56 protein-coding genes (2 of these 56 running past the window's edge) are annotated in these 54743 nt (G+C 68.5%); 26 read left to right on the top strand and 30 right to left on the bottom strand.

Annotated elements, in window-relative coordinates:
• The 4 genes from ACRARE_RS19555 to ACRARE_RS19540 all read right to left on the bottom strand — a co-directional run.
• Nucleotides 1-801: the 5' portion of a type II and III secretion system protein family protein gene (locus ACRARE_RS19555; RefSeq protein ID WP_432658157.1), read on the bottom strand. The gene continues 546 nt to the left of window position 1, outside the view; the window shows 801 of its 1347 coding nt (coding positions 1-801); it begins with the start codon at nucleotides 799-801; the stop codon falls past the left edge of the window.
• 23 nt (nucleotides 802-824) lie between these two features.
• On the bottom strand, nucleotides 825-1730 hold the full coding sequence (gene cpaB / locus ACRARE_RS19550; protein ID WP_432658156.1) for a Flp pilus assembly protein CpaB: 906 nt from the start codon (nucleotides 1728-1730) through the stop codon (nucleotides 825-827).
• A 12-nt stretch (nucleotides 1731-1742) separates the two neighbouring features.
• Nucleotides 1743-1973: a Flp family type IVb pilin gene (locus ACRARE_RS19545; RefSeq protein WP_432658155.1), complete on the bottom strand. Its 231-nt coding sequence runs from the start codon at nucleotides 1971-1973 to the stop codon at nucleotides 1743-1745.
• Nucleotides 1974-2433: 460 nt separating this feature from the next.
• Nucleotides 2434-3381, bottom strand: a complete 948-nt coding sequence (locus tag ACRARE_RS19540) for a LysR family transcriptional regulator (protein ID WP_432658154.1) — start codon at nucleotides 3379-3381, stop codon at nucleotides 2434-2436.
• A 110-nt stretch (nucleotides 3382-3491) separates the two neighbouring features.
• On the opposite strand from ACRARE_RS19540, the gene ACRARE_RS19535 reads away from it, so the two are divergent.
• Nucleotides 3492-4691: an MFS transporter gene (locus ACRARE_RS19535; RefSeq protein WP_432658153.1), complete on the top strand. Its 1200-nt coding sequence runs from the start codon at nucleotides 3492-3494 to the stop codon at nucleotides 4689-4691.
• A gap of 99 nt (nucleotides 4692-4790) precedes the next feature.
• On the opposite strand, the gene ACRARE_RS19530 is transcribed toward ACRARE_RS19535, so the two are convergent.
• From ACRARE_RS19530 to ACRARE_RS19520, 3 genes are all read right to left on the bottom strand, one after another.
• Nucleotides 4791-5660, bottom strand: a complete 870-nt coding sequence (locus ACRARE_RS19530) for an MBL fold metallo-hydrolase (RefSeq protein ID WP_432658152.1) — start codon at nucleotides 5658-5660, stop codon at nucleotides 4791-4793.
• 90 nt (nucleotides 5661-5750) lie between these two features.
• Nucleotides 5751-6188, bottom strand: a complete 438-nt coding sequence (locus ACRARE_RS19525; protein WP_432658151.1) for a Dps family protein — start codon at nucleotides 6186-6188, stop codon at nucleotides 5751-5753.
• A gap of 61 nt (nucleotides 6189-6249) precedes the next feature.
• The gene (locus ACRARE_RS19520; RefSeq protein ID WP_432658150.1) at nucleotides 6250-6894 is read right to left on the bottom strand and encodes a peroxiredoxin; all 645 of its coding nucleotides are present in this window, start codon (nucleotides 6892-6894) and stop codon (nucleotides 6250-6252) included.
• A gap of 105 nt (nucleotides 6895-6999) precedes the next feature.
• Here ACRARE_RS19520 and ACRARE_RS19515 point away from each other — a divergent pair, with 105 nt between their 5' ends.
• On the top strand, nucleotides 7000-7884 hold the full coding sequence (locus ACRARE_RS19515; protein ID WP_432658149.1) for a hydrogen peroxide-inducible genes activator: 885 nt from the start codon (nucleotides 7000-7002) through the stop codon (nucleotides 7882-7884).
• A gap of 38 nt (nucleotides 7885-7922) precedes the next feature.
• Here the strand turns inward: ACRARE_RS19515 and ACRARE_RS19510 are convergent, their stop codons facing one another.
• Together ACRARE_RS19510 and ACRARE_RS19505 are read right to left on the bottom strand one after the other, a co-directional pair.
• Nucleotides 7923-8831, bottom strand: coding sequence for a cupin domain-containing protein (locus ACRARE_RS19510; protein ID WP_432658148.1), 909 nt, complete (start codon nucleotides 8829-8831; stop codon nucleotides 7923-7925).
• 8 nt (nucleotides 8832-8839) lie between these two features.
• Nucleotides 8840-9622, bottom strand: a complete 783-nt coding sequence (locus ACRARE_RS19505) for an HpcH/HpaI aldolase family protein (protein ID WP_432658147.1) — start codon at nucleotides 9620-9622, stop codon at nucleotides 8840-8842.
• A 261-nt stretch (nucleotides 9623-9883) separates the two neighbouring features.
• Between ACRARE_RS19505 and ACRARE_RS19500 the strand changes: the two genes are divergently transcribed.
• Nucleotides 9884-11008 (top strand): TAXI family TRAP transporter solute-binding subunit, encoded by a 1125-nt coding sequence (locus ACRARE_RS19500; RefSeq protein ID WP_432658146.1) that lies wholly within the window; start codon nucleotides 9884-9886, stop codon nucleotides 11006-11008.
• Nucleotides 11009-11113: 105 nt separating this feature from the next.
• Here the strand turns inward: ACRARE_RS19500 and ACRARE_RS19495 are convergent, their stop codons facing one another.
• The 3 genes from ACRARE_RS19495 to ACRARE_RS19485 are packed head-to-tail and all read right to left on the bottom strand — an operon-like array spanning nucleotide 11114 to nucleotide 15138.
• Complete coding sequence (locus ACRARE_RS19495) at nucleotides 11114-12121, bottom strand: NAD(P)H-quinone oxidoreductase (protein ID WP_432658145.1); 1008 nt, start codon at nucleotides 12119-12121, stop codon at nucleotides 11114-11116.
• A 10-nt stretch (nucleotides 12122-12131) separates the two neighbouring features.
• Nucleotides 12132-14153: a TRAP transporter permease gene (locus ACRARE_RS19490; RefSeq protein WP_432658144.1), complete on the bottom strand. Its 2022-nt coding sequence runs from the start codon at nucleotides 14151-14153 to the stop codon at nucleotides 12132-12134.
• A gap of 43 nt (nucleotides 14154-14196) precedes the next feature.
• Nucleotides 14197-15138 carry a DUF6282 family protein gene (locus ACRARE_RS19485; protein WP_432658143.1) on the bottom strand — a complete coding sequence of 314 codons (942 nt, stop codon included), beginning with the start codon at nucleotides 15136-15138 and terminating at the stop codon, nucleotides 14197-14199.
• A gap of 143 nt (nucleotides 15139-15281) precedes the next feature.
• Here ACRARE_RS19485 and ACRARE_RS19480 point away from each other — a divergent pair, with 143 nt between their 5' ends.
• Entirely contained in the window at nucleotides 15282-16067 is a 786-nt protein-coding gene (locus ACRARE_RS19480) for a DNA-binding transcriptional regulator (RefSeq protein ID WP_432658142.1), read from the top strand.
• Nucleotides 16068-16074: 7 nt separating this feature from the next.
• Here the strand turns inward: ACRARE_RS19480 and ACRARE_RS19475 are convergent, their stop codons facing one another.
• Nucleotides 16075-18837, bottom strand: a complete 2763-nt coding sequence (locus tag ACRARE_RS19475; RefSeq protein ID WP_432658141.1) for a DUF2339 domain-containing protein — start codon at nucleotides 18835-18837, stop codon at nucleotides 16075-16077.
• Between the two features lie 100 nt (nucleotides 18838-18937).
• Nucleotides 18938-19840: a LysR substrate-binding domain-containing protein gene (locus ACRARE_RS19470; protein WP_432658140.1), complete on the bottom strand. Its 903-nt coding sequence runs from the start codon at nucleotides 19838-19840 to the stop codon at nucleotides 18938-18940.
• A gap of 163 nt (nucleotides 19841-20003) precedes the next feature.
• Here ACRARE_RS19470 and ACRARE_RS19465 point away from each other — a divergent pair, with 163 nt between their 5' ends.
• The 9 genes from ACRARE_RS19465 to ACRARE_RS19425 all read left to right on the top strand — a co-directional run bounded on the left by ACRARE_RS19465 (nucleotide 20004) and on the right by ACRARE_RS19425 (nucleotide 29034).
• The gene (locus tag ACRARE_RS19465; RefSeq protein ID WP_432658139.1) at nucleotides 20004-21614 is read left to right on the top strand and encodes an ABC transporter substrate-binding protein; all 1611 of its coding nucleotides are present in this window, start codon (nucleotides 20004-20006) and stop codon (nucleotides 21612-21614) included.
• Nucleotides 21611-22714 (top strand): NAD(P)/FAD-dependent oxidoreductase, encoded by a 1104-nt coding sequence (locus ACRARE_RS19460; protein WP_432658138.1) that lies wholly within the window; start codon nucleotides 21611-21613, stop codon nucleotides 22712-22714. Before ACRARE_RS19465 ends, ACRARE_RS19460 begins: the two co-directional genes overlap by 4 nt.
• 44 nt (nucleotides 22715-22758) lie before the next feature.
• The gene (locus tag ACRARE_RS19455; RefSeq protein ID WP_432658137.1) at nucleotides 22759-23109 is read left to right on the top strand and encodes a RidA family protein; all 351 of its coding nucleotides are present in this window, start codon (nucleotides 22759-22761) and stop codon (nucleotides 23107-23109) included.
• Nucleotides 23110-23233: 124 nt separating this feature from the next.
• Complete coding sequence (locus ACRARE_RS19450) at nucleotides 23234-24241, top strand: ABC transporter permease subunit (protein ID WP_432658136.1); 1008 nt, start codon at nucleotides 23234-23236, stop codon at nucleotides 24239-24241.
• Complete coding sequence (locus ACRARE_RS19445) at nucleotides 24234-25148, top strand: ABC transporter permease subunit (protein ID WP_432658135.1); 915 nt, start codon at nucleotides 24234-24236, stop codon at nucleotides 25146-25148. The genes ACRARE_RS19450 and ACRARE_RS19445 overlap by 8 nt, the downstream gene beginning before the upstream one ends.
• 3 nt (nucleotides 25149-25151) lie before the next feature.
• Nucleotides 25152-25973: an ATP-binding cassette domain-containing protein gene (locus ACRARE_RS19440; protein WP_432658134.1), complete on the top strand. Its 822-nt coding sequence runs from the start codon at nucleotides 25152-25154 to the stop codon at nucleotides 25971-25973.
• Entirely contained in the window at nucleotides 25970-26818 is an 849-nt protein-coding gene (locus ACRARE_RS19435) for an ATP-binding cassette domain-containing protein (protein WP_432658133.1), read from the top strand. Before ACRARE_RS19440 ends, ACRARE_RS19435 begins: the two co-directional genes overlap by 4 nt.
• A 12-nt stretch (nucleotides 26819-26830) precedes the next feature.
• Nucleotides 26831-27937, top strand: coding sequence for an alpha-hydroxy acid oxidase (locus ACRARE_RS19430; protein WP_432658132.1), 1107 nt, complete (start codon nucleotides 26831-26833; stop codon nucleotides 27935-27937).
• Nucleotides 27934-29034 (top strand): NAD(P)/FAD-dependent oxidoreductase, encoded by a 1101-nt coding sequence (locus tag ACRARE_RS19425; protein ID WP_432658131.1) that lies wholly within the window; start codon nucleotides 27934-27936, stop codon nucleotides 29032-29034. The genes ACRARE_RS19430 and ACRARE_RS19425 overlap by 4 nt, the downstream gene beginning before the upstream one ends.
• 46 nt (nucleotides 29035-29080) lie before the next feature.
• On the opposite strand, the gene ACRARE_RS19420 is transcribed toward ACRARE_RS19425, so the two are convergent.
• The 10 genes from ACRARE_RS19420 to ACRARE_RS19375 all read right to left on the bottom strand — a co-directional run bounded on the left by ACRARE_RS19420 (nucleotide 29081) and on the right by ACRARE_RS19375 (nucleotide 37600).
• A complete protein-coding gene (locus ACRARE_RS19420; RefSeq protein WP_432658130.1) occupies nucleotides 29081-29899 on the bottom strand; it encodes an amino acid ABC transporter ATP-binding protein in 819 nt (272 codons plus the stop codon).
• A 1-nt stretch (nucleotide 29900) separates the two neighbouring features.
• Entirely contained in the window at nucleotides 29901-30863 is a 963-nt protein-coding gene (locus ACRARE_RS19415; RefSeq protein ID WP_432658129.1) for an amino acid ABC transporter permease, read from the bottom strand.
• Nucleotides 30860-31249: a RidA family protein gene (locus tag ACRARE_RS19410; protein ID WP_432658128.1), complete on the bottom strand. Its 390-nt coding sequence runs from the start codon at nucleotides 31247-31249 to the stop codon at nucleotides 30860-30862. Before ACRARE_RS19410 ends, ACRARE_RS19415 begins: the two co-directional genes overlap by 4 nt.
• Nucleotides 31246-31992 (bottom strand): helix-turn-helix transcriptional regulator, encoded by a 747-nt coding sequence (locus ACRARE_RS19405; RefSeq protein WP_432658127.1) that lies wholly within the window; start codon nucleotides 31990-31992, stop codon nucleotides 31246-31248. The genes ACRARE_RS19410 and ACRARE_RS19405 overlap by 4 nt, the downstream gene beginning before the upstream one ends.
• A gap of 29 nt (nucleotides 31993-32021) precedes the next feature.
• Nucleotides 32022-32417, bottom strand: a complete 396-nt coding sequence (locus ACRARE_RS19400; protein WP_432658126.1) for a PaaI family thioesterase — start codon at nucleotides 32415-32417, stop codon at nucleotides 32022-32024.
• Nucleotides 32414-33535, bottom strand: coding sequence for an aminotransferase class V-fold PLP-dependent enzyme (locus ACRARE_RS19395; RefSeq protein WP_432658125.1), 1122 nt, complete (start codon nucleotides 33533-33535; stop codon nucleotides 32414-32416). The genes ACRARE_RS19400 and ACRARE_RS19395 overlap by 4 nt, the downstream gene beginning before the upstream one ends.
• Nucleotides 33528-34298, bottom strand: coding sequence for an enoyl-CoA hydratase/isomerase family protein (locus tag ACRARE_RS19390; protein ID WP_432658124.1), 771 nt, complete (start codon nucleotides 34296-34298; stop codon nucleotides 33528-33530). The genes ACRARE_RS19395 and ACRARE_RS19390 overlap by 8 nt, the downstream gene beginning before the upstream one ends.
• Complete coding sequence (locus tag ACRARE_RS19385) at nucleotides 34295-35470, bottom strand: CaiB/BaiF CoA transferase family protein (RefSeq protein ID WP_432658123.1); 1176 nt, start codon at nucleotides 35468-35470, stop codon at nucleotides 34295-34297. The genes ACRARE_RS19390 and ACRARE_RS19385 overlap by 4 nt, the downstream gene beginning before the upstream one ends.
• A 65-nt stretch (nucleotides 35471-35535) precedes the next feature.
• On the bottom strand, nucleotides 35536-36444 hold the full coding sequence (locus tag ACRARE_RS19380) for a transporter substrate-binding domain-containing protein (protein ID WP_432658122.1): 909 nt from the start codon (nucleotides 36442-36444) through the stop codon (nucleotides 35536-35538).
• A 271-nt stretch (nucleotides 36445-36715) separates the two neighbouring features.
• Nucleotides 36716-37600, bottom strand: a complete 885-nt coding sequence (locus ACRARE_RS19375) for a LysR substrate-binding domain-containing protein (RefSeq protein ID WP_432658121.1) — start codon at nucleotides 37598-37600, stop codon at nucleotides 36716-36718.
• Between the two features lie 148 nt (nucleotides 37601-37748).
• Here ACRARE_RS19375 and ACRARE_RS19370 point away from each other — a divergent pair, with 148 nt between their 5' ends.
• Entirely contained in the window at nucleotides 37749-38417 is a 669-nt protein-coding gene (locus ACRARE_RS19370; protein ID WP_432658120.1) for an FMN-dependent NADH-azoreductase, read from the top strand.
• 51 nt (nucleotides 38418-38468) lie between these two features.
• Here the strand turns inward: ACRARE_RS19370 and ACRARE_RS19365 are convergent, their stop codons facing one another.
• A complete protein-coding gene (locus ACRARE_RS19365) occupies nucleotides 38469-39392 on the bottom strand; it encodes a MurR/RpiR family transcriptional regulator (RefSeq protein WP_432658119.1) in 924 nt (307 codons plus the stop codon).
• 138 nt (nucleotides 39393-39530) lie between these two features.
• On the opposite strand from ACRARE_RS19365, the gene ACRARE_RS19360 reads away from it, so the two are divergent.
• The 6 genes from ACRARE_RS19360 to ACRARE_RS19335 all read left to right on the top strand — a co-directional run bounded on the left by ACRARE_RS19360 (nucleotide 39531) and on the right by ACRARE_RS19335 (nucleotide 44150).
• Nucleotides 39531-40559, top strand: coding sequence for an ABC transporter substrate-binding protein (locus ACRARE_RS19360; protein WP_432658118.1), 1029 nt, complete (start codon nucleotides 39531-39533; stop codon nucleotides 40557-40559).
• A gap of 87 nt (nucleotides 40560-40646) precedes the next feature.
• Nucleotides 40647-41432 (top strand): ABC transporter ATP-binding protein, encoded by a 786-nt coding sequence (locus ACRARE_RS19355; RefSeq protein WP_432658117.1) that lies wholly within the window; start codon nucleotides 40647-40649, stop codon nucleotides 41430-41432.
• Entirely contained in the window at nucleotides 41429-42184 is a 756-nt protein-coding gene (locus tag ACRARE_RS19350) for an ABC transporter permease (protein ID WP_432658116.1), read from the top strand. The genes ACRARE_RS19355 and ACRARE_RS19350 overlap by 4 nt, the downstream gene beginning before the upstream one ends.
• Nucleotides 42181-42957, top strand: coding sequence for an ABC transporter permease (locus tag ACRARE_RS19345; protein ID WP_432658115.1), 777 nt, complete (start codon nucleotides 42181-42183; stop codon nucleotides 42955-42957). Before ACRARE_RS19350 ends, ACRARE_RS19345 begins: the two co-directional genes overlap by 4 nt.
• A gap of 24 nt (nucleotides 42958-42981) precedes the next feature.
• On the top strand, nucleotides 42982-43563 hold the full coding sequence (locus ACRARE_RS19340) for an AAA family ATPase (protein ID WP_432658114.1): 582 nt from the start codon (nucleotides 42982-42984) through the stop codon (nucleotides 43561-43563).
• On the top strand, nucleotides 43560-44150 hold the full coding sequence (locus ACRARE_RS19335) for a nucleoside 2-deoxyribosyltransferase (protein WP_432658113.1): 591 nt from the start codon (nucleotides 43560-43562) through the stop codon (nucleotides 44148-44150). Before ACRARE_RS19340 ends, ACRARE_RS19335 begins: the two co-directional genes overlap by 4 nt.
• A gap of 102 nt (nucleotides 44151-44252) precedes the next feature.
• Here ACRARE_RS19335 and ACRARE_RS19330 read toward each other — a convergent pair whose 3' ends face one another.
• The 5 genes from ACRARE_RS19330 to ACRARE_RS19310 form a co-directional block, all read right to left on the bottom strand.
• On the bottom strand, nucleotides 44253-45125 hold the full coding sequence (locus ACRARE_RS19330; RefSeq protein ID WP_432658112.1) for a helix-turn-helix transcriptional regulator: 873 nt from the start codon (nucleotides 45123-45125) through the stop codon (nucleotides 44253-44255).
• A 157-nt stretch (nucleotides 45126-45282) separates the two neighbouring features.
• A complete protein-coding gene (locus ACRARE_RS19325) occupies nucleotides 45283-46008 on the bottom strand; it encodes a hypothetical protein (protein WP_432658111.1) in 726 nt (241 codons plus the stop codon).
• Between the two features lie 106 nt (nucleotides 46009-46114).
• A complete protein-coding gene (locus ACRARE_RS19320) occupies nucleotides 46115-47536 on the bottom strand; it encodes a CsgG/HfaB family protein (RefSeq protein WP_432658110.1) in 1422 nt (473 codons plus the stop codon).
• 2 nt (nucleotides 47537-47538) lie between these two features.
• On the bottom strand, nucleotides 47539-48006 hold the full coding sequence (locus ACRARE_RS19315; RefSeq protein ID WP_432658109.1) for a hypothetical protein: 468 nt from the start codon (nucleotides 48004-48006) through the stop codon (nucleotides 47539-47541).
• Between the two features lie 78 nt (nucleotides 48007-48084).
• Nucleotides 48085-48573, bottom strand: coding sequence for a hypothetical protein (locus ACRARE_RS19310; protein ID WP_432658108.1), 489 nt, complete (start codon nucleotides 48571-48573; stop codon nucleotides 48085-48087).
• 600 nt (nucleotides 48574-49173) lie between these two features.
• Between ACRARE_RS19310 and ACRARE_RS19305 the strand changes: the two genes are divergently transcribed.
• The 6 genes from ACRARE_RS19305 to modB form a co-directional block, all read left to right on the top strand.
• Nucleotides 49174-50742, top strand: a complete 1569-nt coding sequence (locus ACRARE_RS19305) for a methyl-accepting chemotaxis protein (RefSeq protein ID WP_432658107.1) — start codon at nucleotides 49174-49176, stop codon at nucleotides 50740-50742.
• A gap of 183 nt (nucleotides 50743-50925) precedes the next feature.
• Complete coding sequence (locus tag ACRARE_RS19300; protein ID WP_432658106.1) at nucleotides 50926-52236, top strand: NAD(P)/FAD-dependent oxidoreductase; 1311 nt, start codon at nucleotides 50926-50928, stop codon at nucleotides 52234-52236.
• A 55-nt stretch (nucleotides 52237-52291) separates the two neighbouring features.
• Nucleotides 52292-53224 (top strand): agmatinase, encoded by a 933-nt coding sequence (gene speB / locus ACRARE_RS19295; protein WP_432658105.1) that lies wholly within the window; start codon nucleotides 52292-52294, stop codon nucleotides 53222-53224.
• A gap of 45 nt (nucleotides 53225-53269) precedes the next feature.
• A complete protein-coding gene (locus ACRARE_RS19290; protein ID WP_432658104.1) occupies nucleotides 53270-53656 on the top strand; it encodes a winged helix-turn-helix domain-containing protein in 387 nt (128 codons plus the stop codon).
• A 70-nt stretch (nucleotides 53657-53726) separates the two neighbouring features.
• Complete coding sequence (gene modA / locus ACRARE_RS19285; RefSeq protein ID WP_432658103.1) at nucleotides 53727-54488, top strand: molybdate ABC transporter substrate-binding protein; 762 nt, start codon at nucleotides 53727-53729, stop codon at nucleotides 54486-54488.
• A 1-nt stretch (nucleotide 54489) separates the two neighbouring features.
• Nucleotides 54490-54743: the start of a molybdate ABC transporter permease subunit gene (gene modB / locus ACRARE_RS19280; RefSeq protein WP_432658102.1), read on the top strand. It continues 442 nt past the right edge of the window; 254 of the gene's 696 nt are visible here — the first part of the coding sequence; it begins with the start codon at nucleotides 54490-54492; its stop codon lies beyond the right edge, outside the window.

Genomic DNA, 54743 nt, shown 5'->3' with positions numbered 1-54743 from the left:
GGTCTGATAGGGGAAGCGGCCACCGGCCAGGAAGCTGGCGGTGTCACCGGAGCGGGCGGTCAGGTTGGGTTCCGACAGGATCGTCACCAGGCCCTTGGCCTGCAACGCGTCCAGGGACAGGCCGAAAAGGGCGTCGCCCACCTGGAAGTCGCCCGAAACCGAATAGCCCCCGGCGATCGAGACACCGCCGGTCAGCCCGTCACTCCAGGTCGTGCTCAGGTCGTTGGTGACCGAGCGTGACACCTCGGCGATGCGGACCTGGAGATTTACCTGCGGCGGCGTCGTCAGGTGCAGGCTGTTGATGATCGGGGTTTCGGCCCCGGCCAGCCTCCGCACGATCTCCTCGATCCGCTGCGCCTCGCCGATGGTTGCCACCGCCCCCGAGAGCATGACCGCGCCATCCACCTCACTGACGGCGAAGCTGCCCCGCGGCACGGCCGCATGGGCGGCGCGGTTCAGGGCGTCGGCGTTGATGGTGACGCGCAGGGTGCTGCTCAGGGAAACCTGGTCGGCCTCGTCGATCACGAAGAGCGTCGTTTCGCCAAGCCGCTTTCCGTAGACGTAGATCAGCGACTGGGATTTCACCTCGACGTCCGCTGTCTCTGGATCGGCCAGGAAGACCGAGTGGGCGGGCGTGTCGAGTTGGACGAGTTTGCCCTGGCCGGCGAAAAGATCGATCGGGCGGCCGGTGGTCTCAAGGATGGTCTGGGCGTAGGCCTGGGGGGGCAGGGCCAGAGGTGCGGTAAGGCCGATCAGGGTGGCGGGCAGCAGAAGCGGTCGGTGGAAAAGTCTGGGCAGCATGACATCTCTCGGGGATTGCGGGACTAGGGCGAGGAAGCGGCGGAGGGAGGGGCGTGCGGTGCCGGTGCCCGTTGCGCCCCGTTGCCGCGGAAGATCTCGACGCTGGGCGGGCGGGCCGTGGGCGCCGTTTTGCTGGAGGGGCCGAAAATGCGGGACGACAGCATCGGCTCGTCCTCGGCGATCGTGGCAACCGGGGCCTCGCCGGGCGGGCTGAGGATCAGCAGCAGGTCTCCGGTCTGCATGGCAAGCGTCAGCACCTTGGCCCCCTCGGGGTTCAGTTCGAGGGTGATCGTCCGGGGGACGCCGCTGGCCGTCGTTGCGTTGTCGGTCACCAGATCGCGGGCGATGACACGCACGTTGCGCAGGATCGTCCGCACCGCACGCTCGCCGTCCCGGGTGTCATAGGACAAGATGACGTCGACCCGATCCCCGCCGGAAATGAGACCGGCGACGGCCGTTTCGGCGGTGACGGGAATGGCGATCGCACGCATACCGTCCGCCAAGCCCATTGAGGGGGGGGCTGGAGGGGCAGGCGGGGGGGCTGGCACGGCATCCGGGGTGGGGGACAGCAGATCGGATACAACGAAAGGCGTGCCCGCGGGGATGTCTCGTGGCGCAGATCGCCTTTCTAGGGTCTCCCGATTTTCCGGGGTATCCCGCAAAAGGTCTTTCGCGATTTGCCCCTCTGGCAAGGTGAGACTGTAAATGTCGTCGGCCCGGATCGCATGTCCCGTGGGCAATGTGACCCGGGCTGACAGAACATTGACTGACGGCGCGGCCTTGCGCGTTTCCGCCCCTGGCTGTTGCGCCTGGAGGGCCGGATCACGCGGCGCGCTTTCCGTGCGCAATCCGAACCATGCCACCGCAAGTGCCGCGAGCAAGGATGTCGCGACGACCAGAAGCAAGCGGCGGGCGGAACCGAAGTGCATGAGAAGACCCCGTCAGTTGGCGTAAGGGTCTGCAATCACGATGTCTGCATCGGCAAATCCGTCGCGCAGAGCGCCTTCAACGCCTTCAAAACCAAGGCCGAGGGTCGTGCCGAGGCCGGCAATGGCGGCGACGATGACGGCCCCGATCAGCGCGGCAAAGAGACCGTACTCGATCGCGGTCGCGCCGCTTTCGTCCTGTTTGAAATTGCTCAGTTTCTGCTTGATGGTGTGGTGAAGAGTCATCTTTTGGGGTCCTCCAGACATAGCTTCGGGGTTCGCGCACTCGCAGCGGTGCGCGCCAAGTTTTGGCAAGTTGGGGTGGGCGTTATACTATTGGGGGATAGTGGAGCCCTCTATTTGGGTAGGGCGCCTTTTGGGGTGAATCAATATCGAAAGAACTATTCCCCAGGGGAATGGTGCATATTAAACGTGGGTTTGTCGGAAGTATTGCCTTGGAATTTTACTTAAGTATGTTTTGAATTTGCTTAAGTATGTTATGTGATACATTCAAAAGGATGTTCGTCGGGGGCCGGGATCTGTCGCGAGAAGTTGAAAGAGCTTGTCTTGGGCGCAGACGATTCGCATCCGTCTGTGTCCGCCTGTGAGATGGGCGCCCCCATGGGGCTGTGTCATGTGACATGATCCGGATGTGTGCATACGTCTCAGGGGTGGGCTTTCACGGCCCCCCAGCCGAGGGCCCCCGCTATCTGCGCGCATCCGGCGGCGAGGGCGGGCCGGACCGGGCGTTTGCCGCCCGCGCTGATCCATGCCGCAGGGCGTCCAGCACCAGCTGAAACACCCCCAGATGCTGCTGCCGTGTCGGATAGTACAGAAAATAGCCATCGAAGAAGGGCGACCACTCGTCAAGAAGCAGGACCAGCTCTTCCGACGCGACGTAGGCGTCGGCCAGGTGGTTCGGGACGAAGGCCACGCCCAGCCCGCCCAGGACGGCATCCATCATGGCGTAGGAATTGTTGAAGGTCAGCTGACCCTCGACGCGAACATTGACCTCTTGCCCGTCCTTCTCGAATTCCCAGGCATAAAGACCGCCCCGGGTTTCGTGGCGCATGTTGATGCAATTATGATCGAGCAGGTCTCGCGGGTGACGTGGCAGGTTCCGCGTCGCAAGATATGTGGGCGAGGCGACGGCGATCATGCGCCAATCCGGTCCTATGCGGGTCGCGACCATGTCCTTTTCGACGCTTTCGCCAAGGCGGACGCCTGCGTCGAACCCCTCCTCGACGATATTGCGAAAGCCGCTGTCGAGGCTGAACTCGATCCGAAGGTCCGGATAGGCCTGTATGAGGGGCTTCAGCTTTGGCCAGGCCACGGTCTTGAAGGCGTGATCCGAAAGCGTCAGGCGGATCGAGCCCGAGGGCCTGTCGCTCAGGGCCATGACGGCCGCGACCTCGGTGTCGATCTCGTCCAGCCGTGGGGCGACGGTCGCCAGCAGGCGTGTTCCGGCAGCGGTGGGGGCGACATTCCGCGTCGTCCGGTTCAGCAGGCGCAGCCCCATGCTGGTTTCCAGCCTCTTGATCGTATGGCTCAGGGTCGACTGGGCGACGCCGATACGTGCCGCAGCCCTGGTGAAACTGCGTTCCTCCGCAACGATGCGGAACCACATGAGGTCGTTGTAGTCAGGTCCGATCATGGGGCACCATCTATCGATCTGGTCGATTAGTCCATGCCGTTTGCGACGGCTAATCACCGAGTTTGGCGGCCTGTATCCCTTGGGCAGCCAAACAGACCGGAGACCGCCTGATGAGTGATGCAACCGCCAAGCCCGAAGGGGGGCAGATCCGCCCGGCCTGGGGCGCCGTCCTGTCGATGGCGCTTTGCGTGGCCATGTTGATTGCCTCGGAATTCATGCCGGTCAGCCTTCTGACCCCCATGGCAGAGGGGCTGGGGGCAAGCCAGGGCCAGACCGGGCAGGCGATTGCGATCAGCGGCCTGTTTGCCGTCGTCGCAAGCTTGCTGATCACCACCGTCGCCGGGCGGCTGAACCGCAAATGGGTCATGGTCACGCTGACGGGGATGATGCTGGTCTCCCTCGCCATGGTGGCCGCAGCCCAGAGTTTCGCCATGCTGATGCTGGCGCGGGGGCTGTTGGGGATCTGCATCGGCGGCTTCTGGGCGCTGGCGACCGCTGTCATCATGCGCCTGGTGCCCGAGGCCGAGGTGCCGCGCGCCTTGGCGCTGATGTATGGCGGGCAGGCCATCGCCGCGGCCTTTGCGGCGCCACTGGGCAGCTATCTGGGCGATCTCGTCGGCTGGCGTGGGGTGTTCTGGGCGCTGACCCCCCTGGTCGCCATCAACCTTCTGTGGCACCTCGTCGCGCTGCCCTCGCTGCCCGCAGGCCGCGGGCGGAGCTTCGGTACGCTCATCGCGGTGCTGCGTCGCGGATATTTCGCGCGTGGGATCTTCGCCGCCATGCTGTCCTGGGGGGCGGCCTTCACCATGTTCACTTACCTGCGGCCCTATCTGGAACAGGTGACCGGGGCCGATGTGACCACCCTGTCGGTGCTGCTGCTGGTCCTGGGCTGCGCAGGATTTCTGGGCACCTGGGCGTCGGGCCGTTTTGTCGGTGGCGCCATTGCCGCGCAACTGAAACTGCCGGCGCTGGTGATGGGGGCGGCAACGCTGGGCCTGCTGCTGACCGGCGCGGCGCCGGTGATCACTGCCGGTCTGCTGATCCTCTGGGGGGCGATGAACACGGCGATGTCGGTCATCTTCATGACCTGGATGTCCCGCAACGTCGATGATGCGCCCGAGGAGGGCGGCAGCCTGATGGTCGCGGCGATCCAGGCCTCGATCCTGCTTGGCGCGGTTTTTGGGGGCGCGCTGCTGGATCTTTTCTCGATCCACGCAACGCTTCTCGGCAGCGTGGCGCTGTCGGTGGCGGCCGTGGCCTTGATCGGGAATGGTCGGAAGATGCTGAAACCCGGATCAGGCCCGGTGTGATCGCTGCGAAGGGGGCGTCCGCGCTGCACCGGGGCCAAGGGGGCCGCTTCCATGTCCGATTGGGCGACGGCGCCGTGGCGCCATCGCCCCGGGCCGCGATCAGCGGCTTTCGAAGGCGTTCAGCGGGATCTTCAGGTAGGATCGGCCGTCCGCTTCGGGCTCGGGCAGGGCGCCGCCGCGAATGTTGATTTGCAGCGCCGACAGCATCAGCTTGGGCAGCGGCAAGGTGGCATCGCGGGCATCGCGCAGCTGACGGTATTCGGCGCGCGACGGTCCGCCTTTCCAGTGGATATTGGCCGCGCGATGCTGGGCGACGCTGGCCTCGCAGGCCGCCTCGCGCCCCGGTGCGTAGTCGTGGCCGACGAAGATCCGGGTCGTCTCGGGCAGCGACAGGATCGCCGCGATGCTGTCGTAAAGCGCGTCCGAGCTGCCGCCGGGGAAATCCGCCCGGCTGGACCCGCTGTCGGGCATCATCAACGTGTCATGCACGAAGGCCGCATCCCCCGCCACATAGGTGATCGAGGCCAGGGTATGGCCGGGCGAGAACATCACCGTCACCGGCACATTGCCGACCATGAACCGCTCGCCATCGGCAAAGAGCCGGTCCCACTGGCGGCCATCCACCGGGAAATCCTCGGGCAGGTGGTAGATCCCCTGCCACAGCTTCTGCACCCCGGTCACCTTCTCGCCGATCGCCGTCGGCGCGCCGGTCTGGCGGCTAAGCCACTGGGCGGCCGAAAAGTGATCCGCATGGGGGTGGGTGTCGAGGATCCAGACCAGCTCGATCCCGGTCTCGCGCACATAGTCCAGCAGCCGTTCGGCATTGGCGGTCGAGGTGGCGCCCGCCAGCGGGTCGTAGTCCAGCACCGGATCCACGATCGCCCCCTTCATCGTGTCGGGGTCGTGGAAAACATATTGCCAGCTGCCGGTGGCCTGGTCCCAGAAGGGCTTCACGATGGGATTGGTCATGTCCTGTCTCCTTTTCGGTTGGGGCCGCGCGGCCCTGTCGCTGCGGGCCTCGCTCTGGCCTCTCTCTGGGCCTTTCAGCTAGGGCGGGGTTCAGCCGCGGCTCGCCTTCATCATCCAAAGTTCTTTCTCATGCCATTCCAGCCGGTCGGTCAGCAGTCCCGCGCTGACCTCGTCCCCGGCCTCGGCGGCGGTGGTGATGGCCGCGCGCAGGGTTTCCGCCAGGGCCTGGTGACCGGCGATCAGCTTGCGCAGCATGTCCTCGGCGGACTGGGCCGGGGCCTCTTCGGGCGCCGCCAGTGCCATCAGCTCGGCCACGGTGCCCGGTGCGGGCGCATCGTGAATGCGGATCCGTTCGGCGATCTCGTCCAGCGCGGACCAGAGGTTCTGGTACTGCTCTTCGAACAGCGCGTGCAGCTGGCGGAACTGCGGTCCCGTGACATTCCAGTGATAGCCATGGGTCTGGACATAAAGGCGGAAGGTCTGGCCCAGAACGGCGTTCAGGGCGGTGATATTGGCTTGGGCGGTCATGGCGCGTGTCTCCTGTCGGGCATCGGGGGAGGGGGGCGGCCCCGCAGGGCCGCCGCCTGGCTCAAAGCTTGCGGGTCGAGAAATACCAGTCGACGGTGTTGTAGCCTTCGCCCGCGCGGGCCAGGGCGGCCTCGGGGGTGGGCGGGGTCGGCACGATCACCTCGTCGCCGGGCTTCCAGTTCTCGGGCATCGCGCATTGGTTGGCGTCGGCGGTTTGCAGCGCCACGAGCAGGCGGTAGATCTCATCCACCGACCGGCCCGCGTTCATCGGGTAATAGACCATGGCGCGCAGCACCCCTTCGGGGTCGATGATGAAGGTGGCGCGCACCGCCGCCGTGTCCGAGGCGCCGGGCTGGATCATGCCGTAGGCCTGGGCCACGGCCATGTTCAGATCGGCGATGATCGGGAAGCGGACATCGGTGCCGAATTTCTCCTTGATGTTCAGCACCCAGGCGATGTGGCTGTAATGGCTGTCGATCGACAGGCCGAGCAGCTCGGTGTTCAGCGCCTCGAATTCCGCGTGCTTCTTGGCGAAGGCGATGAATTCGGTGGTGCAGACCGGGGTGAAATCGGCCGGGTGCGAGAACAGGATCAGCCATTTGCCGCGATAGTCTTCCAGGGTCTTGCGGCCATGGGTGGTCGGTGCGTCGAAGGCCGGGGCGGGTTCGTTCATCTTCGGGCCAGCGGGGCGGGTCTCTTCGGTCATTGCTGCGCTCCTTCTCGGTCAGCGTTTCGATGAACAAGAGATAGGCCCTCGACATTAATAGGTGAAATTGGAATAAACGCTGAAAGAAATAGAGGGAATCTATAAGTGATCACGCTGCGCCAGATCCGCTTTCTGACCGCCATCGAAGAGACGCTGAATTTCTCGCGGGCCGCCGAGATCTGTTTCGTCACCCAGCCCACCCTCAGCGCCGGGATAAAGGAGCTGGAGGACCGGCTGGGCGTGCAGCTGGTCGAGCGCACCAAGCGCCGGGTCATGCTGACCCCCCTGGGCCAGGAGATCGCGGCGCGAGGGCGGCAGTTGCTGCTGGATGCGGCCGAGATCGAGACCCTGGCGCGGGCCCGGCGCAACCCCTTCGAGGGCGATCTGCGCTTGGGCTCCATCCCGACGATCGGGCCTTTCCTGCTGCCGCGGATGCTGCCCGAGATCCGCGCGGCCTACCCGGGCCTGCGCCTCTACCTGCGCGAGGAGATGACCGAGCAGCTGATCGAGGGCCTCAACGCCGGGCGGCTGGACGTGATCCTGATCGCGCTGCCCTTCGAGACCGGCGCGCTGGAGGTGATGCCGCTTTTTGACGACGGCTATCAGCTGGCCTCGCCAGCCAACCGCCCTCTGCGCTCGGGTCCCGAGGCGCTGGAAAGCAGCGGCGACCTGATGCTGCTGGAAAAGGGCCATTGCCTGCAACGCCACGCCCTGGCGGCCTATCCGGGCAAGCTTTTGACCTCCGAAGACAGTTTCGCGGCCACCAGCCTGATCACGCTGATCGCCATGGTGGCCGAGGGGCTGGGCATCACCCTGCTGCCCAACCTGGCAGTGCGCGCCGGGGTGGTGGGCGCGGCCGAGATCCAGCTGACCCCGCTGCCGGATGCCTGCCCCCGCCAGATCGTCCTGGCCTGGCGCCCGGGCTCGGCCCGGGCGGCGCTGTTTCGGAAACTGGGCGAGGTCTTGCGGGCCGGAGGCGAGGGGGCCTGAGGGGCAGGGGCGGCGCGCGCCGCGCCTGCCCGGCGGATCTAGGGGGCGTCCGACATGGGGTAGTCCTCGGCGTTCAAGACCCAGCCGGGCTTGGCGCTGAAATCGGTGCGGGGGGGGCAGAAGATGTCGACCAGCTGGTTCAGCCCGTCCCCCTTGGCGCGGCTGGTGTGGATCACCGGCGGCGGGATCACCAGGACCGAGGGGCCGGTGACCTCGATATGTCGGTCGGGGCGCCAGTCGGCCATGTCCGTGGTCCAGGGCCAGCGCAGGTGGTGGTCATAGGCCCCTTCCAGCAGCAGCGAACATTGCTCGAAATCGTCGTGGTGATGCGGCGAGACCGAGGCCGGATCGCGCGGCCCCTCACGCGGGTCCAGCATGTTCACCATGAAGGTGGTGCAGCGGAAGATCCGGCCAAAGCGCCCCTCGGCCTTCGGCACGTCCAGCGAATAGTGGCGCAGGCGCAGCCCGCCCGGCGGGGTGGGCCAGGGCTCGAAGGCGGGCACATGGCTGCGGGGCGTGTCGTAGGCCCGGGCATTGGGGCACAGCGCCACCAGATCGGCCGAGGCCGTGGTGAACAGGCCGATCACCACGCCGCCCTCGGGCAGGGTCACCTGGCTGTCGCCCGGCGGCACGAAGGCGATCTGGTGGCCGGGCAGATCCGCCTCGGCCTCGCCTGCGGTGATGCGGGCGGGCGCCCTGGGCATCAGCAGGACATATTCGTCGGGCTGGTCGCTGCGTGACAGGGTGCCGCCGGGGGCCAGCTCGGAATAGGCCAGGACGAAGTTGTGGCCGCGGATGAACCAGGTGCGGCCGTTGTCATCGTCGATCTGCGGCGGGCTGTCATAGAAGGTGGCCAGCTGCTCTTCGGCGATCAGCCCGGTCGGGGGCTTGCCCTTGGCGGCCGGGGCGGGGGCCAGTTGCGAGCGGGGGTCGGACTTGTCGTACATTGGGGGCCTCAGCGGGTCTGTTGCAGGGTGGCGCGGGTTTCGGCCAGGGTCGCGGCGGCGGCCTTGCGCAGGAAGGTCTGGTCGGAAGAGACGATGAAGGCCGTCGCCCCCTGCGCGGCCAGGGCCGCCGCATCCTCGGGCCCCGAGGCCATGACGCAGATCGGCTTGCCCGCGGCGCGGGCGGCGGCGGTGATCGCCTCGGTCGCGGCCTTGACCGGGGCCGAGCCGCCCTTCACCTCGCCATAGGCCACCGTCAGGTCGCCGCGCCCGATAAAGACGCCGTCCAGCCCCTCAACCGCCAGGATCTCGTCCAGGGCGTCCAGGGCGTGGGGATCCTCGATCATGGCAATCACGGTGGCGCGGCTGTCCTGCTCGTCCAGGTGCTGGGCAATGGTCCGGCCGCCGAAATCCCCCGCCCGGGTGGTCGAGGAATAGCCCCGCGCGCCACCGCGATAGCGGGCGGCGGCGACGATGGCGCGGGCCTTCTCGGCGCTGTCCACATGGGGCACCAGCACGCCGTCGCCGCCGCAGTCCAGCACCGACTGGATGCCCGCCGGATCGGCCGAGGGCACGCGCACCAGGCCGCCGATGCCATGGGCGCGGCAGGCCAGCAGGATGTGATCGGTGCTTTCGCGGTTCAGCGCGCCGTGCTCTTCGTCGATAACCACGAAGTCATAGCCCAGGGTGCCGAGGATCTCGGCCGGCATGGTCTGGGCGATCTTGAGGAAGCTGCCGATCAGCATCTGCCCCTCCTGGAAACGCTGGCGAAAGCCGATAGGCTTTGGTGGCATCATCTTCTCCTCGGGTCCTGTGCCTTTGGCCCGAGCATCGGCAGCGGGCCGGGGCGCAGCAACGCAGGAGCGGCGCCGTTTCGCAGGGCGGAACGGTCGCGGGTTCGCGTTGAGAGCGGGACCTCTGCCGGGGAATGTGATAGCGCGTTCGCCGTGACCGGGAGGAGGCCGCCGCCCGCTGGGGCAGGCAGACCGGCCGTGGTCACGACGGAGGCGGGCCGTGCCTGGCGGCATGGCCGGACCCAGAGAAGGAGGAAGGTCATGAACTTCAACGTCACGCTTGCCCGCGCGGCCCTGGTCGCCGGAACGGCCCTGGTCGCGCTGCCCGCCCTGGCACAGGACGCGCAACTGCCGCAGCGCCTGTCGATGACAACCTATGATGTCGGCTCGTCCGGCTATGCCCAGGCCGTGGCCCTGGGCAAGGCGATCAGCGACGGCTACGGCATCAGCCTGCGCGTTCTGCCCGCCACCTCCGACGTGGCGCGGCTGCTGCCGGTGAAACAGGGGCGCGTCGACCTGGCGCTGATCGGGTCCGAGGCCTACAACGCCTACGAGGGCACCGAGGCCTTCACCTCGCCCGAGCTGGGCCCGCAGCGGATCGAGCTGCTGGCCGGGGCCAATTCGTCCAACTGCTTTACCCTGGCGCTTCAGGGCGACAGCGACATCCAGACGGTCGAGGATCTGCGCGGCAAGCGCCTGGGCTGGGTCGTCAGCTCGCCCGCGCTTCAGGCCAATGTCGAGGCCTTCCTGGCCTTCGGTGGCCTGACCTGGGATGACGTGGAAAAGGTCGAGGTGGCCAGCTTCGGCGCCTCTTGGGATGCCTTCCTGAACGGCCAGGTGGATGCGATCACCACCCTGTCCACGACCACCTTCGCCACCCAGGCCGCGGCCTCGCCCAGCGGTCTTAAATGGCTGGCGCTGCCCGAGGCCGACAGCGAGGGCTGGGCCCGTCTGCAAGAGATCAAGCCGCAGTTCGCCCCGCGCACCGCGACCGTGGGCCCCAACATGTCCGCCGAGGCGCCGGTGGAATGCGCGGGCTTCCCCTATCCGGTGGTGGTGACCTATGCCGACAAGGATCCAGAGGTCGTCTACAACACCACCAAGGCCCTTCAGGAACAGTTCGACGCCTATTCCGAGGCCGAAAGCGGCCTGGCCGGGTTTGCCGGGGATCGCCAGAACTTCCAGTGGGTCGTGCCCTACCACCCGGGCGCCGTGCGCTACTGGAAAGAGGCGGGCCTGTGGTCCGAGGCGGATGAGGCGCATAACCAGGCGCTGGTCGCCCGCCAGGACGTGCTGAGCGCCGCCTGGGAAGCCCTGCCCGAGGCCGACCGCGCCGAGCAGTGGCCCGAGGCTCGCGCCAAGGCCCTGGCCGACGCCGGTCTCTGACCGGCGCGCGCCCTTCCGAAAGACGAAGCCCCGCCCGTGGTGACACGGGCGGGGCTTTTTGCTTTCCGGGGAGGGGGCGGTGCGACCGCAAGGCGCGGGGCGGTCTCAGCCCGGGCGCGCGGCGGCGGCCTCTGGGTCCAGCGCCAGCACGACCTTGCCGATCTGGGCGTTGGCATCCAGGATGCGGTGCGCCTCGGCCACCTCGTCGAAGGGCAGGACCGCGTGCAGGCGGGTGGTGATGCGCTCGTCCTCCAGCAGCGGCCAGACCTGCGCCATCAGGTCCCGGGCGATCGCCCCCTTGTAGGCGGCAGAGCGCGGCCGCAGGGTCGAGCCGCAGAGCGTCTGGCGGCGGCGCACCAGCTGGCGGAAGTTCACCTCGCCCTCGGCGCCCAGGTGGCTGGCGATCAGCACCACGCGACCGTCATAGGCCAGCAGGTCCAGCTGGCGCTGCACATAGGGCCCGGCCTGACCGTCCAGGATGACATCCATGCCCGCGCCATCGGTCAGGGCCATCAGCTCGGCCCCCCAGTCGCCGCGATAATCCACCGCTGCCGCACAGCCCAGATCCAGGCAGACCTGGCGCTTCTCGGCGCTGCCCGCGGTGGCATAGACCGTGGCGTCGCGCAGGTGGCGGGCCATCTGCATGGCCGCCAGGCCGACGCCGCTGGTGCCGCCCTGGATCAGCAGCCGCTCGCCCTGGGCCAGGCGGCCCAGCAGGAAGACGTTGTTCCAGGCGGTGAAGAAGACCTCGGGGAGCGAGGCGCCCTCGGCAAAGCTCAGGCCCCGGGGGATGGTCAGGCATTGCAGCGCCGGAACGGTGCAGAACTCGGCATAGCCGCCGCCATTGACCAGGGCGCAGACCGCCTCGCCGGGGGCGTGGCTGGTGACGCCGGGGCCCACGGCCTCGATCACCCCCGCCACGTCCAGCCCGGGCAGGTCCGAGGCGCCGGGCGGCGGCGGGTAAAGGCCCCGCCGCTGCTGGATGTCGGGCCGGTTGACCCCGGCGGCGATGGTGTGGATCAGCACCTCGCCGGGGCCCGGGGTGGGGCGGGGCCGCTCGGCCTGTTGCAGAACCTCGGGGCCGCCGGGTTCGCGGATCTCGATCACTTTCATGGCGCGCCTCTCAGTGGATCTTGACCGGGGCGGCGCGGCGGTTCTGCCAGCTGGCCAGGGCCAGGATCGGCAGGGCCACCACGGCTGCCGCCAGCACCAGGTCAAAGTCGCTCATCCCCGGGATGATGGTGGCGGGCAGGGCGATGGCCACCGCCGACAGGAACAGCAGCAGCCGCAGCGGGAAGGCATAGGCCCGCCCCGAGAACAGCCGCCCGACCAGGGGCACATAGCCCTGCACCGAACAGGCGAAGAGCGCGATGCCCACCACCGCCAGCGAGGTCGAGATCACCACCTGCAACGCCGTCCCTTGCAGCACCAGCGCGGGCTGGAAGGCGAAGAAGAAGGGGATGAAGTAGATGACGGAGCCGATCCGCATCGCCTCGAAGCCGGTCTGCATCGGCGGCGTCTTGGCGATCGAGGCGGCGGCAAAGGCGCCAAGGGCCACGGGGGGCGTGATGAAGGACAGCATCCCCCAGTAGAAGATGAACATATGCACCGCCATCGGGTTCAGCCCGACCTGCACCAGCGCGGGCGCCAGCAGGATGGCCAGGAAGATATAGGCGGCGGTCGAGGTCATGCCGACCCCCAGGATCAACCCGGTCAGCGCCCCCATCACCAGCAGGAAGATGGCAGAGCCGTCCGCCAGCCGTAGCAGGTCGTTCACCAGGGTCGCGGCGACGCCGGTCATCGACAGGGCGCCGACGATCATCCCCACGGCGGCCAGGATCGCCACCAGGTTGGCAAAGAGCATCCCCAGGCTGTCGATGAACTCGCCCAGTTCCTTGCGGCCCCAGCGGTGCTTCTTGGACAGGGCCTGGTTCAGCAGGATCAGCAGCGGGGTGGCATAGTAGGGCGCCAGGGCCTCGCGGCGCATCACCAGCAGCATGTAGATCAGCAGGGCGAAGACGAAGATGTAATACCAGCCCTCCTTCAGGGTCTGGCGCAGCGAGGGCAGTTCCTCGGCGGGCATCCCCTTGATGTCCTCCTTGCCGGCCATGGCGTCGATCTGCACGAAGAGGCCGAAGAAGTAGAGGGCCGAGGGGATGATGGCCGCCAGGGCCACCGTGCCATAGGGCACGTTCATGAAGCTGGCCATGACGAAGGCGGTTGCCCCCATCACCGGCGGCATCAGGGTGCCCCCGGTCGAGGCGCAGGTCTCGACCCCGGCGGCAAAGGTGCCGCGAAAGCCGGTGCGGCGCATGGCGGGGATGGTCATCACTCCGGTGGTCAGCACGTTGGTGATGACCGAGCCCGACATCGACCCCATCAGCCCGGACGAGAAGATCGCCACCTTGGCGGGCCCGCCCCGCACCCGGCCCAGCAGGGCGAAGGACAGGTTCATGAAGAAGGCCCCGGCGCCGGTCTGTTGCAGCGCCGCGCCGAAGACGATGAAGCCGATGATCAGCCCCGCGAAGGTACGCAGCGGGATGCCGAGGATACTTTCCGAGCCCATGGCGTGATAGGCCGCCGCATAGGGGGCCGGGCTGCCGAAACCCGAGATCGCGGTCGGCAGCATCTCGGTATAAAGCGGGTAGAGGGACATCACGCCGACGATCAGTGCCAGCGGCAGGCCACCGGCCCGGCGGCCCGCCTCCAGCACCAGGATCCACAGCGCATAAGAGAACCAGACCGCCGTTTCCGGCGGCGCCATTTCCCAGCCGCGCAGGGTGATGTTCATCGCATTGGCGAAGAAGTAGGCGCAGACCACCAGCGTCCCGCCCGACAGCAGCCAGTCGTACCAGGCGACCCGCCCGTCAGCCGAGCGGCCCGTGGCCGGGTAGACCAGGAACGCCACCGCCAGCGCCAGCGCCAGGATCGCGTAGTAGAACCGCATGTCGACCAGCGTGTAACCGACCAGGAAGCCCAGGTTGAACGTCTGGTTCACCGCCAGCACCAGCATCAGCACCGCCGCCAGCCGCACGAACCATTTCGCCGCTCCGAAAAGGGCGCGCGGTCCCGGTTCCCCGATCACCGCCGCCTGTTCACCTGCCTGGGGCTCTGCCGCGCCGGGCTGTTCTTGCGTCTTGTCCATTCTGTCCTCCCATGTCCCACGGGCTGCTGCGCGGAAATCCCGCTCAGTTCAGCGGAATATCCACCAGTCGCGACGGGTTGTCCCGCACAAGTTGGCGCACCTCGTCATCGGTGAAGCCCAGGGCCAGGCACAGCGCGATGGCCTGGCGCATCCCCTCTACCGGGGTGGGGTTGTCCACCTGGCCCAGGTCCGAGCCGATCGAACTGTTGGCGACGCCTGCCGCGCGGATGTCGGCGGCCAGCTCTTCGGGTTCGAAGACGTTGAACCGGCTGTCGATGTAAAGGCAGGCCGATTGCTCGATCAGCGCGCCGTAGGTCTCGGCGATCTCGCGGATGTCGTCATGGGTGAAATGCAGACCGTACATCGGGTGGTTGACGATCAGCCGCTTCACGCCGCGGGCCTTGGCCTCTTCGAACAGCTTCCAGATTTCCCAGACATGCAGGTGCCCCGAGGACAGGATGGCGTCGGACTCGGCGATGCTGTCCAGGATTTCCTTCACCGGGTCGATGATGGTGCCGTGATCGTCCAGCACCGTCAGCAGTTTCGGCGCCCGCAGCTGCACCTTGGCGGCCAGGCGGGTCTTGCGGAAATTGGTGCGGATGTGGTTGGCGGAATGGGCCGTCGGCATCCAGATCATCCGCGCGCCGTGCTTCAGGATCGAGTCGACGACCGCCGGGTTGAAGCCGCCAGTGGAATTGTTCAGCACCAGACCGCCGAACATGGCGACGTCCAGATGGCCCAGGGTGCGTTCCATGATCGGGATGATCGGCGACACGGAATAGTGGTGATCCTTGAACAGGATCCCCTTCATGCCGGCGGCGGCGGCCTGTTCCACGGCCTGGAAGTGGTCCACCTGACGGTCCATGATCGAGGGGCCGGAATGCACGTGCAGATCCACCGCCCCCTGCATCAGCGCATCCACGCGCTGCGCCTCAATTCCGGAAATCATCTCGCGCACCCGGGCGCGCCGCTCTTCGGTTCCCATCGGGACCTCCCTTGTCTGGCCGTCTTTGGCCGCGTCTGGCAAACGTCGGACCCTTGGGCCCGCTGTGCCTGCGACACTTACGTTGACACCGGGCACCCTCAACGTATGGATAGGGGCGTTTCGACAGGCGAAATGGAGGCGGCATGGGGATCAGGGCCATCGAGCGCGTTCTGGACGTGCTGGAAGAGTTGAACCGGCACCCGGTTTCGACCATCGCCGAGCTGCACCGCGCCACCGGGCTGCCGAAGCCGACGCTGGTGCGGATCCTTCAGACGCTCGAGGAAAAGGGCTATGTCGACAACGACCCGCGTCTGGGCGGCTATCAGGTGACGGCGCAGGTCGCCTCGCTGTCGGGGGGCTATCACAAGGAACCCATGGTGGTGGAGGCGGGCCGCCCCTGGGCGGTGGCCCTGACCCGGCAGCACCAGTGGCCGATCTCGATCGCGCTTTACGAGAATGCCTCGATCATCGTGCGCTTCTCGACCATTCCCGACAGTGCCATCTCACCCTTTCACCGCACGGTGAACATGCGCCTGCCGATCCTCACCCGGGGGCTGGGGCGGGCCTATTTCGCCTTCGCGCCGCAGGATGAACAGGATCTGATCGTCTCGATCCTGCAACGGTCCGACGACCCCGAGGATCGGGTGGCCCGAGCGCCTGCCAAGGTCGCCGCGATGGTCGAGGAGGTGCGCGCCCAGGGCTATGCCACCCGCCCCGAAGAGGTGCTGCCGAAGAATTCCGATACCATCGCCGTGCCGGTCTTCAGCCCGGCGGGGCGGGTGATCGCCAGCCTCGGCATGACCTATTTCCGCTCGGCCTTTCCCAGCGTGCGCACCGCCACGGCGCGCTATGCGCCGCTGCTGAAGAAGGCCTCGGCGGAAATCACCGTGGATCTGGAGCGGCTGGCCAAGGCCACCGGCGGCGACTAGGCCTGCCTTACCAGGGATCGCGCGGGTCGGTCGGCTTTGTCGCCTCTGGCTCCGGCTCCGGCTCCGTCTCGGCTTTGGCCTCGGCCGGTCCGGCGCGCCCCGCCGCCCAGCGGTTGAGGAAGGCCAGACCCGCCAGCGACAGCCCCAGGGCCAGGAAAGAGAAGACGCGGATCAGCCCGGTCAGCCCCGAGGCATCGACCAGGAAGACCTTGGCCACGGTCAGGGCGATCACGCTCATCGCCAGGCGGCGCAGCGCGACCGAGCGGCGGGCGATGGCGCGATACAGCAGCCCCGCCCCGATCAGCAGCAGGGCCACGGTATAGGTGTAAAGCTCGGGCTGGGTCACTCCGGCCACGTCCAGATCCGGGCCGCGCCACAGGTGACGGATCGCCAGGCCCAGCCATTGGCAGGCCAGGGCGGCGGCGGCGATGCCCAGGACCCGCCGCCAGGGCCGCGCCAGATGGTCGAAGCGCTGCGCCATGACGGCGAAGAGCAGCGCGGGCAGCCCGTAGGCCACGAAAAGCGTGTTGGCCAGCACCGGCCCCAGCACCTTGCTGCCGAAGGGGCCCATCGGGTGGAACAGGGTCAGGGCCAGCCCCAGGAAGACGGCGCCGACCAGCAGATAGCTGACGGTCATCACTCGGCGCAGCCAGCGCAGCGGCCCGCCCGCGCGCTGCCGCCAGATCAGGTTGGCGGCGGCCAGGAACCAGACCAGCCCGATCAGGCTGACCGACCAGTGCGACGGATCGGTGGCGTTCGGGGCCAGGGCCTCGATGGTGCGGTGGATCAGCACGCTGGCAAAGACCGCGGCCAGGGTGGCCGCGACGCTTTCGGTGGTGATCCGGGCCGCGACCCGCGCGCGTTTGCGCAGCAGGACCAGGGTGGCCAGCAGGGCTGCCAGCGCCCCGGCAAAGCCCGCGACCAGCTCGACCCAGGGGGCGGTCAGGGCCCAGCCCAGGCCGGGGTCGATCACCAGCCGCCAGCTGACCACAACCGCGCCCAGTTTCACGAACCACATCAGCGGCGCCATGTCGAACCGCCGGTCCAGCGCGGCTGCGGCCAGAACCGTCACCGCCAGGGCCAGGGTCAGGGCCACCTGACTCAGCATGACGACCAGGGCGAAGCAGATCATCGTCAGCGCCGCCAGCGTCGCCAGCGCGCAGCGCAGTCCCGGCCCGCCGTCGGCCCGGGCGAAGCGTTCCGCCAGCAGCCCCAGCCCCAGGGCGATCGCCGCCGCATGTAGCGCCCAGGGGTAGCGGCCCAGCACCGTGACGGGCTGCCAGAAGACCTCCAGCACCAGCATCATCAGCGGCGCCGCCAGCGCCGCTCCGGCGGCCCAGGCCAGGGGCCAGCGCGGGGCCAGGAAACTGCGCCGCGCCGCCAGCAGGCTGACCAGGACGGCGGCCCCGACCAGCCAGGAGGCCTCCAGCGTGATCGAGGTCTCGGGGCCGGGGGGCAGCTGGCTGCGGAAGGCGCGGAAGACCGCACCGCCGCCCTGCGCCTGCAAGACCGGCAGCGCCAGAAGGGCCACCCCGGGCAGGGCCGCCAGATCCTCCAGCGCGGGCGCGCGCCAGGCCCAGAGGGCGAGGGCCGCAAAGAGGCCCGTCAGCGCCAGGCAGGCGCCCCAGAAGGTGGCGGCGCTGTCACCCGAGACCAGCGTGATCGCGGCGGTGGCGGCCACCAGGCTGCCCGCCGCCAGGTTGGTGGGGAACTCGGGCCAGCTGGCGGGGCGCGCGGGGCGCAGGGTCTGAAGGACCGCCGTGCCGCCCTGGGCCGGGGCCAGCAGGCTGCGGGCCGGAACGGCGATTGCCGCCAGCGCCAGCGCCGCGCAGAGGCAGATCAGCCAGACGCCCTGGCCGATCCCCAGGTACAGCATCCAGGCCGCCCCCAGTCCCGCGCCCAGCGACAGCACGCTGACCCAGGCCCAGCGTCGGATCGTGTCGATCAGCAGGCCCGCCAGGGTGACGACCCCGAAATAGCCGTAGAACAATTCTGGCGCATCGCTTTGCCCGCCCACCACCAGCGGCGCCGCCATGGCGCCCAGCAGGCCGACCGCCGCCAGCAGCGGCCCCGAGAACCAGCCCAGCACCACCGCCAGCAGCGCCGTGGCCACCAGCCCGGCCAGAGCCGTGCCCGACCCGAGGATCTGGTACAGGTGCCGGGCGGCCAGGATGGCGGCAAACAGGGTGACGATCCCGGCCGAGGAGAAGACCGAGGGCAGATAGGCCGTGGCCACCGCGCCCTCGTCCCCCCAGCGTCGCCGCAGGTATTCCCCCGCGCCGACCAGGCACAGGCCGAAGGCCAGTGCGGCCCAGATCCGGGCGCGGGGCGACAGCAGGCCGCTTTCCACCCCGTATTGCACCAGAAAGACGCCGGCGGTGGCCAGCGACACCGCCGAGACAAGGTAGATCCAGTTCAGCTGGAGCCATTGGCCAAGCGCCGCCAGCTTCTCGCGCCGGAAGACCACCGCCCGCGGCGGGCCCTCGCGGGGTGGCGCCTGCGGCTTTGCCGGGGGGACGGGCGGCGCCGGGGTCTTCGCCTTGCCTGTACTCTGCCAGGGGCCGGGGGCGGCTTTGGCGGCGGGTGTCTCTGCCGCGATGCCCCGGGCGGCGGGCGTGGCGCCCGGGCGCTGCGCCGCCAGCTCGGCCCGCAGCGCCTGCATCTGCTCTTCCAGCGCGCGCAGCCTGCGGCCCTGGTGCCGCGCCCAAAGGGTCAGGCCGATCAGCGCCAGCGGAATGGCGGCCAAAAGCGCGATGCCCAATCCGATCATCAGATCACCCCCCAGTTGCTACGGGACCCACGGTTCGACCGACCATACAGGCGGGTCTTGCCGGGTCAACGCGCCCCGGGCGGCGCGCGCGGCGCGGCGCCTAGTCGGTCTGGTCCACATCATAGCGCTTCAGGTGATCGCGCAGCACCTCGACCACCCGTTCGGTGGCCAGCGAGGGCGGGCGCGAGGCGGGCAGCAGGATCCAGACGTTCATCGTCGTCAGCGGCACCACCGGGCGGCGCACCAGCTTGTCCTCGCCATAGCCCAGCCCGACGAAGGGCGGCACGATGGACACCCCCGCGCCCCCGGCGACGAAATCGCAGGCGGTTTCCGACATCGGCACCTCGACGATGGACCGTTTCTGCACCCCGCGCAGCTGAAACGCCCGGTCGATGGTCATGATCGAGCAGTCGTCCCGCGCCAGCCCGACAAAGGGCTCGTCCTTCAGATCCTCGACCCGGATCAGCCGCTTTTCCGCCAGCCGGTGCCCGGCGGGCAGGGCGCAGATCATGGCAAAGCGCATGGCCAGCTCGGATTTCACGTTGGGATGTTCGAAGGGCTGCACCGTCAGGCCGATGTCGATCTGCTGACCCTCGACCAGCTCGGCAACCCGGGGGCTGGAATGGCTGGCGATCGAGATGTGCATCTTGGTCTGTTTCGCCATCAGCGGGCCCAGGGCGTGGGCCAGAAAACGGGCAGACAGGGCGGGCGGCGCGGCAATCGTCACCTCGCCCCACTCGCGATCCCGCACCGCGCGGGCCAGTTTCTGGATCCGGTCCGTGCCCGAGAACAGCCGCGACACCTCGGAGGCCAGAAGCTGTGCATCCGAGGTCGGCAGCATCCGCCCGCCGCTGCGGGTGAACAGCCGGAAACCACAGCTTTCCGAAAAGGATTTCAACAACTTGCTGACCGCAGGCTGCGAGATGCCCAGGCGTTCCCCGGCCAGGGTGACAGAGCCTGTCTCCATCACCGCGTGAAAGGCTTCGAGTTGTCTGATGTTCACGGGCTGGGGCCTCCGTCCGGGCTGCAATATGAGGTTTAGTTATGACGTCGCGACAAATAGAGATTTGACAATCATGTTACGGCACGGCTCGCATGGCGTCATCCGGAAAAGCTCGCCCGAGCAAGCCATGGCTGCCCAATTCGCCATACAGGAAGGTACTGAAATGAATAAATTCGCATATCTCTGCGGCGCGGCGGCGCTGGCGCTGTCGGCGCCTGCGGCCCAGGCCCAGGTCCTGACCGTCTGCCTTGAAGGCGCACCCGAGACCTTCAACCCCGAGCTGACCAGCAACGGCACCACCGCCTATGTGCTGGGCCAGATCTACGACGGGCTGGTCTCGGTCGAACGGGGCGGCTCGGAAATCGAGCCCGCCCTGGCCGAAAGCTGGGAGGTCTCCGAGGACGGGCTGACCTATACCTTCACCCTGCGGCAGGACGTGGCCTGGCAGTCGAACGCGGCCTTCAGCCCCACGCGGCCCTTCAACGCCGATGACGTGGTCTTCACCTTCCATCGCATGATGGACAGCGAAGATCCCTTCTATGCGGTCTCGGGCGGCAACTACCCGACCTTCAATGCCAAGCTGGCCGACAATCTGGCCTCGGTTGAAAAGGTGGATGACCACACCGTCGCCTTCACCCTGACCAAGCCGATGGCGGCCTTCATCGGCACCATGGCCCATGGCTCGCTCGGCATGACCTCGGCCGAATATGCCCAGGCGATGATGGACGCGGGCACGCCCGAACAGCTGGACCTGGCGCCCATCGGGACCGGGCCGTTCCAGCTTCAGGCCTATCAGACCGACGCCATGGTGCGCCTACTGCCCTTCGCGGACACCTGGGGCGCGGCGCTTGGCGACGACCTGCGCACGCCGATGGTCGACGCGGTGGTCATGGCAATCTCTGGCGACGCCACCGTGCGCCTGCAACGGGCGCTGGCGGGCGAATGCCTGATCGGCCTTTACCCCAACCTGGCCGACAAGGAGACGATCGAGGCCTCGGAGACCGTCGAGGCGGTGCAGACCCCCGTGCCCTCGACCGGGATGCTGCATTTCAACTTTGCCGAGGAGCCCTTCCAGGATCAGCGGGTGCGCCAGGCCCTGGCCCAGGCCATCGACATGGAGAACTTCGTCGAGGTGATCTATTCCGGCATGGGCCATCTGACCGGCGCCGTGGTGCCGCCCGCGCTGTGGGGCACTGCCTCGGACATCGGCCCGTGGGAGTATGACCCCGAAGAGGCCAAGCGCCTTCTGGCCGAAGCGGGCTATGCCGACGGCTTCGAGACCGAGGTCTGGGCCATCCCGGTGTCGCGTCCCTACATGCCCAACGGGCGCCGCGCGGCCGAGATCGTGCAGGCCGACTGGGCCGAGGTGGGCGTGGACGTGTCCATCGTGACCTACGAATGGGCTGAATACATCCAGCGCGCCCGCGCCGGTGAGGCCAAGGTGGGCATGTTCGGCGGCATCTACGATTTCCCCGATCCCAGCCAGATCCCCAACAACTACCTGACCTGCCAGCCCGACGGCTCGACTGCGCCCTCGAACATCGGCAACTGGTGCGACGACCGCTTCAACGCGGTCATGACCGAGGCCGGGTCGATCACCGACCAGGACGCGCGGATCGCGCTTTACCACGAGGCACAGCAGATCGTGCATGACGAGGTGCCGGTCATCGTACTGGGCGGGGCCGATACGATCACCGCGGTCAATACCTCGGTGCAGGGCTATGTGCCCGCCGTCTTCGGTTCGTCCCGTCTGTCGGGGGTGACCGTCGAATGAAAGTGACAGTGATTGGCGCCGGGATCCTCGGCGCCAGCACGGCCTACCACCTGGCCCTGTCGGGGCATGAGGTGACCGTGATCGACCAGGAACACCAGGGCAAGGCGACCCTGGCGGGGGCAGGCATCGTCTGCCCCTGGGCCACCAAGGCGGATGAGCCGGAGTGGTACAAGATGTATGCCGCAGGCGCCGCCTACTATGACGCGCTGGTCACCGACCTGGCGGCGCGTGGCGAAAGCGACGTGGGCTACCGCAAGGTGGGCGCGCTGGTCACCGCCGAGGATCCGGCGGAGTACGACGCCGCAGGCGAGCGGCTGGCGCTGCGCACCGCCGAGGCCCCCGAAAGCGGCGGCTTCGAGGAAATCACCCCGGCCGAGGCCCAGGCGAAGTTTCCGCCGATCAACCCCGCCTTCAAGGCCTTCTGGGTGCCCGGCGGCGCCCGGGTGAACGCCCGCCAGCTGGCCCCCGCCATGGTCCGCGCGGCGGTGGCCCTGGGCGCCACCTTCCGCAGCGATTACGCCACGCTGGAGCTGGAGGGCACCAGGGCCCGGGTTCTGGACGGGCAGGGGCGCGAGATCCCCTCGGACCAGATCGTGGTCACCGCGGGCGCCTGGGCCAGCCAGATCCTGGCGCCCCTGGACCTGACCCATCCGGTGAAGCCGCAGCGCGGGCAGATCCTGCACTTCGGCATGAAGGGCGCGGATACCTCGCGCTGGTCGGTGCTGCTGCCCATGGCCAGCCACTACCTGCTGGCCTTCGACGACAGCCGCGTCGTGGTCGGCGCCACCCGCGAGGATGGCTCCGGCTTTGACTACCGCGTCACCTGCGAGGGCCAGCACGAGGTGCTGAGCGCCGCGCTGCGCTACGCCCCGGGCCTGGCGGATGCCACCCTGCTGGAGACCCGCATCGGCTTCCGCCCCGCGCCGCCCGAGTTCCGCCCCATCCTGGGCCCCGTGCCGGGGATCGAGGGGCTGATCCTGGGCAATGGCCTGGGCGCCGCAGGGCTGACCATTGGCCCCTTCGCGGGCCGCCAGCTGGCCCGCATCGCCACCGGCGAGACGCCGGAAGTGACCCTTGCCCCCTACGCCCCCGCCGCCTGAGCGGGGGAGCAAACCAATACACGACCAACGAACGGACAGACCAAATGATCCAACGCCACAACGCCCGCCCGCATCTGCACGGCGCCTCCGTCCACAACGGGGTGATCTATTGCTCGGGCCACGCCGCGACCAACCTCGACCTCGACATGAAGGGCCAGACCGAAGAGATCTGTGCCAAGCTGGACACCCTGCTGGCCGAGCTGGGCTCGGACAAGTCGAAGATCCTTCAGGCCCGCGTCTACCTGTCGGACATGACCGCCAAGGCCCAGATGAACGAGGCCTGGATGGCCTGGATCGACGCCGCCGACATGCCCTCGCGCGCCGCCATCGGTGGCTGTGACCTGGGCGACCCCAAGCGCCTGGTCGAGATCGTGGTGACCGCTGCGGTCGGCTGACCCCTGCCCGACGAAGATCCCGCGCGGCCCATCTCCCCCAGTTGCCGCGCTGACTTCCGGGCCGCCTCGCCCTTCGTGGCGGCCCGGATTTGTCCCCAGAACGCCTTGCCCGAAAGGACGCCCCTTGTTCCGTTACCTCCTCGGAAAGCTCGCGGTTCTGATCCCGACCTTCTTCGGGATCACCATCGTCGCTTTCGGGTTCGTCCGTGTCCTGCCCGGCGATCCGATCATGCTGATGGCCGGCGAACGCGGCCTGACGCCGGAACGCCATGCGCAGCTGATGGCGCAATACGGCTTCGACCGCCCGCTGTGGCAACAGTACCTGTCCTATCTCGGCGACCTCTTCCAGGGCGACCTTGGCACCTCGCTGGTGACGCACCGCCCCGTGGCCGAAGATTTCCTGACCTTCTTTCCCGCCACGATGGAGCTGGGCCTGTGCGCCATGCTCCTGGCGGTCTGCATCGGCCTGCCCCTGGGGGTGCTTGCGGCGGTGAAACGCGGCAGCTGGTTCGAGCAGATCTCGATGTCGGCGGCCCTGGTGGGCTATTCGATGCCGATCTTCTGGTGGGGCCTGCTGATGATCATCCTCTTCTCCGGCACCCTGGGGTGGACGCCGGTCTCGGGGCGGATCTCGCTGATGTACTATTTCCCGCAGGTCACCGGCTTCATGCTGATCGACAGCCTGCTGTCGGGGCAGGCGGGGGCCTTCCGCTCGGCCGTGCTGCACCTGATCCTGCCCTCGGTGGTGCTGGCCACCATCCCGGCGGCCGTCATCGCGCGCCAGTCGCGCTCGGCCATGCTGGAGGTGCTCTCCGAGGATTTCGTGCGCACCGCCAAGGCCAAGGGGCTGGGGCCCGCGCTGGTGGTCGGGCGCCATGCGCTGCGCAACGCGCTGATCCCCGTGGTCACCGTGATCGGCCTTCAGGTCGGCTCGCTCATGGCCGGGGCCATCCTGACCGAGACGATCTTCTCCTGGCCGGGCATCGGCAAGTGGATCGTCGATTCCATCTCGAAACGCGACTACCCGGTGGTGCAGGGCGGCCTGCTGGTCATCGCCGCCGTGGTGATGATCGTGAACCTGATCGTGGATCTGCTTTATGCCGTCATCAACCCGAGGATCCGACATGGCTGATCCCGCGACCCTGACCCCCGCAGACGAACCCGAGCGCGGCACCACCCGCGACGCCCTGCGCGCCTTCTGGGCCGACTTCCGCCGCAACCGCGGCGCCGTGATCGGCCTGGCGGTGATTGCGCTGCTGGTGCTGGTGGCCTTGCTGGCCCCGCTTCTGGCCCCCCATGATCCGACGCAGCAGTACCGCGACGCCCTGCTGGTGCCGCCCGCCTGGCAGCCCGAGGGGCAGGGGGCCTATCTGCTGGGCACCGACGCCCTGGGCCGCGACATCCTTTCGCGGCTGATCTTCGGCGCCCGCTATTCGCTGCTGATCGGGCTGATGGTGGTGACCATCGCCCTGACCGGCGGGATCACCATCGGCGTGATCTCGGGCTATTTCGGCGGCTGGGTGGATACGGTGATCATGCGGATCATGGACGTGATCCTGGCCTTCCCCTCGCTGCTGCTGGCGCTGGTGCTGGTGGCGATCCTCGGCCCCGGCCTGACCAATGCGATGGTGGCCATCGCCCTGGTGCTCCAGCCGCATTTCGCCCGTCTGGCCCGGGCCAGCGTGATGAACGAGAAGACCCGCGAATATGTGGTGGCCGCCCGCATCGCCGGGGCCTCGAACCTGCGGCTGATGCTGCGCACCATCCTGCCCAACTGCCTGGCGCCGCTGATCGTGCAGGGCACGCTGTCCTTCTCGACCGCGATCCTGGATGCCGCCGCCCTCGGCTTCCTGGGCCTGGGCGCGCAGCCGCCGACGCCCGAGTGGGGCACCATGCTGGCCGACGCGCGCGAGTTCATCCTGCGCGCCCCCTGGGTGGTGACCTTCCCGGGGCTGGCGATCCTGACCACCGTGCTGGCGATCAACCTGTGCGGCGACGGGCTGCGCGACGCGCTCGACCCGCGCCTGAAAAGGGGCTGAGAGATGACGACGCTTCTGGAAATCCGCAACCTTACCGTCACCTTCGACACCTCCAACGGGCCGCTGCGGGCGGTTTCGGGCATCGACCTGCATGTCGATGCGGGCGAGGTGCTGGCCATCGTCGGCGAAAGCGGTTCTGGCAAATCCGTGGCCATGCTGGCGGTGATGGGCCTGTTGCCCGATACCGCCACGGTCACCGCCGACATGATCCGCTTTGACGGCACCGATCTGCTGTCCCTGTCGCCGAAGGATCGGCGCCGGATCATCGGGCGCGACATCGCGATGATCTTTCAGGAACCCATTGCCTCGCTCAACCCGGCCTTCACCGTGGGCCTGCAAATCGGCGAGGTGCTGAAAAAGCACCAGGGCATGAACCGCGCCGCCCGCCGGGCCCGCACCCTGACCCTGCTGGAGGCCGTGGGCCTGCCCGACCCGGTGGGCAAGCTGCGCGCCTATCCGCACCAGATGTCGGGCGGCCAGTGCCAGCGGGTGATGATCGCCATGGCCATTGCCTGCGCGCCGAAACTGCTGATCGCGGATGAGCCGACGACCGCGCTGGACGTGACGATCCAGAAACAGATCCTCGATCTGCTGATCGAATTGCAGGAGGCCTCGGGCATGGGTCTGATCATGATCACCCACGACATGGGCGTGGTGGCCGAAACCGCCGATCGCGTGATCGTCCAGTACCAGGGGGTGAAACGGGAAGAGGCCGATGTGCTGTCCCTCTTCGAGGCGCCGCAGGACAGCTATACCCGCGCGCTGCTGTCGGCCCTGCCGGAACGGGCGACGGGCGGGCCGCTGGCGGGGGTGGATTTCTCATGAGCGGTTACGTGCTGGAGGCCAAGGGCCTGATCCGTGATTACCCGGGGCGGGGCGGGCTGCTGCGCAAGGCGGCCCCCGTGCGCGCGCTGAAGGGGGTCGATCTGGCGCTGGAACAGGGCACCACCCTGTCGGTGGTGGGCGAGTCGGGCTGCGGCAAGTCCACCTTGGCGCGCATCCTGACCCTGATCGACCCGGCCACGGGGGGCGAGCTTTTCATCGACGGCCAGGCGGTGGACATCGCCCGCCACCGCCCCTCGGCAGAACTGCGGCGCAAGGTGCGCATCGTCTTCCAGAACCCCTACGGCTCTCTCAATCCGCGCCAGAAGGTGGGCGATGCCCTGGGCGAAGAGCTGTTGCTGAACACCGGCCTGTCGGCAGAGGACCGGCGCCGCAAGGTGGGCGATATGCTGGAACGGGTGGGCCTGCAACGGCCCCATGCGGGGCGCTATCCGCATATGTTCTCGGGCGGGCAGCGACAGCGGATCGCCATTGCGCGCGCCCTGATGGTCAACCCGCGCATCCTGATCCTGGACGAGCCGGTCTCGGCGCTGGACCTGTCGGTACAGGCCAAGGTGCTGAACCTGCTGGCCGATCTGCAACAAGAGTTCGCCCTGTCCTACATCTTCATCAGTCATGACCTGTCGGTGGTGCGGCGGATCTCGGACCAGGTGATCGTGATGCAGGCGGGCGAGGTGGTCGAGCGCGGCCCCCGCGACGCGGTCTTCGGCGCCCCCTCGCACCCCTATACGCGGCAGTTGCTGGCCGCGACGCCCTCCACCGACACCCAGGCCATCCGCGCCCGGCTGGCACGCCGCGCCGCGCAACGCGCCGAACAGACCCCCTGAAAGGAGCCCCAGATGCTGGACGACGACAAGGACGTGCGCCGCGACGACCGCTATGCCACGACGCAGAAATACGCCTCGCTTCAGGGGATCCGGGCAGCGGCGCGGAAGAACCTGTCGGACATGGTGTGGAACTACATGCACTGCGGCACCGGCGACGAGGTGACGGCGCGGGCCAATGTGGCGGCCTTCGACGACTACCTTTTCGAGGCGCCGCTGTTTGCCGGGGTGGCGAACCCCGACACCTCGACCCGGGTGCTGGGCCATGACCTGTCCTTCCCGGCCTTCACCGCGCCCTTTGGCGGTGGCGAGACGCTGTTCCACCCCGAGGGAATGTGCGCCGTGGGCCGCGCGGCCCATGCGGCGGGGATCAAGCAGTTCGTGCCGGTGGCCGCCGGTCATTCGCTGGAAGAGGTGCGCGCCGCCTCGCCTGCGGCGCTGGTCTTTCAGATGACCTTCGTCGGTGAGGAAAGCCAGGTCATCGACATGATGCACCGCGCCAAGGATGCGGGCTACGAATACATCTGCGTCACCTATTCCCCGATCCGCCAGTGGCGCGAGCGGATGATGGAAGACCGTTTCTCGATGCCCGGCGCGGGCAAGCCCGCCAACTTCGGTCCGGGGCTGTCGGATGCGGCGATGATGCGCGAACTGCTTGATTTCACCGGGCCGCGGTGGAGCTGGGATCAGGCCGCCCGCGTCATTGCCGCCGCGCCGCTGCCCTGCATCGTCAAGGGCGTGACCAGCCGGGCCGATGCCACGGCGGCGCTGAAGGCGGGCGCCCAGGGCCTTTACGTGTCGAACTACGGCGGGCGCACCATCGACCGGGAACCGGCCTCGATCTCGACCCTGGCCGAGGTGCGCGACGAGGCCGGCCCCGACGTGACGGTGGTCTTCGACAGCGGCATCCGGCGCGGGTCCGACATTGCCACCGCGCTGGCCCTTGGCGCTGATGCGGTCCTGCTGGGCCGGGCCTGTGCCCTGGGCCTGGCCGCCGATGGCGAGGCGGGGGTGAAGCGGGTGCTGGATCTTCTGAAGGATGAATTCTGGACCACGTTGGGCCACCTGGGCTGCTCGACCGTTGCCGACCTGACGCCCGCCGTCTTCCGGGCGCGGCCATGAAGGTTGCGGTTCTGGGCGCCGGGGCCATCGGCGCCAATATCGCCCATCGTCTGGCGGTGCGCGGCGCCGAGGTGGTGCTGATCGACGGGCAGGCCCCGGCGGCGGGCACCAGCGGCGCGTCCTTCTCGTGGCTGTCCTCCTTTCCACAGCTCGCCTGGGCCGAGGATCCGGGCCGCCGCGCCCTGCGCCTGTCGGTCAACGCCCGGTTCGACCGCCTGTCGGAAGAGCTGGGGGGAGACTGGCTTGACTGGTGCGGCACCCTGACGGTGGAAAGCGCGGTGCCCGATTTCGACGCGGCGGTGGCCCGCTCGACCGAGGCGGGGGCGCAGATCGAGGTGCTGGGCACCGGCGATCTGGCGCGGATCGAACCGCAGTTGCGCCTGCCCGAGGGCGAGAGGGTGGCCTTCGAGCTGCGCTCGGGCTGGGTGGATGCGCCCGCGATGATCGAACAGCTGATCCGCGTCTTCCGCCTGACGGGGGGCACCCTGCACCTGGGCCAGCCGGTTACCGCGCTGCGCCGCGAGGGCGGGCGCGTCCGTGGCGTGACCCTGGCCGATGGCCGCCAGGTCGACGCCGATCTGGTGGTCAATGCCGCCGGCGCCTCGGCCAGCCATATTGCCGCCATGGCCGAGCTCTCCATCCCGATGGAGCTGGTGCCGGGCCTGATGCTTTATGCCGGGGCGGGGGCGCCGGACCTGCCGCGCCATGTGATCAACGGCGAACGCTGGCTGCTGCGCCCCGATCGGCGCGAGGGCACGGCGATCCACTGGCGGGGCGAGGGGCTGACGGCGCTGCATGGCAACAACGGCGCCGATGGCCCGGCCATGCTGGCGGATGTGGCCCGCGCGGTGCCGGGCCTGAGGGGCCTGCGGCCCAGCCGGGAACGCATCGGCATCCGCGCCATTCCCTTTGGCGGGCCGGTGATCGGCGCGCTGCCCTGGTTGTCGGGCTATTACAGCGCCGTCTCCCATGGTGGCATTGGCTGGGGGCCGATCTGGGCCGACCTTGCCGCGCGCGAGATTCTGGACGGCGAGGCCGTGCCCGAGCTGGCCGGGCTGCGCCCCGACCGCTTTTACATGGATGTGCCCGGGGCCTGAAACGGCCGTTGCCGCCCCGCGCCCGGATCGGCGCGGGGCGTAGTGCCTACAGGACCTTGGCCAGGAACTCTTTCATCCGCTCGGATTTCGGCGCGGTGAAGACCTGTTCCGGCGGGCCCTGTTCAACGATATGGCCCCCCTCGAAAAAGACCACCCGGTCGGCCAGTTCCCGGGCAAAGCCCCATTCGTGGGTCACAACGATCATGGTCATGCCCTGCTGCGCCAGATCGCCCATCACCGCCAGAACCTCGCCCACCAGTTCCGGGTCCAGCGCCGAGGTCGGCTCGTCAAACAGCATCAGCTTGGGTTTCATCGCCAGGGCGCGGGCGATGGCCACGCGCTGCTGCTGGCCCCCCGACAGCTCTTTCGGATAGGCACCTTCGCGCTCGGCCAGGCCGACCCGCGCCAGCAGCTGCCGGGCGCTGGCCTCGGCCTCGGCGCGGCGTTGACCCCGGACCGAGATCGGCGCCTCGACGATGTTTTCCAGCACGGTCATATGCGGGAACAGGTTGAAGCTTTGGAACACCATGCCGATGTCGGCGCGCTGGCGGTCGATGCCCGCCTCGGGCAGTTCGCGCAGTTCCAGCCCGCGGCGGGTGCGCCGCTCGCGATAGCCGATCAGCGCGCCGTCCACTTCGACCCGGCCTTCCTGGAAGACCTCCAGCCGGTTGATGCAGCGCAGGAAGGTGCTTTTGCCCGAGCCCGAGGGGCCGATCAGCGCCACCACCTCGCCGCGGTTGATGTCCAGGTCTAGGCCCTTGAGCACCTCATGGGTGCCAAAGCTTTTGCGCAGGCCACGAATGCGGACGATGGGGCTTTGGGCGGTGTGTTCCGCGATGGTGTCGGGGGCGGTATGGTCCAGCATCTCAGGTCTCCGGGTCGGTCTCGGTGGCGCCTGCGGGCGCGGGACGGGTGGCAGAGGCGGGGAAGACGGCGCGCCAGGCGCCGGTCAGCCGGGCCCGCATCGGGGCCGCGCTGTTGCGGGTGGCCCCGCGCGAGAAATGCCGTTCGACGAAATACTGCACCACGGCCAGGACGGTGGTCACCACCACGTACCACAGGGTCGCCACCATCAAGAGCGGCACCACCTGGAAGGTGCGGTTATAGACCGCCTGGGCCGAGTAGAGCAGATCGCCCACGGCGATGACGCTGACCATCGAGGTGCCCTTCAGCAGGCCGATCAGCTGGTTGCCGAAGGCCGGCAGGATCGAGCGCATGGCCTGGGGGATCACGATCCGGGTCATCTGGCGGCGGCGCGAGATACCCAGGGCCGAGGCGGCCTCGAACTGGCCCTGGTCCACCGAGAGGATGCCGCCGCGCACGATCTCGGCCGCATAGGCGCTTTCGTGCAGGGTCAGGGCCAGGATGGCGGCGCCGACGGGGGTGATCAGGTCGTTGGTATCGCCCACCCAGAAGGGCGGCAGCAGGGGCAGGCCCAGGCGGATTTCCGGCAGCAGATAGGCCACGTTGAAGGTGAAGAGGATCAGCACCAGCAGCGGGACCGAGCGGAAGAACCACACGTACAGGAAACTGACCGCTTGCAGCACCGGGTTCTTCGACAGCCGCGCCACCGCCAGCAGCGTGCCCAGCACGAAGCCCAGCACGATGGTCAGCGCGGTCAGCCAGATCGTGGCCCAGAGGCCCAGCAGGATGGTGCGCGAGGTGAAATAGCGCCCCACCACGTCCCACTGGAAGCCGGGGTTGGCTGCGATGTTCCACAGCAGATCCACCAGCAGGCCGATGACAAGGATGCCAACCACGGCGCGGATCGGGTGGCGGCGGGGTTTCAGCGGGGCGGTGATGGGGCCGTCCTGGGGCGCGCTGCTCATGCCGCGCTCCGGCAGGCGATCAGCTCGACCTCGACGCGGGCGCCCTTGGGCAGGGCCGAAACCTCGATGACCGAGCGGGCCGGGGCATGGGCGCCGAAACAGGCGGCATAGGCCTCGTTGATGGCGGCGAAGGCGGTCATGTCGGTGACAAAGACGGTGGTTTTCAGCACGTCGTTCAGGCTGGCGCCCGAACTGGCCAGCACGGCGCGGGCATTGGCCAGGGCCTGGTGCAGTTCGGCGGCGGGGCTGTCGCCCACCAGGGCGCCGCTGGCCGGATCGAGGGGCAGCTGGCCCGAGACGAAGATCAGATCGCCAAAGGTCGTGGCATGGGAATAGGGGCCGATGGCCGCCGGGGCCTCGGGACTGTCGATCAGGGCGGGTGTCATTTCGGATCCTTGGGGGAGGGGGGAGAGGAGGAGGAAGAGGAGGTCGAGGTGCCCGCCGCAGCGCGCACCTCGTTGAGGTAGTTGTAGATCGAGTGGCGGGTCACCGAGAGGGCGGTGGCCAGCTGCGGCACGGATTCGCGCAGCATGAAGAAGCCCTCGTTTTCCAGCCGCTCGACGATGGCGATCTTGTGGGTGCGGTGCATCACCTCGGGCGCGATGCCGATCTCGTCGATGGCCCGCGACAGCAGCTCGCGGCGCAGGCTGTCGACGTCCACCGGATAGCTTTCGCCGCTTTCGCCCTCGCTCATGCCCAGGGGGGGCAGGTCGGCGGCGCGGGCATGGGTGCCCGACAGGTTCCATTCGGCAAAGGCGCTGACATGCTTCCACTCGGTCACGTCGATGTTCACGCACAGGCAGCCCAGCACAGTCTCGCCGTCGCGGATGAACATCGTCGAAGAGCGCAGGGTGCGCCCCTCGCCGGTGGTCGACATGTAGTTCAGGCTGTCCTCGAAATCCTCGGCGCGGATCTTGCCCAGCAGGAAGTTGGTCGTCGGCCCCCCGGTGTCGCGCCCGGTCAGCGCGCCTGCGATGGCGACGATCGAATTGGGCACCCGCGACAGGTCATGCACCACCACCTCGGCCCGGGGGCCAAAGGTCGCCGCCAGCCCCGACACCATGCCGACGGCCTGCGCCAGATTGGGGTGAAGCTCTTGCAGCGGAAGGGATTTCAACTCGGTGGACATGCGGTTTCTCCTGCTCGGAAAGGGCAGCGTCATTTCGACGGACGCTCGATCAGGAGGCATAATGCGCGGGCCGTGCAGAGGCGTCTACCGGACTCGGTCTCGATGACCACCTCGTAAGAGGCACTTGTCTTGCCAAGGTGCGCGGCGCGGGCGGTGGCGATGACCCAGCCCTCGCGGGCCGAGGCATGGTGGCTTGCGTTCAGCTCGACACCGACGGCGATCTTGCCGAACTGCGCCGCGTGCAGCACCGCCGCACGCGAGGCGGTGCTTTCCGCCAGCATGGCCGAGGCGCCGCCCGCCAGCAGGCCGAAGGGCTGGCGGTTGGGGGCCACGGGCATCCGGCAGACATAGGTCTTGGCGCCCTCGGCGACGGTCTCGATGCCCATGGTCTCGGCCAGGGGGGTGAAATCGGGGGTCGGGGTCATGCGGGGGCCTCGGCGCTGAGTTCGGACAGGGTACGGGCGGTGGCGGCGATCTCTTCGGGGCTGGTGAAAAAGCCGCAGGACAGGCGCACGGGATAGGCGCCGGGAACGTCGCGGGCCGCCAGCCGGGCCTGGCCGAGGGCGCGCAGAACGGCGCCCGCCTCCCGGCCCGCCATGGCAAGAGAGACGAGGCCCGAAGGTCCGCCCTCGGGGGCAAGGGAGAGGCCGGGGATGTCGGCGAGGGCGGCGCGCATGGCGCGGGCCTGGGCGGCGGTGGCGGCGGTCAGCTCGGCCTCGCTGCCCTGGGCGGCGCGCCAGGCCAGGGCGGCCTCCATCCCGGCCCAGATCGGTTTCGCCAGGGTGCCGCGCTGAAGGGCGGCGGCGGTTTCGGGCAGCGGCCCGGCACCTGCCAGCAGCGCCCGCGCCTCGGAGGCCACGTAAAGCGCGCCCGCGCCTTCGGGGCCCATCAGCCATTTCTGCCCGGGCCAGGCGTAGAAATCGACGCCCAGGGCAGGCAGGTCCAGCGCCAGGGCGCCTGCCGCCTGGGCCCCGTCGACCAGCAGCGGTACGGCGCGGGCCCGCGCGGCGGCGGCGATTTCAGCCAGGGGCAGGACACGCCCGCAGGCATAGCCCACATGGGAGAGCATCAGCAGGGCGATGGCGGGCCGGTCCATGGCCGCCTCCAGCCGGGGGCGGACCTCGGCATCGGGGGCGTCTTGCAGCGCCACGCGCTCGACCGTCAGGCCATGGCGGGCGGCGAAGGCCTCCAGCAGGTCCAGGGCGGCGGGATGTTCCAGATCGCTGGTCAGCAGCCGCGCGCCGGGGGCGAAGGTCATGCGTTCCAGTACCAGCGACAGCCCGTCGACGGTGCCCGAGGTCAGCGCCACCTGATCGGGTGCGGCCCCCACCAGGGCGGCCAGGCGGGCACGGCAGGCGGTGATCATCTCGTCGATCTTCATGAAGCGCTTGCCCGAGATGCGGCCACGATCCTCGTCCTCGGTGATCGCCTGGCGCATGGCATAGGCGGCGGGGGCGGGCATCGGGCCTGCGGTGCCGGTGTTCAGATAGCCCAACCGGGCCACGGCGGGCAGGTCGGCGCGCAGGGCGGTCAGATCACGCATCGCCACGCCCTCCGGCAAAGCGGGCGCTGGCGGCCATGGCCTCGTCGCCGGTGGCCAGGTCCGGCAGGATCTGGTCCGCATAGGCGATGGCATCGCCCAGGCTATGCGCCCCGCCGTTGCGCAACTGGCGCAGCCAGGCCAGCGTCGCGGCCAGGGCCTGTGGCGCGGTGGCGGACAGTTTCGCGGCATAGGCCCGCGCGCCGTCCAGCGCCGCGCCCTGGGGTGCCCTGCGGCTGGCCAGGCCGCAGGCCTCGGCCTCGGCGGCGCCGATCCAGTCCTGGCCCAGCACCAGCCGCGCCGCCAGGGCGGGGCCAAAGCTGCGTGCCAGCAGGAAAGAGCCCATGATGCAGGGGCGCCCGGCGCTCAGCTCGGGCATCCCGATGCGCGCGCCCTCTGCCACCACGATCAGGTCGCAATGCAGCGCCATTTGCAGCGATCCGCCCGCCGCCACGCCCTCGATCGCCGCGATCAGCGGCTTGGGGTAGCTGGCCAGCTTCTGCTGGGTGCCTTCGTAAAGGGCGTGCTGTTCCTCATGCTCGGCCGCGCTTAGGGTCGCGGCCTCCTTGATGTCCAGCCCGGCGCCAAAGGCCTTGTCGCCCGCGCCGGTCAGGATCACCGCGCGCACGCTGGTGTCGCGGGCCAGATCGTCCAGCGCCGCATCCAGCTTGCGCATCAGGCCCAGGGACATGGCGTTGCGCCGTTCGGGGCGGTTGAAGGTCACGGTGGCCGCGCCGTCGCGGATCTCGATCAGAAGCTCGGTCATTGGGCCGCCTCCAGGCTGAATTCGGCGCGCAGGGCGGCGCCGTCGGCGTCGATGGCGCGCACCTGGCGGGGCAGGCTGCGGTCGTCGAAGCCGGCAAAGCGCAGCGGCGGGCGGATGATCCGCAGGGGCGAGCCGTCGACGTTGGAGGCATCGACCACCGCGCCATTGGCCGTGACCTGGGGCGTGGCGATGACCTCGCGGTAGTCCTTCACCTGCCCGGCGGTGATGCCTGCGGCGTCGAACTGCGCCAGCCAGTGGGCGGCGCTTTCGGTCATCAGGATCTCGGACAGGGCGGCGTTCAGGGCGGGGCGGTTCTCGACCCGTTCCTTGACGGTCAGGAAGCGCGGATCCTCAATCCACTCGGGGTGGCCCAGGATGGCGCAAAGCTTTTTCCAGTGGGGCACGATATGCGCCGACAGGACGATCTGGCCGTCGGCCACCGGGTAGACATCGGCGGGCGCGGCATAGGCGGCCTTGTTGCCGACGCGTGGTGGCACGATGTCCGAGGCCAGGAATTCGGCATATTGCTGCGCTTGCAGGAAGATGCCCACGTCCAGCATCGAGGTGCGCACCGTGTCGCCTTGGCCGGTCCGGGCGCGGCCCAGCAGGGCGGCCAGGATGCCTGCGCTCAGCAGGGCGCCAGAGGCGGCGTCGATGATCGGCACCCCGGCCTTGGTGGGTTCCTGATCGGCATCGCCGGTCACCGACATCAGCCCGGTTTCGGCCTGCAACACGATGTCCACGCCGCCGCGCGCCTGTTCCGGGCCGCTGGCGCCGAAGGCCGACAGGCCCGCATAGACCAGGCCGGGGTTCTCGGCCCGCAGCGCCTCGGCGCCCAGGCCAAGGCGGTCCATCACCCCGGGGCGGAAGGCCTCGACCACCACGTCGGCGCTACGGCACAGCCGTTTGGCAAAGGCCAGGTCGTCCGGGTCCTTCAGGTCCAGCGCGATGGTTTCCTTCATCACGTTGAAGGCGGCGAAGGTCGGCGCGGTCGGCCCGCCCCCGGCCTCTTTCGACCGGGTCAGGCGCATCGGGTCGCCCTCCTTGCCTTCCACCTTGATGACCCGGGCGCCCAGGCTGGCCAGCAGGTCGGTGGCGCAGGGCCCGGCGATCAGGCGCGAGAAGTCGATGATTGTGATCCCCTGAAGGGGCGCGGTCGTGGTGTCGGACAAGGGAGGGGCCTTTCTGGAGAGAGGGGCGCCCCGCCGTCAGCGGGCGGGGCGCCACCGGGTCGGATTTACTTGGTGGCCAGGTTGATGCCGGGCTCGATCGCCGAGGCGCCCAGGCCCCATTGATCCAGGGCCTCCTGGTAGTAGCCGCTTTCGACCATCACGTTCAGCGCGGCGGCGGTGGCCTCGGCGATGGCGCCGTTGTCCTTCGCCACGGTCATGCCCAGCAGGAAGAACCCGGCCTCGGGCAGGGGCACGTCATCGACGGGCACGCCCTGGGACTTCTGGTAGACGGTGTTGAAGGCCGAGCCTGCGTAGGCGTCGATCCGGCGCGAGATCAGCGCCAGCATCATCGAGGGGGCATCGTCGAAGGCCGACAGCGTCGGGATCTCCAGCCCGGCCTCGGTGCAGACCGTCTCGAAGGTCGAGAAGATGGAATAGGCGCCCTTCACCTCGCCATAGGTCTTGCCGCAGACATCCTCGGCGGTTTCGATCCCCAGCGGGTTGCCCTGGGCCACGACGATGGAGTTATCGGCGCGGATATAGTCGACGAAGGTATAGCTTTCCTGGCGCTCGGCGCTGTCGGCATTGGTCGAGACGGTCAGGTCGATCTGGCCCGAGTCCAGCGCCAGCAGCTGCGAGGCCGTGTTGGGAAAGACCGTGGTGTCGAAGGTGACGCCCATGATCTGCTCCAGCGCCGAGACCAGGTCGGGGGTCAGGCCGCGTACCTCTTCGGCGGTGTCGCCGGGGAAGTTCACCGGCGCGATGCCGTTGGCCAGGGCCACGTCAAGGCTGCCGCTGTCCTGCACCTCGGCGGGCAGCATGGCGAAGATCTCGTCGTTCTTTTCGAAACTGGGGCTGAGCTGGGATTGCTGCGTCAGGTCGGTCAGTTCCTGGGCGTGCAGCGGGGCCGAGACCAGCGCGGTGCTGAGGGTCAGGGCAAGGGCGAGGGGGGCAGTGGCAGTTCTGTAGGTCACGTCGAGGACTCCCTGTGAGGATACGTGCTGAGGCGCGCAAAGGCGCGGGCCGCTGGTTTTTGCTGTGCGGCTTGGTTTCTACAACGTGTCGATATGATTTTGTGAGTCGAGAAAAAGATCGACAATGTGTAGAAAGAATTTCCCTAATGTTGAAATTTCCCGCAGTTGGCACGGCAGGGGGCGCATTTCGGGCGCGCAGGTCGCGCCACCCGGCGCGCAACGGGCGCGTCAGCCTGGATCAGGACAGGGGAAGAGGGGGCGGCGCCGGAGGCTAGGCGCAGGCGCGGGCCCAGGCGACGAAGCGGTCGATCTCGGCCTGGCGCGGGTGATCACGCAGGCAGACGGCCCAGAAGGTGCGGCCGGGCAGGTCCGTCTTGCTCAATCGGATCAGGCGGCCCTCGGCCAGGGCGGAGGCGGCCAGCACACTGGAGGCCAGCACCACGCCCTGACCCGCCAGCGCGGCGTCGATGGCGTTCAGCTCTTCGGAATACTGCTGCGCGATGGCGGGCGGGGTGCTGTCCAGCCCGGCGGCGTGGCACCAGCGCTGCCAGCTGGGCGGGGCCTCGGTGCCGCCGCTCCAGCGGTACTGGATCAGCGGCAGGCGCAGGATATCGGCATCGCCCGGCGCCGCCTGCCGTTGCAGCAGCTCGGGCGCGCAATAGGGGGCCAGGCGATCCTCGAACAGGGGCAGCCACAGATCCGGCCCCCGCGGCTCAGCGGCATAGCGCAGGGCCAGGTCCACCAGATGTTCCGACAGGTCGACCGGGCGGTTGTCGGCCTCGACCTGAAGGTGCAACCCGGTGTCCCGTTGCAGCTGCGGCATCCGCCGCATCAGCCAGAGGCTGGCAAAGGCCAGGGTGACCGAGACGGTCAGCGGGCGGGTCGTGTCGGGCCGCGAGAGCCCGTCGATGGCCCCGGCCATGCGGTCGAAGCTGTCGCGCAGCACCGGGTAAAGGGCCGCCCCCTCGTCGGTCAGCCGCATCGGGCGCGGGTAGCGGTGAAACAGCTTCACCCCCAGGGTTTCTTCCAGCTGGCGCACCTGATGGCTGATCGCGGTCGGCGTCAGGTGTAGCTCGGCGGCGGCCCGGGTGAAATGCAGGTGCCGGGCGGCGGCCTCGAAGGCCCGAAGCGCGTGCAGCGGGGGCAGGCGTCGCATCTGTTCCCTCTCTCGCTGTCGGGGGTCCGCCGGTCGGGCGGGCCGTTCCAGGATGAGTTTCATTCATCCATGCCCTGAAAACATCGCTTTCGCCAGGGATTCCTCGGCTTGCTAGGCAGGGCGCAGACCTAAGAAACAGGAGATCCCCATGCCCACCCTGTTGCGCATCGACGCCAGCGCCCAGCTGGAAGAGCGCTCGCTGACCCGTCACCTGACCGGCCTTTTCACACGAACCTTCCTTGATGGGGCCCCTGGCGCGCGGGTGATCGACCGCGATGTCGGCCAGGTGCCGGTGCCCGCCATCGACCACCGTTTCATCCACGCCGCCTTTACACCGCCCGAGGCGCGCGCGCCCTGGATGGTCGAGCGGCTGGCCTTGTCCGACCGGCTGATCGCCGAGCTGGTGGCGGCGGATGTCATCGTGATGGGGGCGCCGATGTACAACTACGGGATGCCAAGCGCCCTGAAGGCCTGGATCGACCATGTGGCCCGCATCGGCGAGACCTTCTCTTTCGACCTGGCGCGGGGCGATACGCCGATTGCCCCCATCCTGTCGGGCAAGCGGCTGGTCGTGCTGTCGTCGCGCGGCGAGTTCGGCTTTGCCCCCGGCGGGGTGCGGGCCCATCTCAACGCGCTGGATCCGGCACTGGCGGCCTGCGCCCATTACTTCGGGGTGGCCCCGGACCGGATCGACACCGTCGCCATCGAGTATCAGGAGTTCAAGGACGACCGTCACCGCGCCTCGGTCGAGGCTGCCGAGGCGCGCACCCGGGCCCTGGCCAGCGCCCTGGCGCGTCCGGAGGCGCGCGTCGCCTGACAGGCGCCTCTACCCCCCCGCTCGCAGGCCTGATCGCCCGGGGGCGGGGGGCTAGTCGCGGTGCGGCCAGCTTTTGCGCCCGGCAGTCATCCAGGGATAGGCAGCCTCGGCGAAGCGGCGGCCGGTTTCGGTGGCATCGGGGCGGCGCTTGGCCACCGCTGCCGTCAACCCCTCCAGCAGCCCCAGGATCGCGGTCGAGGAGGGCAGTTCGCCATCCGCCGCAGGCGGCACGAAGAGGCTGGTGCGGGCGATGGCGGCCAGGGGCGAGGCCAGGCTGTCGGTGACGGCCAGAACCGGAATGCCGGCCTCGGCTGCAAAGCCCGCGATGCGCAGCGTGTCCGTGTAGTAATGCGGAAAGGCGATGGCGATCACCAGATCGCCGGGGCCGAAGTCGAAGATCTCGCGGATCGCCCCGATCGAGCCGCCGCCATTGCTGGCCACGCTGGCCCGGCAACCTATCATCGACAGGCCGATGGCAAAGATCCCCCCCAGATGCGCCGCCAGATCGAACCCGGCCACATGGATCCGGCCCGCGCCGGTGATCATCTCCACCGCCGCCTCCAGATCCTCGGCGGTCAGCGCCGCCGAGGCGCGGTGCAGCCCCTCGGCATCGCGGGCCAGGGAATGACGGGTGGCCCCCAGGGGGCCGGGCTGGTCCTGCAAGCCCTGCTCGAAGCGGTCATAGGGTTCGAACAACAGCTCGAAGCCCCGGATCAGCTCTGTCTTGAACTCGGCATAGCCCGCGAACCCCAGGGCGGTGGCAAAGCGGTTGGCGGTGGCCACCGAAACCCCGATCTGCGCCACCGCCTCATGGATGCTGAGCCGGGCCACCTTCAGCGGCGCGGCGCGCACCAGTTCGGCGAACTGGCGCTGCGCGGCGGTCAGGCTGGGATAGGCATCCTGAATGCGCCGCGCCACCGAGGTCTGGGCGGGCAGGCCATAGCGCGCGGGGCTTTGCGGGGTCTCATCGCTCATTCAGGCGGCACCTTTTCGACGGGGGGCAGTCTGTTTGCCGGGTTCTCGTAACTTATGGCACATTTTCTGTTGCGCCCTGTAACAATTATCGCAGTTATCGACTCAGATGTAACCTCAGTTACGGGAAACCCGCCGATCATGACACATTTCTCTGACGTCTCGCGCCGCGCCTTCCTGGCCGGCGGTGCTGCCCTTCTGGGGGCCTCCACCCTGCCGCTGCGGGCCGCCGCCGCCGATCTGGTGCCGCTGACCACTGCGCTTGGCTGGATCCCCAATGCCGAATATGCGGGCCTGTGGGTCGCTCTGGCAAACGGCTATTTCGCCGACGAAGGGATCGAGGGCCTTTACACCCCCGGCGGGCCGAACGCCCCCGGCGTGCTGGTGCAACTGGCCGCGGATCAGTGCGATTTCGCCGGCGGCGACTGGATCCCCTTCCTGGAGGCCCGGGCGCGGGGCAATGATTTCATCGTCTTGGGCTGCAACTATCCCACCAGCCCCGCCGCGCTGATGTCGCTGTCGGGGAACCCGGTGCTGACGCCCGAGGATATCGTCGGCAAGCGGATCCTGAGCCAGATGCCCGCCGATGCCAACACCCTGGACTTCGTGCTGACCAAGGCCGGGCTGGAGCCGGGCCAGTACGAGCTGGTCCCCACGGGCTTCTCGCCCGAGCCGCTTCTGGCGGGCGATGGCGACGCCTATATGGCCTATGCCACCAACCAGCCGATCACCTTCGAGAACATGGGCATGACCGCGGGCGAGGATTTCCACGTCACCCTGTTCAGTGACCTGGGTTACACGGTGCCCGGCGCGCCGCTGGTCGCCAAACGCGCCTTCGTCGAGGAAAACCGCGATCTGGTGGTGCATTACCTGCGCGCCCTGACCCGGGGCTGGGTCGAGAACGGCAAGGATCCGTCCCAGGGCGCCCGCCTGGCGGTCGAGACCTACGGTGCCGATTTCGGCCTCGACCTGGCGCAGCAGACCCGCCAGAGCGAGCTGGGCCAGCCGCTGGTCACCGCCCCCGGCGGCCCGGGCCCCTTCTGGTTCGACACCGCGCTGATCGACAGCACCGTCGCCCCGGTGGCTGCCACCGCCGGGATCGAGGCGCCGGTGATCGCCGAGGAAATCGTCGACCTGGGCCCGCTGGAAGAGGCGCTGGCCTCGCTCTGACCCGGGCCGCTGCCTGACCCGACGCGCCACGGAAGGAACGGCCTTCCGTGGCACCCCCTTCTTTCGCCTTCCCGGAGCACCCCCATCATGCCGCCCGTGCCTCCCGATGCCCTTCGCCTCGACGCCGTGTCGAAATCCTTTCGCCTGGATGACGGCAGCAGCGTTACCGCCCTGGACGGGATCGACCTGACCGTGCGCGAGGGCGAGTTCCTGGCCGTGCTGGGCCCCTCGGGCTGCGGCAAAAGTACGGTGTTGCGGCTGATCGCCGGGCTGGAAGAGGCCAGCAGCGGCAAGGTGCAGATCGAGGGCCGCGCCCCCGCCGATCTGGCGGCGGCGCATCGTCTGGGCGTGGCCTTTCAGGATCACGCGCTGCTGCCCTGGCTGAGCGTGGCGCAGAACGTGGCGCTGCCCTACAAGGTGGCGGGCCAGCCGGTGGACCAGGCCCGCGTCGCCGAACTGCTGGCTCTGGTCGGGCTGGACAAGTTCCGCGATGCCCGGCCCAGCCAGCTGTCGGGCGGGATGCGCCAACGTGCCTCGATTGCCCGCGCCCTGATCCTGGACCCGGACGTTCTGTTGCTGGACGAGCCTTTCGGCGCGCTGGACGCGGTGACCCGGCGCCACATGAACGTGGAACTGCAACGGATCTGGAGCGCGCGCACCCTGACCACCCTGCTGGTCACGCATTCGGTGGACGAGGCCCTGTTCCTGGCCGACCGCATCATCGTCATGACCGGCCGCCCGGGCCGCATCCTGCGCGAGGTGCAGGTGCCTTTCCCCCGGCCCCGCGACCCGGCGGTGCTGCGCACGTCTGAGTTCCACGCCCTGGTGGACGAGCTGACACTGGCGTTGGAGCCGCAGGAGGCCGCGCAATGATCCGCCGCGTCCATGTGCAACGCTTCGGCCCGCCGGTTCTGGGCGTGGCGCTGTTCTGCCTGGCCTGGGAGGGGATCGGGATCTACCGCCTGGCCGGGCTGACCTGGCCGCCGCTGACCGCCGTGCTGGCCTATCTGGCCGATCCGGGCCATCACCGCCTGCTGGGCCGCGCCGCCAGCACCACCTTTGCCGCCGTCGGCCTGGGCTACGGGCTGGGTCTGGCCCTGGGGCTGGGCCTGGCGCTGCTGGTGCGGCTGATCCGCCCGGCGCGCGAGGGGATCGACCGCTTTGTCGCCCTGGTCCATGCCACCCCGGCCATCGCCTTGGCGCCGGTCTTCATGATCGCCATGAGCCGCGAGGCGATCCCCTCGGCCCTGGCGGCCCTGGCGGTGACCTATCTGGTCTATGTGGCCGCCACCTCGGGGCTGGAGGCCGTGCGGGCGCAACACCACGACCTCTTTCGCACCCTGGGGGCGAAACCGCTGGGCACCTTCTGGCGGCTGGAGCTGCCCTCGGCCCTGCCGGCGCTGGCCTCGGGGCTGAAGCTGGCCATTCCGGTGGCCTTCATGGGGGCGATCGTGGGCGAATGGTTCGGCGCCTCGCGGGGGCTGGGCCTGCTGATGATCTCGGCCATGCAGAATTTCCAGATCCCCCTGCTGTGGGCGGCGGTGCTGCTGACCACGCTGACCTCGCTGTTGCTCTACGGGGCCATGACCCTGGTCGAGACGGCGGTGCACCGGAGGTTCCGATGATCCTTTCTTCTGCCTCTTCCCGCCGCCCGGGCCTGTTGCGGCGGCTCTTGTCGCGCAACTGGGCGGTGCTGTTGATGCTGGCGCTGTGGCAGGGCTGGGTCAGCCTGGCCGGGCTGAATTCCATCGTGCTGCCGGCGCCCGGACCGGTCATGCGCGACGTGCTGGGCCATCCGGGCCTCTACCTGGGCAATGCCGCCCAGACCCTGGCCACCGCCGCCGCCGGTGTGGCCATCGGCCTGGTCCTGGGCGCGCTGGTGGCGCTGGCCGCCTGGGCCTCGCGGCTGCTGTCTGGCCTGCTGACCCCGCTGGGGCTGATCTTTTCCTCGGTGCCGGTGGTGGCGCTGATCCCGATCCTGGCGCGGGTGCTGGGCTACGACATCTCTACCGTGGTGGCCATCGTCGCCGTCTCGGCCTTCTTTCCCACCTTCGTCTTCGTCGGCGCGGGTCTGCGCGACCTGCCGCGCGGCGCCGAGGATCTTTTCGGTGTGCTGGGGGCCGGGCGCCGCGCCCGGCTGCGCCATCTGGTGCTGCCCGCCGCCGTGCCCAACGTGATGATCGCCCTGCGCCTGACCGTCCCCGAGGGCGTCCTGGCCGCCATCCTGGCCGAGTTCCTGATGGGCCGCAGCGGCCTGGGCTTCATGTTCCGCGAGGCCGCCAGCCGCTTCGCCATGGAGCGCGCGCTTGGCACCTCGCTGGTGGTCACCCTGGCCGCCGTCCTTTGTTTTTCCCTTGCGCACCGGGCCGAACGCGTCGTCAGGACGCGCTGGTCGTAAGCGCCGTATCCAACGGAGTGATCCATGATCAACGTACAACAACCCCCCGATCCCTGGCAGCGCACCACGACGGAACATGGCTTTTACGCCGATGAGGTGATCTCGGCCCTGCAAAAGTGCCTGCGTCGCGCCATGCTGGAGAACGCCATCCTGCTGGGCTGGGAGATGTTCCTGACCAGCCCCGAGATGGAAGAGATGATGTGGTCGCGCCTTTGCGTGATCGCGGTCGAGGACGTGGGCACCGGCAATACCCAACTGCCGGTCCTGGTCGAGACCCTGTACCAGCAGCACAAGCGCTATCCCCGTCCGGCGGGTGACCGTTTCCTCTTTGCCGCCCAGGCCATCCGCCTGATCGCCGGGTCGGAAAAGGAACGCACGGCGGACGATCTGGTGAACTGGGCCCGCCGCTCGGTCGAGCTGGGCGAACGCCTGCCCGAGATCCCCGATGTGGCGCTGGACATGCACACCCGGCGCGGCCAGGAGATGGGGCGCGACTACCGCTTCTTCATGGAGGAGGCCTCGACGGTGGTGCCCGAGAAGGCCGACAAGGATCAGACCTGGCGCGACTGGATCCTGGCGGCTCTGGACGCGGGGAAGCTGAAGTGACCCCGACGCACAAGGTCTACCTGGCCGGGCCCGATGTCTTCTTTCGCAACGCGTCAGAGGTGATGCGGATCAAGGGCGAAATGGCGCTGGAGCATGGCTTCTACCCCTCGACCCTGGCCGAGGACGGCAACGCCCTGGGCGGCGACACGCCCTTTGAGTTTGGCGTCTCCATCGCCCTGGCCAATGAGGCCATGATGGATCAAAGCGATTTCATCATCGCCAATCTGACGCCCTTCCGGGGCATTTCGGCCGACATCGGCACGGCGTTCGAGGTGGGCTACATGCGCGCCCAGGGCAAGCCCTGCTTTGCCTATTCCAACACCGGGCGCGACTACTACACCCGCCTGACCGAGGACTATTACGCCGGGGGCCCCTTCGAGGCCGACGGCGATCTGACCCGGGCCGCAGACGGGCTGATGATCGAGAACCACGGGATGCGCGACAACCTGATGCTGGACGGGGCGGTGGATCGCTCGGGCGGGGCCTTCGTGGCCCAGGACGCGCCGGGGCCGGACCTGCTGGGCGATCTCGACGCCTTCCGCGCGGTGCTGGCGAAGGCGCGGGCCTTCTTCGACCAGGCCGCCTGAAAAGGAAAACGGGGCCCCGGCGGGCCCCGTTTTGTTTCTGAAATTCAGGTCCGCGCTGCCGGGCCGGGCGCCCAGGGGCGCGGGCCAGAGGGCAGGGGGGGATCAGTCGGCGTTGTCGCCGTCGCTGTCGTCCAAGGATTTGCGGCCTTGGGTCAGGCCGCGGCCCAGCCACAGTGCCATCAGCTCGGACCGGCTGCGCACGCCATATTTGCGGAAGATCCGCTTCACATGGCCATGGGTCGTGTGACGGCTTTGGTTGGCGACCTCGGCGATGGCCTTCTCGCTCAGCCCGTCCAGCAAGCCGCGCAGCACCAGCCGCTCGGCCTCGGTCAGGGGGGTGGGGACGATGCCCATCCCCTCGGTCAGCATCTGCTGGCGGAAGAACCAGCGCAGCCCGCGCAGGCTGAAGGTCGCGATCTCGCGGTCGCGCGGGGAGAAGACGGGCTGGTCCGGGCCGCGATGCAGGCCCACATGGACCTCGGCATAGTCACACAGCGGAATGCTGATCCACAGCGAGTCGCTGCGGCCGATGTCGCGGTAGAACTCGGCATAGCCACGGCCCTGGAACCATTCGGTATCCACCAGCTCTTCGAGGGAATGGACGCGGAACCGCCCCGCGCCCCGCGCCGCGTTCACCGCGGTTTGGTCGGGGTCGCCCTTTTCCATCTCGCGGATCGCCTGGCGGATGCGTTCGAAGGCCACCGGATCCACGGGCCAGGCGTCCAGCAGGCGGGGCCGCCAGCCCAGCATCGGATCGCTGGCACCGGGCTCTTCGATTCGGGCCGAGCCGACCCATTCGGCGGTGCGCGCGCCCGTCAGGCCGATCAATGTCTTCAGCAGATGCTGGCGTGCCTCGGGGGCGCGACTGGCCTCGAAATCGGCCAGTTGGTCCCACAGGGCGTAGACGTCATCGTGCCAGCGATTCAGGAGTTCGCCCGGAGCGGCGTCCGGTTCGTTGAGCGTGTCATGTAACATGGCCTCCCTCCGTGCCTTCAGGGAAAAATACTTAACAGGTGTTTGAAATGGTTTCAGCACGAAAGCGTATGCTGAATTGCAACTATGGGGAGATAATGGGATGCAAGAAGGGCCCGCCGGTTGTCCGGCGGGCCCTGGTCATTGTATCGCAGAGCGATTAGTTCGTGCCATCGCCGAACACAGCGCCGGTGATGGCGGCGGTGACGGTGCTGGTGTTGATTGCACCGGCTGCGGTGGTGCCGACTTCGCCGATGGAACCGTTGCCGGAGAAGTTGATCGAGGCGGTGCCGATGATTTCACCGGTGTTGGCTGCGATCTGCTCGACGCTGATGCCGGTGCCGGCTGCCAGGGCGTAGTCGGCCGCGGAGTCGGTGGAGCTGGTGGCTGCCGAGGAGCTGGAGTCGATCATGCCAGCGGTTTCGGTCAGGTCCACGGTACCGTTGTTGACGGCACCCAGAGCGGTTGCGGAAACGTCGCCGAGGTCGACGGTGGTCGCGCCGATTTCACCGGCGAAGGCGCCTTCGGTGATGACGGAGTTGTCTTCGAACCAGTCGATGGCCAGAGCACCTTCGGTGGCTTCGCTTGCGCCGGTGTTGGCGGCGCTGCTTGCGAAGCTTGCACTACCTGCGGCATCCAGGATGTCGTTGGTGGTGGTCGAGAAGTCACCGGCCAGGCTGCCGCCTGCGGAACCGTCGACGGTGATGTCGATGGAGCCGTCGATGGTGGCGTCGTTGCCGGCGATCGAGCTGATCAGAGCCGACACTTCTTCGTCGGTGTCTGCGATCAGGGTGTTGATGCTGGGGATCACCTGAGCGTTGCCGGCGACCGGCAGAACTGCGACGGCACCGAGCAGGGCCGCGACGGTAAGTTTGTTGCGAAGCATAATTATCTTCCTCCAGAGTTGGTTGGCCCTGCCACCCAAGGGCCGAAAAAGTGTCTTTGGTGGCTTCCCCCGTCCCGTACCAGGCAAGGAAATCTCTTCAGTAGGATCAGGCGTCCGAAAGCGGGGCGTCTGCGTCGGCAAGGCCGGGCGCAAGCACCTCCTGCGTGTCCTCAACCTCTTCCGTCACGGTCTGATCCTGGCCCCCGATGGGGGCGTTGGCGTGCACGATGGCCCGGTCTTCGGGGGTCGTCGTGCGAATGTCTGCTCGGTCCTCGGTGGCCTCTGCCTGAGGGGCCTCGGGCGCTTGCGTCGTCACGCGCGCCTCTTCCTTCGGCGCGGGTTCGGCCTCGGGCAGGATCAGCGGGTCTGCCACCGCCGTCTCTGCCGCGACCGGCACCGTTGCCGGGTCTGATTGCTGTGCCGCGGGCGCCGCGCTGGCCTGGGTCTCGGCTTCGACCGGGGCCACGGGTTCGGCCTGAGGCGCAACCTTGGCCTCGGCCGTGGGCGCAGGCGCCGGGGTGGCCGGGGCAGGCTGGGCGGTCTCGGCCGGGGCGGCCGCCAGGGCCTCCTCGGCCGCACGCTCGGCTGCGGCCTTCTCCGCGGCTGCGGTGGTTTCGGCTTCGGCGGCGGCCTGGGCTTCGGCCTCGGCGGCCTCCGCTGCGGCGGCTTCAGCTTCGGCCTCGGCGGCCTGGGCCTGGGCCTCGCGGGCCTCTTGCAGCATGTTCAGCTGTTCGCCCGAGGTCTTGGTGCCGGTGATCCCGCCGACTTCGTCGTCGATCAGCGCGCTGCATTCCTCGTATTTCGCCGGCGGCATCAGCTGCGTCAGCAACTCGTAGGTCGCCAGGTACAGCATCTGCCGCAGCGCCATGTTCAGCGCCTCGCGGCGCTGCACGCCCGCGTCCATGTTGACCAGGGTGGTGCCGAAGAAGCGGTGCGTGAAGGCGCCGGTCTCGTCCGAGAAGATCTGCTTTTGCAGCGGGATATTGGCCACGACCTGGCCATTGGCCGCATTGGTCACAGCCAGGTCCATGCCCACCAGGATGCGGTTCTGGCGGTACTGCGGACCCACGCCGCTGACCCCCAGCGAGACGCCGCCCCCGGGGATGAAGTCGAGGGTGTTGACGCTGCCGCTGATGAACAGGTTCACCGGCATCTGACCCTTGATGTCGCGCAGACCCCAGCGGGCCTCGGTCTGGGGGATGCCCATGGATCGGCGGTTGATCACGGTCACGCCGGATTTGAACAGGGCCGATTGCACGATGTCCGAAGCGCCCTGGCTGACATATTTGCCGGCGCCGCCGTCGTTATAGCTTTCGCGCCCGGTCAGATCCGGGATCGGGCCGACGCTGAAGGCCAGTTGCTTCGAAATGCGGCTATCCAGGCAATGCAGCGCCTGGTCGATGGGCGTCACGACGTCCTGGATCGGCGGACCTTCCAGAAGCTCCAGGTTCTTGCTGGGCGGCGTACATGCCGCCAGCGCCACCAGTCCGGCGGCGCCTGCGATCTTCGAGAAAAGCCTTGCCGTCACTGTCAGCACCCCGATGCGCCACCGACGGAGGAATTGCCGCCGGAAATGTCGAAGCCGCTGGAGCTGCCAATGTTGATGCTGCCGTTCTGGCATCCCTGCGACGAGGAAGAGTTATTGACGTCCACGTTGTTGCCGGTGCCGTCGACATTGATCTCGGTGGTCGAGTTGTTGACCGAGCCCACGGTGTAGGAGTCATTCCCCGAGTTCTCGCCGGTGCGGTATTCGATATCGGCATTGCTGCCGTCGCCGACGTACACGTCACCGACCGAGCTGTCGTAGACGGTGGTGTTGTTGTAGGTGGTCGAATTCGCCCCGAAGGTCTCGTAATACCCCTCTTCGGCGCGTTTGATCATGTCGGCCTGGCTGGTGTTGGCCAGCCGGTTGGTCGGCGAGGAGAACGAGTAGGACCCGGTCCAGGAGGACGCAGACGAGTTCTGCGCCATCCCCGCATGGGGGAGGGCGAGAAACACAGCGATGACAGCCGGAGAGAGACGCATGGAAAGCTCCCGCGTTGAAGGATAGCTGAAGGAAGGCGTGGCTCGGACTTGTTAGTCCGAGCTCGAGGATTGGTCGCCAGAGGTGGCGCCGGTTCCGCCGTTGCCTGCCGAAGAGCTCTGATCCCCCGCGCTGGCGCTTGCCGAGGCTCCGCCCGGACCGGCGCTTGCAGTGCTGGATTCATCGTTAGAGCTGTCGGAAGCGCTGGACTGAGAGCCGCCGGCATCGGCGCTGGCGTCGCTCTGCTCATCCGGATCGCCGGGATCCTGCGGATCAGGGTCCTGCGGATCGGGATCTTGCGGATCGGGATCCTGGGGATCCGGATCCTGCGGATCGCCCGGCGTCAGATCATCATCATCCGGATCCAGCGCCGCGCTGACCCCGGCCACTTCGCAGCTGTCGCCCGCGATCATCGGCTCGGCCAGAATGGGCGCTCCGGATTTGGTATAGAAGACAGCTTGCTCTCGTTCGTCGCAAGTCATGCCTTTCGGCGCGCAGGCGGCCACGGTCAAACCGGCCCCCAGCAGAAACAGGACACGCATGAATTTCCCCCAAATAAATTACAGGCAGTCTTCTTGGATGAAAAACCCCCCGATCCGCGCTCGCACCAATGGCAGACGGTACGCGCTTTGCAGATGCCGAATTGATACGCTCTGGCGTCAAAATCGGACAACACCCCTAATAAGGGGTATTTGCACTTTTCCACAGACAAGATGTTGATTTTAGGAGGGGTTGGAACAGTCAGCAGTCAAGCAAAAGCAAGGGGTTCCGGGCTGTTGTTGAGGTTGTAGGTGTATTTGCAATGTCTCATTTTTAATAGTGGGTATACCATGTGTCTCCGGTGAAAACGGGGGGTGCGAGGTGACGTAGGGGCATGTCGTGTGCCCGGAACAATGGCTGCGCGGCTGTCTGACGAGTCAGGAGAAGCTGAACAGAACCTTCCGTTTTGTGCTTTGCGGACGAATTTGTCCGCTTTGGCGCGAAAAGATGCGCAATGGATTTCACTTTCTCTTCTCGCTCGGGGTTGGCGCCCCTGTCGCAGCACTGTGCCGGGCGTCGCCGGATTTCTGCGGCCCCGGACCGGGCGAAGCGCTTTCTTAACGCCTCGGCGCTAGGTGGGGCGGGCGCTAGCGGAGGGCCGCATGACATCCTTTCTGGGCTATTTCGGATCGAACCTGCGCCGGGCCATGCTCCTGGCGGTTGGTGTGCCGGCGCTGGGCGCGCTTCTGGCAGGAGGGATGCTGATCGCGGTCAACGGCCAGGCCTATGGCCACGCGCTGCGGATGCGCGGGCTGTTGGAGCTGACCGGGGCGGTGATGGCTGGGATGCAAGAGCAGCAGATGCTGCTGAGCGAGGGGCGGCAGGCCGCGTCGGGGCCGCGCCCCTGGGACGCACAGGCGGCGCCTTTGCCGCCCGAGGTGGCAAAGGCCCTCTCCAGCTATATCGATCAGCGCGCCGCGCTTTTGCCCGAGGTCGGCACAGGGGGCGCCGACGCGGCAGAGGCCCTGGCCAGGCTGGACGGGGCGGCGATGCGGATCCTGCATGGGGTGGCGGCGGCCAGCCGGGACGCGGGCAGCGCAGCGGGCCTGCCCGCGCTGCTGGCCCTGCTGACGGCGGGCGCCGAGGGGGCGCAGCGCCGCCTGGCCCTGGCGGCCGAACAGACAGAGGCGGCGGGGGCCGCCGATGCGCGACGGGCGGCGGCGCTTGCGCTTTACTCCGGCATGGCCGCGGCCCAGGGGCTGCCCGGCCCGCTGGCGCCGGATCTCACCCGCGCGGCGTTGCATCAGACGCAGGGGGCGGTGCTGACGCGGCTGCAAGAGGGCAATCGCGCCATCCTGCGCCGGCGGCTGATCTTCCTGGGGCTGGACCTGGCGGCCCTGGGGCTGGGCCTGCCGCTGGCGCTGTGGTTCACCTCCGCCGCGCTGCGCGGTGTGTTGCGTGACGTCGACGCGGTGACAGGGGCCGCCAGCCAGATGGCTGCGGGCCAGCTGAAGGTGCCGATCCCGCCGGCCCGCATTCAGGACATGCGCCGTATCGGCGAGGCGCTTGGTCTCTTCCGGCAAAGCATCCTGGAGGGGCAGGCCCGGGCCGAGGCCGCCGCAACCGACGCCGCCGCCACCCGCGCCGGGCGCGGCCAGGACACGATGCGCGCCACGATCGCCGCCATGGCCGAGGTGCAAGCCTCTTCGGCGCGGATCGGCAAGGCGCTGGATCTGATTGAGGATATTTCCTTTCAAACCAACCTTTTGGCCCTAAATGCCGGGGTCGAGGCGGCGCGGGCGGGTGAGGCGGGGCGCGGCTTTGCCGTGGTCGCCGCCGAGGTGCGCGAACTGGCCCGCCGCTCGGCCATCGCGGCGCAGGATATCGCCGGGATCACCGCCACCTCGACCCGCAACGTGGCGCGCGGTGCCGACAGCGTGGCCCAGGCGGGGACAGCCCTGGAAGAGATCGCCCAGGGCATCGTCGACCTGCTGGATCGGATCGACCATATCGCCCGCGCGACCAGTGAAAGCCAGGGCGCGATCCAGGAGATCACCCGCACCACGGGCGAGCTGGACGAGGCGACGCAGCGCAATGCCGAGCTGTTCGCCGTCACCACCGGCGCGGTTGCGGCCCTGCGGCAAGAGGCCGATCAGCTGGTCGCCGCCGTCGCGGCCTTTCGTATCGACGGGGCGCCGGGTCTGGCAGAGGGCGCCCGCCGTTGCGCCTGACACGGCCCGCAGTTCGGGCCGCAGGGGGCGACTCGGTGGGGGCGGGCGCGCGGTGTGACCCTGGCCCCGGGGCCGCCGCGCCCTTCGATCATTTGATCAAACCCATTTTCTCCCCCCGGTCCCTAGCTTACACTCGGCCCCGACCCGCCGGCACCGACCCGGCGCCAGCACAAGGGGCGCGCCATGGATATTCTGACGATCAACGACCGGCCCGGGGCCTATCCCGCCAGCTGGTACGCGGCCACGGCCCAGGCGCCCGGCCCCTTCGCCCGGGCCGAGGGCGAGATCCGCTGCGATGTCTGCGTCGTGGGCGGCGGTTTCGCGGGGCTGTCGGCGGCGCTGCACCTGGCGCGCCAGGGCCTGCGGGTGGTGCTGATCGAGGCCAACCGCCTGGGCGGCGGCGCCTCGGGGCGCAATGGTGGCCAGGTGGGCACCGGCCAGCGCGTGGAACAGCCCGAGCTGGAGGGCCTGGTGGGCGAGACCCGGGCGCGCGAGCTGTGGCAACTGGGCCTCGACTCGGTCGATCTGGTGCGCGATCTGATCACCGAGAGCGGCGAGGATTGCCAGATGGCCCCCGGCATCCTGCACGCCGATCACCGCGCCCGTTATACCGCCCATAGCCGCGCCTTCGTCGAACATCTGCACACCCGCTACGGCTATGACAAGATCCGCTTTCTGGACCGAGAGGCGGTGCGGGCCGAGGTCGGCTCGGACGACTACGTTTCCGGCGCGCTGGACATGGGGGGCTTTCACGTCCACCCGCTGCGCTATGCCTTCGCCCTGGTCCGGCTGGCGCAGGCGGCGGGCGCGCAGCTGCACGAGGGGTCGCGGATGACCGCCCTGACCCCGGGGGCCAAGGGCCAGCCCGCGCAGGTCACCACCGAGGCCGCGCGCATCACCGCCGATCACGTGATCCTCGGCCTCAATGGCTATCACAACAATATCGCCGCGCCGCTGGCCCAGCGGGTGATGCCGATCAACAATTTCATCGCCGTCACCGAGCCCCTGGGCGAGGGGGCTGCCCGGGCGCTGATCGCCAACAACCACGCCGTGGCCGACAGCCGCTTTGTCATCAACTATTTCCGCCTGTCGCCGGATCACCGCATGGTCTTTGGCGGCGGCGAAAGCTACGGCTACCGCTTCCCCGCCGACATCGCCGCCAAGGTGCGGGCGCCCATGCTGAAGGTCTTTCCGCAGCTGAAGGAGGCCCGCATCGACTATGCCTGGGGCGGCACCCTGGGCATCACCATGTCCCGCCTGCCGCATTTCGACAGGCTGGGCGACAATGTGCTGTCGGTGGCGGGCTTCTCGGGGCATGGGGTGGCGATGGCGACGCTTGCGGGCCGCATGGCGGCGCAGGCCGTGGCAGGGCAGGCGGGGCAGTTCGACCTCATGGCGGGCCTGCCCACGGCGCCCTTCCCGGGGGGCAAACGCCTGCGCTCGCCACTCTTGGCGCTGGCGATGCTGTGGTACGCGATGCGCGACCGGCTGTGACCGCTTGCACCCCGGGCGCCTCCGCGAAAGGATGGGCGGGACAGGAGGTGCGACGATGACCAGCTATAACCAGCCGCTCGGCGGAAACGACATGCCCCGTTTCGGCGGCCCGGCCACGATGATGCGCCTGCCCGCGGCGGACAGCGCGGCGGGGCTGGATGCGGCCTTCCTCGGCATCCCGATGGACATCGGCACCTCGAACCGCCCGGGCACCCGCCTTGGCCCGCGCCAGATCCGCGACGAAAGCCGGATGCTGCGCCCCTACAACATGGCCACCGGCGCCGCGCCCTTCGAGCGGATGCAGGTGGCCGACCTGGGCGACGTGCCGATCAACACCTTCGACCTGAAGAAATCGGTCGAGATCATCGCCACCCATTACGCCGAGGTGCTGTCGCAGGGCTGCGTCCCCCTGACCCTGGGCGGCGATCACACCCTGACCTGGCCGATCCTGCGCGCCATGCGCGACCGTCACGGCCCCGTCGCCCTGATCCATGTGGACGCTCATGCCGACATCAACGACGAGATGTTTGGCGAAAAGGTCGCCCATGGCTGCCCCTTCCGCCGCGCCTGGGAAGAGGGCTGTTTGCAGAACGACAAGGTGTTCCAGATCGGGTTGCGCGGCACCGGCTATGCGCCCGAGGATTTCGACTGGGGCCGCGAGAAGGGCTGGCGTGTGGTGCAGGCGGAAGAGTGCTGGTGGAAATCCCTGACGCCCCTGATGGCGGAGGTGCGCGAGGTCATCGGCGATGCGCCCTGCTACCTCTCCTTCGACATCGACAGCCTGGACCCCGCCTTTGCCCCGGGCACCGGCACCGTCGAACCCGGCGGGCTGACCACCTGGCAGGCGCTGGAGATCGTGCGCGGCTGTGCCGGTCTCAACCTCGTCGGCGGCGATCTGGTCGAGGTCTCGCCCCCCTATGATCCCACGGGCAATACCGCCCTGATCGCGGCCAACCTGCTGTACGAGATGCTTTGCGTCCTGCCCTGAGCTGCCCGCCTTGCGGCGCCCTGCGCCCCGGTGCATCCTGCCGCCATGGCAGAGCCCGCAACACCCCCCGACACCGCGCCCCCCCGTATCCGCATTCGCCTGGATTACGGCGACGGCGCCGTGATGGGCCCGGGCAAGGCCGAGCTGATGGAGGGCATCGCCCGCACCGGCTCTATCGCCGCGGCGGGCCGTGCCATGGGCATGAGCTACAAGCGCGCCTGGCAGCTGGTCGAGGCGATGAATGCGATGTTTTCCCAACCTCTTGTCCTGTCCTCGCGCGGCGGGGCCAAGGGCGGCGGCGCGCATCTGACGGAAACCGGCGAGACGGTTCTGGCGGCCTTTCGCGCCCTGGAAGAGGCCGCGCGCCAGGCCGGGGCCCCGGCGCTGGCGCAGCTGGACGCCCTGCGGGGCGATATGTCCGACGGAAAATAACGCTTGGCTTTTCGTCGGGCGCTTGCGATATGTTTGTCGAAACATAACGAAATCCGATTGGGGGTGCCCCATGTCCTTCCTGCGCCCGGCCCTGGCCGCTATCCTTCTCTCTGCCGCGCCGGTCCTGGCCTCGGCGCAAGAGGTCACGCTTTTCGCGGCCGCCTCGCTGAAAACCGCGATGGACCGGCTGGAACCCGCGTTCGAGGCGGCCACCGGCGCCGATCTGCGGGTCTCTTTGGCGGGCTCTTCGGCCCTGGCGCGGCAGATCCAGCAGGGGGCCCCGGCGGATGTCTTCATCTCGGCGAACAGCGCCTGGATGGATCAGCTGGAGGGGGAGGGGCGGATCGCCCCCGAGACGCGGCGCGATCTTCTGGGCAATCGCATCGTCCTGGTGGGGCCCGAGGGCGCCCAACCGGTCGAGCTGAGCCCGGCGCTCGACCTCGACGCGCTTTTGGCCGACGGGCCGCTGGCCATGGCCCTGGTCGATGCGGTGCCCGCCGGGATCTATGGTCGCGCGGCGCTCACATCCCTGTCGCTGTGGGAGGGGGTCGAGCCCCGGGTCGCCCAGGCCGACAATGTCCGCGCCGCCCTGGCTCTGGTGGCCTTGGGCGCGGCGCCGCTGGGCGTGGTCTATGCCACCGATGCGGCGGCGGAACCGCGCGTCAGCGTCCTGGCGCAGTTCCCCGAAGACAGCCACGAGCCGATCCGCTATCCCATGGCGGCAACGGTGGACGGCACCAGCCCGCGGGCCGCCGATCTTCTGGCCTTCCTCGCAGGGCCCGAGGCGCGGGAGATCTTCGAGGCCGAGGGGTTCACATGGCTGGCCGACTGACATGACAGACTGGCTTGGCCCGGCGGAATGGCAGGCCCTGACCCTGTCTCTGAAAGTGGCCTTCTGGGCCATGCTGGCCAGCCTGCCGCCGGGCCTTCTGGCCGCCTATGCCCTGTCGCGCTGGCGCTTTCCGGGTCGGCAGCTGCTGAACCTGCTGATCCACCTGCCGCTGGTGCTGCCACCGGTGGTGACGGGCTATCTGCTGCTTTTGACCTTCGGGCCGCGCGCCCCCCTTGGGGCGGCGCTGGCCGATCT

It is taken from the genome of Pseudooceanicola aquaeponti, assembly GCF_050897975.1.
Lineage (GTDB): Bacteria > Pseudomonadota > Alphaproteobacteria > Rhodobacterales > Rhodobacteraceae > Pseudooceanicola.
Note: the sequence above shows the minus strand (reverse complement) of the source record. Positions and strands in the feature narration are given on the sequence as shown.

What these genes read in the sequence shown, in the direction of transcription:
- ACRARE_RS19520 (WP_432658150.1), bottom strand. Translation starts at nt 6,894, where the DNA reads ATGACCGAAGAGACCCGCCCCGCTGGCCCGAAGATGAACGAACCCGCC.
- ACRARE_RS19415 (WP_432658129.1), bottom strand. Translation starts at nt 30,863, where the DNA reads ATGAGCAGCGCGCCCCAGGACGGCCCCATCACCGCCCCGCTGAAACCC.
- ACRARE_RS19370 (WP_432658120.1), top strand. Translation starts at nt 37,749, where the DNA reads ATGCCCACCCTGTTGCGCATCGACGCCAGCGCCCAGCTGGAAGAGCGC.
- ACRARE_RS19405 (WP_432658127.1), bottom strand. Translation starts at nt 31,992, where the DNA reads ATGTCCACCGAGTTGAAATCCCTTCCGCTGCAAGAGCTTCACCCCAAT.
- ACRARE_RS19540 (WP_432658154.1), bottom strand. Translation starts at nt 3,381, where the DNA reads ATGATCGGACCTGACTACAACGACCTCATGTGGTTCCGCATCGTTGCG.
- ACRARE_RS19495 (WP_432658145.1), bottom strand. Translation starts at nt 12,121, where the DNA reads ATGAAAGTGATCGAGATCCGCGAACCCGGCGGCCCCGAGGTTCTGCAA.
- ACRARE_RS19460 (WP_432658138.1), top strand. Translation starts at nt 21,611, where the DNA reads ATGAAAGTGACAGTGATTGGCGCCGGGATCCTCGGCGCCAGCACGGCC.
- ACRARE_RS19410 (WP_432658128.1), bottom strand. Translation starts at nt 31,249, where the DNA reads ATGACACCCGCCCTGATCGACAGTCCCGAGGCCCCGGCGGCCATCGGC.
- ACRARE_RS19480 (WP_432658142.1), top strand. Translation starts at nt 15,282, where the DNA reads ATGGGGATCAGGGCCATCGAGCGCGTTCTGGACGTGCTGGAAGAGTTG.
- ACRARE_RS19425 (WP_432658131.1), top strand. Translation starts at nt 27,934, where the DNA reads ATGAAGGTTGCGGTTCTGGGCGCCGGGGCCATCGGCGCCAATATCGCC.
- ACRARE_RS19500 (WP_432658146.1), top strand. Translation starts at nt 9,884, where the DNA reads ATGAACTTCAACGTCACGCTTGCCCGCGCGGCCCTGGTCGCCGGAACG.
- ACRARE_RS19400 (WP_432658126.1), bottom strand. Translation starts at nt 32,417, where the DNA reads ATGACCCCGACCCCCGATTTCACCCCCCTGGCCGAGACCATGGGCATC.
- ACRARE_RS19435 (WP_432658133.1), top strand. Translation starts at nt 25,970, where the DNA reads ATGAGCGGTTACGTGCTGGAGGCCAAGGGCCTGATCCGTGATTACCCG.
- ACRARE_RS19455 (WP_432658137.1), top strand. Translation starts at nt 22,759, where the DNA reads ATGATCCAACGCCACAACGCCCGCCCGCATCTGCACGGCGCCTCCGTC.
- ACRARE_RS19340 (WP_432658114.1), top strand. Translation starts at nt 42,982, where the DNA reads ATGATCAACGTACAACAACCCCCCGATCCCTGGCAGCGCACCACGACG.
- ACRARE_RS19360 (WP_432658118.1), top strand. Translation starts at nt 39,531, where the DNA reads ATGACACATTTCTCTGACGTCTCGCGCCGCGCCTTCCTGGCCGGCGGT.
- ACRARE_RS19395 (WP_432658125.1), bottom strand. Translation starts at nt 33,535, where the DNA reads ATGCGTGATCTGACCGCCCTGCGCGCCGACCTGCCCGCCGTGGCCCGG.
- ACRARE_RS19485 (WP_432658143.1), bottom strand. Translation starts at nt 15,138, where the DNA reads ATGGGAACCGAAGAGCGGCGCGCCCGGGTGCGCGAGATGATTTCCGGA.
- ACRARE_RS19475 (WP_432658141.1), bottom strand. Translation starts at nt 18,837, where the DNA reads ATGATCGGATTGGGCATCGCGCTTTTGGCCGCCATTCCGCTGGCGCTG.
- ACRARE_RS19490 (WP_432658144.1), bottom strand. Translation starts at nt 14,153, where the DNA reads ATGGACAAGACGCAAGAACAGCCCGGCGCGGCAGAGCCCCAGGCAGGT.
- ACRARE_RS19510 (WP_432658148.1), bottom strand. Translation starts at nt 8,831, where the DNA reads ATGTACGACAAGTCCGACCCCCGCTCGCAACTGGCCCCCGCCCCGGCC.
- ACRARE_RS19345 (WP_432658115.1), top strand. Translation starts at nt 42,181, where the DNA reads ATGATCCTTTCTTCTGCCTCTTCCCGCCGCCCGGGCCTGTTGCGGCGG.
- ACRARE_RS19365 (WP_432658119.1), bottom strand. Translation starts at nt 39,392, where the DNA reads ATGAGCGATGAGACCCCGCAAAGCCCCGCGCGCTATGGCCTGCCCGCC.
- ACRARE_RS19300 (WP_432658106.1), top strand. Translation starts at nt 50,926, where the DNA reads ATGGATATTCTGACGATCAACGACCGGCCCGGGGCCTATCCCGCCAGC.
- ACRARE_RS19445 (WP_432658135.1), top strand. Translation starts at nt 24,234, where the DNA reads ATGGCTGATCCCGCGACCCTGACCCCCGCAGACGAACCCGAGCGCGGC.
- ACRARE_RS19390 (WP_432658124.1), bottom strand. Translation starts at nt 34,298, where the DNA reads ATGACCGAGCTTCTGATCGAGATCCGCGACGGCGCGGCCACCGTGACC.
- ACRARE_RS19545 (WP_432658155.1), bottom strand. Translation starts at nt 1,973, where the DNA reads ATGACTCTTCACCACACCATCAAGCAGAAACTGAGCAATTTCAAACAG.
- ACRARE_RS19330 (WP_432658112.1), bottom strand. Translation starts at nt 45,125, where the DNA reads ATGTTACATGACACGCTCAACGAACCGGACGCCGCTCCGGGCGAACTC.
- ACRARE_RS19350 (WP_432658116.1), top strand. Translation starts at nt 41,429, where the DNA reads ATGATCCGCCGCGTCCATGTGCAACGCTTCGGCCCGCCGGTTCTGGGC.
- ACRARE_RS19505 (WP_432658147.1), bottom strand. Translation starts at nt 9,622, where the DNA reads ATGCCACCAAAGCCTATCGGCTTTCGCCAGCGTTTCCAGGAGGGGCAG.
- ACRARE_RS19375 (WP_432658121.1), bottom strand. Translation starts at nt 37,600, where the DNA reads ATGCGACGCCTGCCCCCGCTGCACGCGCTTCGGGCCTTCGAGGCCGCC.
- ACRARE_RS19430 (WP_432658132.1), top strand. Translation starts at nt 26,831, where the DNA reads ATGCTGGACGACGACAAGGACGTGCGCCGCGACGACCGCTATGCCACG.
- ACRARE_RS19420 (WP_432658130.1), bottom strand. Translation starts at nt 29,899, where the DNA reads ATGCTGGACCATACCGCCCCCGACACCATCGCGGAACACACCGCCCAA.
- ACRARE_RS19530 (WP_432658152.1), bottom strand. Translation starts at nt 5,660, where the DNA reads ATGACCAATCCCATCGTGAAGCCCTTCTGGGACCAGGCCACCGGCAGC.
- speB (WP_432658105.1), top strand. Translation starts at nt 52,292, where the DNA reads ATGACCAGCTATAACCAGCCGCTCGGCGGAAACGACATGCCCCGTTTC.
- ACRARE_RS19465 (WP_432658139.1), top strand. Translation starts at nt 20,004, where the DNA reads ATGAATAAATTCGCATATCTCTGCGGCGCGGCGGCGCTGGCGCTGTCG.
- ACRARE_RS19325 (WP_432658111.1), bottom strand. Translation starts at nt 46,008, where the DNA reads ATGCTTCGCAACAAACTTACCGTCGCGGCCCTGCTCGGTGCCGTCGCA.
- ACRARE_RS19525 (WP_432658151.1), bottom strand. Translation starts at nt 6,188, where the DNA reads ATGACCGCCCAAGCCAATATCACCGCCCTGAACGCCGTTCTGGGCCAG.
- ACRARE_RS19305 (WP_432658107.1), top strand. Translation starts at nt 49,174, where the DNA reads ATGACATCCTTTCTGGGCTATTTCGGATCGAACCTGCGCCGGGCCATG.
- ACRARE_RS19310 (WP_432658108.1), bottom strand. Translation starts at nt 48,573, where the DNA reads ATGCGTGTCCTGTTTCTGCTGGGGGCCGGTTTGACCGTGGCCGCCTGC.
- modA (WP_432658103.1), top strand. Translation starts at nt 53,727, where the DNA reads ATGTCCTTCCTGCGCCCGGCCCTGGCCGCTATCCTTCTCTCTGCCGCG.
- ACRARE_RS19535 (WP_432658153.1), top strand. Translation starts at nt 3,492, where the DNA reads ATGAGTGATGCAACCGCCAAGCCCGAAGGGGGGCAGATCCGCCCGGCC.
- ACRARE_RS19290 (WP_432658104.1), top strand. Translation starts at nt 53,270, where the DNA reads ATGGCAGAGCCCGCAACACCCCCCGACACCGCGCCCCCCCGTATCCGC.
- cpaB (WP_432658156.1), bottom strand. Translation starts at nt 1,730, where the DNA reads ATGCACTTCGGTTCCGCCCGCCGCTTGCTTCTGGTCGTCGCGACATCC.
- ACRARE_RS19355 (WP_432658117.1), top strand. Translation starts at nt 40,647, where the DNA reads ATGCCGCCCGTGCCTCCCGATGCCCTTCGCCTCGACGCCGTGTCGAAA.
- ACRARE_RS19440 (WP_432658134.1), top strand. Translation starts at nt 25,152, where the DNA reads ATGACGACGCTTCTGGAAATCCGCAACCTTACCGTCACCTTCGACACC.